Source organism: Enterobacter sp. SENG-6, assembly GCF_001605945.1.
Taxonomy (GTDB): domain Bacteria; phylum Pseudomonadota; class Gammaproteobacteria; order Enterobacterales; family Enterobacteriaceae; genus Enterobacter; species Enterobacter cloacae.
This window is the reverse complement of the sequence record NZ_LOMM01000028.1, coordinates 1-53,747: the sequence shown is the minus strand read 5'-3', so window position 1 is coordinate 53,747 and position 53,747 is coordinate 1. Positions and strand designations below refer to the sequence as shown.

Annotated in this window: 44 protein-coding genes and 2 pseudogenes; 22 read left to right on the top strand and 24 right to left on the bottom strand. The window is 55.1% G+C overall.

Going from position 1 to position 53,747, the window contains the following annotated elements:
- Positions 1–99 precede the first annotated feature (99 nt).
- A complete protein-coding gene (locus AX755_RS14855) occupies positions 100–768 on the top strand; it encodes a GntR family transcriptional regulator (protein WP_013096488.1) in 669 nt (222 codons plus the stop codon).
- Positions 769–906: 138 nt separating this feature from the next.
- Here the strand turns inward: AX755_RS14855 and pqqU are convergent, their stop codons facing one another.
- Complete coding sequence (gene pqqU, locus AX755_RS14850) at positions 907–3,021, bottom strand: TonB-dependent receptor PqqU (RefSeq protein ID WP_062857001.1); 2,115 nt, start codon at positions 3,019–3,021, stop codon at positions 907–909.
- Between the two features lie 244 nt (positions 3,022–3,265).
- Between pqqU and yncE the strand changes: the two genes are divergently transcribed.
- Positions 3,266–4,327 (top strand): 7-bladed beta-propeller protein YncE, encoded by a 1,062-nt coding sequence (gene yncE / locus AX755_RS14845; RefSeq protein ID WP_062857000.1) that lies wholly within the window; start codon positions 3,266–3,268, stop codon positions 4,325–4,327.
- A 93-nt stretch (positions 4,328–4,420) separates the two neighbouring features.
- Here yncE and ansP read toward each other — a convergent pair whose 3' ends face one another.
- A complete protein-coding gene (gene ansP / locus AX755_RS14840; RefSeq protein ID WP_020684770.1) occupies positions 4,421–5,917 on the bottom strand; it encodes an L-asparagine permease in 1,497 nt (498 codons plus the stop codon).
- A gap of 382 nt (positions 5,918–6,299) precedes the next feature.
- Here ansP and AX755_RS14835 point away from each other — a divergent pair, with 382 nt between their 5' ends.
- The 11 genes and pseudogenes from AX755_RS14835 to AX755_RS14780 all read left to right on the top strand — a co-directional run bounded on the left by AX755_RS14835 (position 6,300) and on the right by AX755_RS14780 (position 16,569).
- Positions 6,300–6,839 (top strand): AAA family ATPase, encoded by a 540-nt coding sequence (locus AX755_RS14835; RefSeq protein WP_020684771.1) that lies wholly within the window; start codon positions 6,300–6,302, stop codon positions 6,837–6,839.
- Positions 6,840–6,949: 110 nt separating this feature from the next.
- Positions 6,950–7,969 (top strand): MsnO8 family LLM class oxidoreductase, encoded by a 1,020-nt coding sequence (locus AX755_RS14830; RefSeq protein WP_062856999.1) that lies wholly within the window; start codon positions 6,950–6,952, stop codon positions 7,967–7,969.
- Positions 7,948–9,069, top strand: a complete 1,122-nt coding sequence (locus AX755_RS14825) for an amidohydrolase (RefSeq protein WP_062856998.1) — start codon at positions 7,948–7,950, stop codon at positions 9,067–9,069. The genes AX755_RS14830 and AX755_RS14825 overlap by 22 nt, the downstream gene beginning before the upstream one ends.
- A 16-nt stretch (positions 9,070–9,085) precedes the next feature.
- Positions 9,086–11,348: pseudogene (locus AX755_RS25830) on the top strand (NtaA/DmoA family FMN-dependent monooxygenase).
- 9 nt (positions 11,349–11,357) lie between these two features.
- Positions 11,358–11,867, top strand: a complete 510-nt coding sequence (locus AX755_RS14810) for a GNAT family N-acetyltransferase (protein WP_013096497.1) — start codon at positions 11,358–11,360, stop codon at positions 11,865–11,867.
- A 9-nt stretch (positions 11,868–11,876) separates the two neighbouring features.
- Positions 11,877–12,809 carry an amino acid ABC transporter permease gene (locus AX755_RS14805; protein ID WP_023621243.1) on the top strand — a complete coding sequence of 311 codons (933 nt, stop codon included), beginning with the start codon at positions 11,877–11,879 and terminating at the stop codon, positions 12,807–12,809.
- Positions 12,793–13,566, top strand: coding sequence for an amino acid ABC transporter ATP-binding protein (locus AX755_RS14800; RefSeq protein ID WP_040022655.1), 774 nt, complete (start codon positions 12,793–12,795; stop codon positions 13,564–13,566). Before AX755_RS14805 ends, AX755_RS14800 begins: the two co-directional genes overlap by 17 nt.
- A 9-nt stretch (positions 13,567–13,575) precedes the next feature.
- On the top strand, positions 13,576–14,463 hold the full coding sequence (locus AX755_RS14795; protein ID WP_062856996.1) for an ABC transporter substrate-binding protein: 888 nt from the start codon (positions 13,576–13,578) through the stop codon (positions 14,461–14,463).
- A 41-nt stretch (positions 14,464–14,504) separates the two neighbouring features.
- A complete protein-coding gene (locus AX755_RS14790) occupies positions 14,505–15,122 on the top strand; it encodes a glutathione S-transferase family protein (protein WP_062856995.1) in 618 nt (205 codons plus the stop codon).
- Between the two features lie 37 nt (positions 15,123–15,159).
- Positions 15,160–15,390 carry a tautomerase PptA gene (gene pptA, locus AX755_RS14785; RefSeq protein WP_013096502.1) on the top strand — a complete coding sequence of 77 codons (231 nt, stop codon included), beginning with the start codon at positions 15,160–15,162 and terminating at the stop codon, positions 15,388–15,390.
- Between the two features lie 177 nt (positions 15,391–15,567).
- Positions 15,568–16,569 (top strand): Kdo(2)-lipid IV(A) acyltransferase, encoded by a 1,002-nt coding sequence (locus AX755_RS14780; protein ID WP_062856994.1) that lies wholly within the window; start codon positions 15,568–15,570, stop codon positions 16,567–16,569.
- Between the two features lie 37 nt (positions 16,570–16,606).
- Here AX755_RS14780 and AX755_RS14775 read toward each other — a convergent pair whose 3' ends face one another.
- The gene (locus tag AX755_RS14775) at positions 16,607–18,292 is read right to left on the bottom strand and encodes an NAD-dependent malic enzyme (protein WP_062856993.1); all 1,686 of its coding nucleotides are present in this window, start codon (positions 18,290–18,292) and stop codon (positions 16,607–16,609) included.
- A gap of 377 nt (positions 18,293–18,669) precedes the next feature.
- Between AX755_RS14775 and AX755_RS14770 the strand changes: the two genes are divergently transcribed.
- Positions 18,670–19,998, top strand: coding sequence for a 2-hydroxycarboxylate transporter family protein (locus AX755_RS14770; RefSeq protein WP_029883354.1), 1,329 nt, complete (start codon positions 18,670–18,672; stop codon positions 19,996–19,998).
- A gap of 121 nt (positions 19,999–20,119) precedes the next feature.
- On the top strand, positions 20,120–20,752 hold the full coding sequence (locus AX755_RS14765) for a helix-turn-helix domain-containing protein (RefSeq protein ID WP_045294193.1): 633 nt from the start codon (positions 20,120–20,122) through the stop codon (positions 20,750–20,752).
- Positions 20,753–20,783: 31 nt separating this feature from the next.
- Here the strand turns inward: AX755_RS14765 and AX755_RS14760 are convergent, their stop codons facing one another.
- Positions 20,784–21,083, bottom strand: a complete 300-nt coding sequence (locus tag AX755_RS14760; protein ID WP_013096507.1) for an ArsR/SmtB family transcription factor — start codon at positions 21,081–21,083, stop codon at positions 20,784–20,786.
- Between the two features lie 161 nt (positions 21,084–21,244).
- On the opposite strand from AX755_RS14760, the gene fusA reads away from it, so the two are divergent.
- Positions 21,245–23,347 (top strand): elongation factor G, encoded by a 2,103-nt coding sequence (gene fusA, locus AX755_RS14755; protein WP_029883351.1) that lies wholly within the window; start codon positions 21,245–21,247, stop codon positions 23,345–23,347.
- Between the two features lie 88 nt (positions 23,348–23,435).
- Here the strand turns inward: fusA and AX755_RS14750 are convergent, their stop codons facing one another.
- The 3 genes from AX755_RS14750 to AX755_RS14740 all read right to left on the bottom strand — a co-directional run bounded on the left by AX755_RS14750 (position 23,436) and on the right by AX755_RS14740 (position 24,921).
- Entirely contained in the window at positions 23,436–23,861 is a 426-nt protein-coding gene (locus tag AX755_RS14750; protein ID WP_029883350.1) for a DUF3828 domain-containing protein, read from the bottom strand.
- A complete protein-coding gene (locus AX755_RS14745) occupies positions 23,861–24,223 on the bottom strand; it encodes a hypothetical protein (RefSeq protein WP_061771428.1) in 363 nt (120 codons plus the stop codon). The genes AX755_RS14750 and AX755_RS14745 overlap by 1 nt, the downstream gene beginning before the upstream one ends.
- A gap of 125 nt (positions 24,224–24,348) precedes the next feature.
- Positions 24,349–24,921, bottom strand: a complete 573-nt coding sequence (locus tag AX755_RS14740; RefSeq protein ID WP_013096509.1) for a flavin reductase family protein — start codon at positions 24,919–24,921, stop codon at positions 24,349–24,351.
- Between the two features lie 108 nt (positions 24,922–25,029).
- Between AX755_RS14740 and nhoA the strand changes: the two genes are divergently transcribed.
- On the top strand, positions 25,030–25,866 hold the full coding sequence (gene nhoA / locus AX755_RS14735) for an N-hydroxyarylamine O-acetyltransferase (RefSeq protein ID WP_062856992.1): 837 nt from the start codon (positions 25,030–25,032) through the stop codon (positions 25,864–25,866).
- Positions 25,867–25,981: 115 nt separating this feature from the next.
- Here nhoA and AX755_RS14730 read toward each other — a convergent pair whose 3' ends face one another.
- From AX755_RS14730 to AX755_RS14700, 7 genes are all read right to left on the bottom strand, one after another.
- Positions 25,982–26,695, bottom strand: coding sequence for an isochorismatase family protein (locus tag AX755_RS14730; RefSeq protein WP_062856991.1), 714 nt, complete (start codon positions 26,693–26,695; stop codon positions 25,982–25,984).
- Between the two features lie 241 nt (positions 26,696–26,936).
- Entirely contained in the window at positions 26,937–27,617 is a 681-nt protein-coding gene (narI, locus tag AX755_RS14725) for a respiratory nitrate reductase subunit gamma (RefSeq protein ID WP_013096512.1), read from the bottom strand.
- On the bottom strand, positions 27,614–28,309 hold the full coding sequence (gene narW / locus AX755_RS14720) for a nitrate reductase molybdenum cofactor assembly chaperone (RefSeq protein ID WP_062856990.1): 696 nt from the start codon (positions 28,307–28,309) through the stop codon (positions 27,614–27,616). The genes narI and narW overlap by 4 nt, the downstream gene beginning before the upstream one ends.
- Positions 28,309–29,853, bottom strand: coding sequence for a nitrate reductase subunit beta (narH, locus tag AX755_RS14715; RefSeq protein WP_029883343.1), 1,545 nt, complete (start codon positions 29,851–29,853; stop codon positions 28,309–28,311). The genes narW and narH overlap by 1 nt, the downstream gene beginning before the upstream one ends.
- Positions 29,850–33,590, bottom strand: a complete 3,741-nt coding sequence (locus tag AX755_RS14710) for a nitrate reductase subunit alpha (protein WP_062856989.1) — start codon at positions 33,588–33,590, stop codon at positions 29,850–29,852. The genes narH and AX755_RS14710 overlap by 4 nt, the downstream gene beginning before the upstream one ends.
- 67 nt (positions 33,591–33,657) lie before the next feature.
- Entirely contained in the window at positions 33,658–35,043 is a 1,386-nt protein-coding gene (locus AX755_RS14705; RefSeq protein ID WP_062856988.1) for a NarK family nitrate/nitrite MFS transporter, read from the bottom strand.
- A gap of 207 nt (positions 35,044–35,250) precedes the next feature.
- Complete coding sequence (locus AX755_RS14700; RefSeq protein WP_040022636.1) at positions 35,251–35,826, bottom strand: TetR family transcriptional regulator; 576 nt, start codon at positions 35,824–35,826, stop codon at positions 35,251–35,253.
- 116 nt (positions 35,827–35,942) lie between these two features.
- On the opposite strand from AX755_RS14700, the gene AX755_RS14695 reads away from it, so the two are divergent.
- Positions 35,943–37,430, top strand: coding sequence for an MFS transporter (locus AX755_RS14695; RefSeq protein ID WP_047024879.1), 1,488 nt, complete (start codon positions 35,943–35,945; stop codon positions 37,428–37,430).
- A 62-nt stretch (positions 37,431–37,492) separates the two neighbouring features.
- On the opposite strand, the gene AX755_RS14690 is transcribed toward AX755_RS14695, so the two are convergent.
- The 3 genes from AX755_RS14690 to yddG all read right to left on the bottom strand — a co-directional run bounded on the left by AX755_RS14690 (position 37,493) and on the right by yddG (position 40,748).
- Positions 37,493–38,029 carry a dihydrofolate reductase family protein gene (locus tag AX755_RS14690; RefSeq protein ID WP_062856987.1) on the bottom strand — a complete coding sequence of 179 codons (537 nt, stop codon included), beginning with the start codon at positions 38,027–38,029 and terminating at the stop codon, positions 37,493–37,495.
- A gap of 141 nt (positions 38,030–38,170) precedes the next feature.
- Entirely contained in the window at positions 38,171–39,244 is a 1,074-nt protein-coding gene (gene ompC / locus AX755_RS14685; RefSeq protein ID WP_013096520.1) for a porin OmpC, read from the bottom strand.
- A 625-nt stretch (positions 39,245–39,869) separates the two neighbouring features.
- A complete protein-coding gene (gene yddG, locus AX755_RS14680) occupies positions 39,870–40,748 on the bottom strand; it encodes an aromatic amino acid DMT transporter YddG (RefSeq protein ID WP_062856986.1) in 879 nt (292 codons plus the stop codon).
- Between the two features lie 221 nt (positions 40,749–40,969).
- On the opposite strand from yddG, the gene fdnG reads away from it, so the two are divergent.
- The 3 genes from fdnG to fdnI are packed head-to-tail and all read left to right on the top strand — an operon-like array spanning position 40,970 to position 45,562.
- Positions 40,970–44,017 carry a formate dehydrogenase-N subunit alpha gene (fdnG, locus tag AX755_RS14670; protein ID WP_104668944.1) on the top strand — a complete coding sequence of 1,016 codons (3,048 nt, stop codon included), beginning with the start codon at positions 40,970–40,972 and terminating at the stop codon, positions 44,015–44,017.
- Positions 44,018–44,028: 11 nt separating this feature from the next.
- Positions 44,029–44,913 carry a formate dehydrogenase subunit beta gene (gene fdxH, locus AX755_RS14665; protein ID WP_062856984.1) on the top strand — a complete coding sequence of 295 codons (885 nt, stop codon included), beginning with the start codon at positions 44,029–44,031 and terminating at the stop codon, positions 44,911–44,913.
- Positions 44,906–45,562, top strand: coding sequence for a formate dehydrogenase-N subunit gamma (gene fdnI, locus AX755_RS14660; RefSeq protein ID WP_062856983.1), 657 nt, complete (start codon positions 44,906–44,908; stop codon positions 45,560–45,562). Before fdxH ends, fdnI begins: the two co-directional genes overlap by 8 nt.
- Before the next feature lie 54 nt (positions 45,563–45,616).
- Here fdnI and AX755_RS24640 read toward each other — a convergent pair whose 3' ends face one another.
- The 3 genes from AX755_RS24640 to ppk2 form a co-directional block, all read right to left on the bottom strand.
- The gene (locus AX755_RS24640) at positions 45,617–45,940 is read right to left on the bottom strand and encodes a CcdB family protein (protein WP_071830020.1); all 324 of its coding nucleotides are present in this window, start codon (positions 45,938–45,940) and stop codon (positions 45,617–45,619) included.
- On the bottom strand, positions 45,940–46,128 hold the full coding sequence (locus AX755_RS24635) for a type II toxin-antitoxin system CcdA family antitoxin (RefSeq protein WP_072036492.1): 189 nt from the start codon (positions 46,126–46,128) through the stop codon (positions 45,940–45,942). Before AX755_RS24635 ends, AX755_RS24640 begins: the two co-directional genes overlap by 1 nt.
- Before the next feature lie 102 nt (positions 46,129–46,230).
- A complete protein-coding gene (gene ppk2, locus AX755_RS14655; RefSeq protein ID WP_062856982.1) occupies positions 46,231–47,049 on the bottom strand; it encodes a polyphosphate kinase 2 in 819 nt (272 codons plus the stop codon).
- 167 nt (positions 47,050–47,216) lie between these two features.
- On the opposite strand from ppk2, the gene araJ reads away from it, so the two are divergent.
- Positions 47,217–48,392 (top strand): MFS transporter AraJ, encoded by a 1,176-nt coding sequence (araJ, locus tag AX755_RS14650; protein ID WP_048972074.1) that lies wholly within the window; start codon positions 47,217–47,219, stop codon positions 48,390–48,392.
- A gap of 61 nt (positions 48,393–48,453) precedes the next feature.
- Here araJ and adhP read toward each other — a convergent pair whose 3' ends face one another.
- The 4 genes and pseudogenes from adhP to sra all read right to left on the bottom strand — a co-directional run.
- Positions 48,454–49,464 (bottom strand): alcohol dehydrogenase AdhP, encoded by a 1,011-nt coding sequence (gene adhP / locus AX755_RS14645; RefSeq protein ID WP_013096530.1) that lies wholly within the window; start codon positions 49,462–49,464, stop codon positions 48,454–48,456.
- Between the two features lie 195 nt (positions 49,465–49,659).
- Positions 49,660–51,369, bottom strand: a complete 1,710-nt coding sequence (locus tag AX755_RS14640) for an ABC-F family ATP-binding cassette domain-containing protein (protein ID WP_062856981.1) — start codon at positions 51,367–51,369, stop codon at positions 49,660–49,662.
- Between the two features lie 329 nt (positions 51,370–51,698).
- The gene (locus AX755_RS14635) at positions 51,699–53,396 is read right to left on the bottom strand and encodes an NAD-dependent malic enzyme (RefSeq protein ID WP_013096532.1); all 1,698 of its coding nucleotides are present in this window, start codon (positions 53,394–53,396) and stop codon (positions 51,699–51,701) included.
- Between the two features lie 176 nt (positions 53,397–53,572).
- Positions 53,573–53,677 (bottom strand): annotated as a pseudogene (gene sra, locus AX755_RS14630) (stationary-phase-induced ribosome-associated protein); the annotation flags it as partial.
- Between the last annotated feature and the right edge of the window lie 70 nt (positions 53,678–53,747).

Sequence of the window (53,747 nt, the reverse complement as noted above, 5' to 3'; positions counted from 1 at the left end):
TTGCCACGGAACGGTCTGCGTTGTCGGGAAGATACGTGATCTGATCCTTCAACTCAGCAAAAGTTCGATTTATTCAACAAAGCCCTACAGGAATTGAACATGCTTGATTTGGATCATTTAGAGAAAGCGCAAAGAATCAGTCTTACCATGCAAGTTGAAATCAGTTTGAAAGGGGCATTAATTACAGGCTCGTTGAAACCTGGCGCTCGACTGATTACCAAAGAGATTGCCGATAAATTAGGAACCAGTATCACACCGGTTCGTGAGGCACTTTTGCGTCTGGTCTCCTCAGGGGCGCTGCAGGCCACACCGGCGCAGGCGTTTCTGGTGCCGGAGGTCACGCTGGAACGCTATAACGAGATCACCGCTATCAGGAAACAACTGGAACCAATGGCGGTAGCGGCCGCCTGTCAGCATATGACGCCAGCTAAGCTTGAGACGTTGCGCAAAATGTCGGATGCCTTTCATGAGGCGATGCGCAACGGCAATGTTCAGCAGGCGCTGCACGCGAATCGCGTGTTTCGCTTCACCCTTTATCAGTATGCGGAGATGCCAACGCTCAGCGCATTAATTGAGCAGCTGTGGATACGCATCGGGCCCTGTATTAACTATCTGCATCAGGAGCTCAACGACATCAAAGCGTCGGCGTATCACAACGAGGAGTTACTTGCGGCACTGGAAAGAGGGGATGTTGAAGCCAGCCAGAAAGCGGTGGATAAACTGATTGATGAAGCTAATTCACTTTTACAGCGTCAATATTTTAGCTGAGGAATTATTTAGTAGCCAATCTATATTTCCGTCGTAAAACATTCGCTCCATGAATAAGTCCTGATGGCTCTACGCCATCAGGAACGATATTTAAGATTACGAAAGAGAAAAACAGGCAATAAAATGCCTGTTTTAGTCCTACTCGAAACGATAAGCAACCGACAGGCCAATGCCGTAGTTACGACCCGGAGCCGGTTCGTAATAACGCCCGTTGGATTCGTTGACAATCACCGAGCCGGCATACGTTTTGTCGAACAGGTTATCAACGCGACCAAAGAGATCCAGGCCCCAGTTGCCATAGTTGAACTTATACCCGGTATTCAGACCGACCACCGTATAGGACGGAGCCTTTGCCGTGTTTTCGTCGTCGGCCATGATATCGCTCATGTAACGCACGTCGGTGCCCGCATACCAGCCTTCCTCAGGCTGCCAGCCAAACGAGGCAAAGCCCATATTGCGGGCAATACCCGGCATCCGGTTGCCGTTACAGTTGTCATCACCGCAGACGTTGGTGCGGTAGGTGGCGTCCAGATATGTCCATGCCATTTTCAGCTTCCAGTTTTCAGCAAACTGCTGATCGAGGGAAACTTCCACCCCCTGACGACGGGTTTTACCGGCGTTTTTGTAGCTGGTACGTCCGCCAGAGCTGGCATCCACCACAATTTCATCGTCGGTGTCGGTGCGGAACAGGGCCGCGGTCAGCAGGCCATTGCCGATGCGGGTTTTGCTACCCACTTCATAAGTATTGTTGGTGGACGGTTTCAGGCCAATGTTCAGCCCACCCTGGTTATCCGCGCGGTAGGAGAGTTCATTGATGGTGGGGGTTTCAAATCCACGACCTGCCGCAGCGTAAAGGTTCCACGCGTCGGTCACGGCATACTTCACCGCCCCGGCCGGGAGCCACTTGTGATAGCTCGCGTCGCCGCTGTCGTCGCCGTTGCCTGGCGTAACGTAATGATCGTTGGAATCAAACCAGACGGAGCTGTAACGCACCCCGGCATCCACAGAGAGTTTCTGGGTTAACTGCCAGCGGGTTTGCAGGTAAGGATCGACGTTCCACATCAGGTTACGTTCGTTGCGGCGCTTGTCGCCTTTTACGCCGTACTCCGGTACGCCGTTGTTCATCACGAAGTTCTCATACCCGCGACGATCTTCGCTCATGTTTTCGTAGTTCAGGCCGGTGGTAAAGGTCACCGGCACCAGCAGTTCGCCGCGGTGCGTCCAGCGTGTATCGATGCCCTGATAGTGACGCTGCATATCAATCACACCGCCAGAGTGGGAGGGGCGCAGCTGTGGCTGATAAGGGATCGACTGGTACTGGGTCATTTCGCGCTCGCCAGCGTACATCATGACGCTGAGATCGTCCTGCGCGCTGAGCTGGCGGTCATAGCGCAGCCCGGCCTGGGTCTGCTTGATGGTTTTGCGCGTGTTGTACTGATCGCCACGCGGAGACTGGCGCGGGTTATCCTGCCACTCCTGGTAATTCAGTCCACCCGGATCGTTGGCTTTCATGTCCACGCTGTTAAAGATCAGCGTCAGCTTGCTGGCATCGTCAATCCGCACGCCCAGTTTGGCGTTGGCGAGATTCTTCCGCGCACCGCTGTGATCGCGGTAGCCTTTGGTGGTGAAGCGGGTGGTGGATACGGTGTAATCCACATCGCCCGCGTGTGTGCCGTCGCCCATCGCGCCGGTGGCTTTCATCCCGTAACGCCAGGTACCGTAACTGCCGTAATAGCTGCTGGCCTCAATGGTCGGCGGCTGTTGACCGGTCTGGGTGTTGATGTTGATCACGACGCCGGAGGCGTTGCCATACAGGGCAGAGAAGGGGCCGCGCAGCACTTCCACGCTCTCAACGCTGGAGAGATCAATGTTAGAGGTCTGTCCCTGGCCGTCTGGCATGGTCGCCGGGATCCCATCCACGTACATTCGAATACCGCGCACCCCGAAGGTGGAGCGGGCACCAAAGCCACGCATCGACAGCTGCAGATCCTGGGCGTAGTTCTGGCGGTTCTGAATTTGCAGGCCCGGGACGCTACCAAGCGATTCCGAGAGGTTAATGCGTGGCGCGGCGTGACGCATATCATCGCCGTTCACGACGCTGACCGCCGCCGGGGTATCAAGCTCCGATACCGTTTGTGGGGTGGCGCTGACGATCAGGGTCTGTTCATCCGCGCCCATTGCGGTGAGGGGCGAAAAGATAACAGGAGCCAGCAGCAGTGGAAGCGTAGCCCTATGGGCAGAAATGATTTTCATGAAATAAACCGGTTAAGGATAAGAAACGTACCAAATGGAACATGTGCATATATGTTAAAACTTTTGTAAATGCTTTGAAAACTATAACCGCACATTGCGTTAAGGAAAGGCGAAACGGAAAAGAAAAACTCCACATTTTGCTGATTAATGATTACTATTCTCATTAACAAAACGGCAATGCCATGACGTTGCCGACCGGAAGTGATGTCAGCAGTACACCCCCTCTTGTGAAAAAGGAATTGTTATGTCTTTACGTCATCTGTGCTCGCCGCGTCTGCGTCGTTCTCTGTTGTGTAGCGCTTTACTGCTTGCCGGTACCTTCCAGGTGCACGCTGGCGAAGAGATGTTGCGCAAAGCGGTAGGCAAAGGCGCGTATGAAATGGCCGTGAGCCAGCAGGAGAATGCGCTGTGGGTTGCGACATCACAAAGCCGTAAAATGGATAAAGGCGGGATTGTGTATCGCCTCGATCCGGTCACACTGGACGTGACGCAGGTTATTCATAACGATCTTAAACCGTTTGGCGCCACCCTGGATTCGGCCTCCCAGACGCTGTGGTTGGGCAACACCATCAACGGTGCCGTGACCGCCATTGATGCCAAAACGGGCGAGGTGAAAGGGCGCATGGTTCTGGACGACCGCAAACGCAGTGACACGGTCAAACCGCTGCAGCCACGTCAGCTGGTGGCGGATGATGCCACCCACACCGTGTACATCACCGGGGTCGGTAAAGAGAGCGTGATCTGGGTGGTGGATGGCACAACGCTGAAGCTGAAGGATACCATCGCCAATACCGGTACTTACGGCACCGGCCTCGCGCTGGATGCGCAGGCGAAACGACTCTATACCACCAACGCCGACGGCGAACTGGTGACAATTGATACCGCCAGCAACAAAATCATCAGCCGCAAAAAGGTGCAGGATGATGGTAAAGAGCACTTCTATCTGAACCTGAGTCTGGATACGGCCGGGCAGCGTGCCTTCCTGACCGATTCAAAACAGCCGGAAGTGCTGGTGGTGAGCCTGAAAGATGGCAGCGTGATTGAGAAGATCGCGACGCCAGAGTCGCTGGCGGTGCTCTTTAACCCGACGCGCAATGAAGTGTACGTGACGCATCGTGAAGCCGGAAAGGTGAGCGTGATTGACACCAAAACCTACAAAGTGACGAAAACCTTCGACACGCCGGTCTATCCAAACAGCCTGGCGCTCTCTGCCGATGGCAAAACGCTGTACGTGACGGTGAAACAGAAATCCACCCGTCAGCAGGAAGCGACCCAGCCTGACGATGTGGTACGTATCGCGCTCTAATGCGGGCTTTGCCCGGTGGCGCTGCGCTTACCGGGCCTACAAAACCCTGAAATGTAGGCCGGGTAAGGCGAAGCCGCCACCCGGCTTTTTTTATTAACGCGAGGTCTCTTCCACCAGCGGGCCGTCGTGTTTTTCATCGTCATGATGAACCGGCGCGGTGCTGTGGATTTCATGCACGCGCTTACGCACGCCAAACCAGCCGGCAATCAGCAGAACGGCCAGCAGCGGAATGGTGGCGATGGTATAGGTGCCGTTCGGGTAGTCGAACGCCATCAGTACCAGCACGCTGAACAGGAACAGCAGGGTGAGCCATGAGGTCACCGGAGCACCTGGCATCTTGAAGCTCACGTCAGCCGCTTTGCCCTCTTTAATGGCTTTGCGCAGACGCATCTGGCAGACCACGATAAAGGCCCAGGAGGCGATAATCCCCAGCGCGGCCACGTTCAGCACGATCTCGAACACGCGGGACGGCACCAGGTAGTTCAGGAACACGCCAAACACGTAGACCACCAGCGTCGCCAGGATACCGGCATATGGCACCTGCTGCTTGCTCATCTTCGACATAAACTTCGGCGCAGAGCCGCCCATCGACATGGAGCGCAGAATACGGCCGGTAGAATAGAGGCCAGAGTTGAGGCTGGAGAGCGCCGCGGTCAGCACCACGATGTTCATGATACTGCCCACGTATGGCACGCCGAGCTTAGAGAAGAAGGTCACAAACGGGCTCTGACCCGCCTGGTAGGCGTTCCATGGCAGCAGCAGAACCAGCAGCACCACAGAACCCACATAGAACAGACCGATACGCCAGATCACGCTGTTAATGGCTTTTGGCACCATGGTCTGCGGGTCTTTACATTCGCCTGCCGCCGTACCCACCAGTTCGATAGAGGCAAAGGCGAACACCACGCCCTGCACCAGAACCAGCGCCGGCAGCAGACCGTGCGGGAAGAAGCCGCCGTTATCGGTTATCAGATGGAAGCCGGTTGCATTGCCGTCCAGCGGCTTACCGCTGCCAAGGAAGACGGTACCCACGACCAGGAAAATCACAATCGCCAGCACTTTTACCAGTGCAAACCAGAACTCCATCTCGGCGAACCACTTCACGCCGATCATGTTCATGGTGCCGACAATCGCCAGGGCGCCAAGCGCAAAGACCCACTGCGGGATATCGCCAAACGCGCCCCAGTAGTGCATATACAGCGCAACGGCAGTGATATCGACGATACCGGTCATCGCCCAGTTAACGAAGTACATCCAGCCAGCGACATAGGCGGCTTTTTCACCGAGAAATTCGCGGGCGTAAGAGACAAAGCTGCCGCTGGAAGGGCGATGCAGTACCAGTTCGCCCAGCGCGCGAAGAATGAAGAAGGAGAAGATCCCGCACACCAGATAGACGAGGGCGAGAGCCGGGCCAGCCATCTGCAGACGTGCACCAGCACCTAAAAACAGACCTGTACCGATAGCGCCGCCGATGGCGATCATTTGAACCTGACGGTTGCCCATCGCTTTGTGGTAGCCCTCTTCATGGGAGTTTAACCAGCGACGTTTAGCAGCATGATGATCGGCTGCGCTTTTATTGCTTGTTTTCATTGAGTTACCTGTTTGCCTGTCTGAACCATTATCGTGATAGTCCTGCCTGGCAGAGAGCATACAAACGATTGCTTCTGCGCAAACACATGTCGCCTTCCCAGTCATTCTGCGTATGGATAAGGCGAAACATGGCGAGGCATCCTACCTGCAATTGATAAGCGACGCAAAATATAACCGTGCCGAAAGTGATGCACGTCGAAGGAAATCGTGTGGTCAGAGCAGACGGGGATCACAACGCGCTGAATCGTGGTGAGTTTTTAGACAAAAGATTCGCGGATTGATGATTTAAACATCAGTGGTGCTTATCAGTTGCTCAGTGGAACTAGCGGAAGGTAAACGCTATGATCGGTTTGGTTTTTATTCTGCCAGAACGAGGCTAACGGTGAAAATTAATGTAATCGGCACCAGCGGAAGTGGAAAAACCACGCTGGCAAGACGGATCGCTGATGAGCTGGCTATTCCTTATATTGAGATGGACAGGCTTTACTGGCGCCCGAACTGGCAGGGCACAGCAGATGATGCGTTTCTGGAAAAACTGGAGCATGCATTAAGCGCTTCTCAAAACTGGGTGCTCGATGGCAACTATAACCGCACGCGCCCCGTTAAATGGCGCAATGTGGATCTGGTCGTCTGGGTGGACTATGGATTTGTCCGTACGCTGTATCAGGCCGTTATCCGGGCGATCAAGCGGGCCTGGCATCAACACGAACTCTGGCCGGGAACGGGCAATAAAGAGAGTTTCCGGCGCGCCTTCCTCAGCAGAGAGTCCATTATCATCTGGACGATTAAAACCTGGCGCAACAACCGCAGGCGTTATCAGGTCGATATGCAAAACCCGGACTACGCACACATACGCTTTATCCGTATTACCCGCCGCGCTCAGGCGGAAACGCTGATTTCCTCCCTAAAGTCTTATTCTTAACAGGGTTGTATATATCTGATTTCCGGCAAACCAAATGTAAATTAATTGTTTCTCAGCGGTGAAATACGCCTTTATTAATAACGACATGTTAAGTCAAACGAGAACGCAACATGTCCTGGCGAATCAGCATTCTGGATAAAAGCCCCATCGCTGAAAATGAAACAGCCGCCGATGCTCTGGCGCGAACCCTGGCGCTGGCGCAACAGGCGGAAACTCTCGGTTATCACCGTTTCTGGATTGCCGAACACCACAACACCCCACAGTTGGCCAGCCCCTCGCCGGAGTTATTGATTGCCTGGATCCTCGGGCAGACAACGCATATCCGCGTGGGATCGGGCGGTGTCATGCTGCAACACTACAGCCCGTATAAAGTTGCAGAAAATTTCAATCTCCTGGCTGCCCTGGCTCCCGGACGCGTGGATCTGGGCGTCGGAAAAGCGCCTGGCGGTCTGCCGCTCTCCACCCGCGCGTTGCAACTCGGTCTGAATCAGCAGGAAAAGGGCAGCTTTGCCGAACAGCTGGCGCAGCTCGATAGCTGGATCCGTCCTGAAAATCAGTCGGCGGAGGAGGCAGTTCGCGCCACGCCGCTGCCGCCGGTTCCGGCGCAGGGATTCCTGCTGGGGGCGAGTGTCGAAAGTGCTCTGCTGGCCGCAAAGCTCAACTGGCATTTTGTCTTTGCCGCTCACCTGAATGGCGATCCCGACCTGCTGCGCGAGGTCATCACCACCTGGCGGGAACACAGCGCCCGGGAGGTGATTGTGGCGGTGCAGGTCATTGTGGCGGACTCTCAGGCCCAGGCGCACTCGCTGGCACAAAAGGTTGAAGTCTGGGGCGTGGAGCTGGCAAACGGCCAGCGCGTTACGGTGGCCAGCGAAGAGCAAGCCTATGCGTTTGCGCGTCAGGCAGGCAGCGAGCCGCTGCGTATAGCGCGTCGCGCGCAGTCGCTGGTGGCCGGGACCGCTGAGTCGGTACTGGCACAACTGGACGCTCTGCATCACCAGTGGGGGATTGACGAATTCATTATCGACACACCGGTTGCGGACGGCGCCGCGCGCGTGCAGTCCCTGCGTCTGCTGGCGCAGGCGCGACTTAACAGGGGGGTTAACGTATGCGTTTTGGCGAACAACTGATTGCCTGGCGTCGTGAGCTGCACCAGCATCCGGAGCTGTCGGGCCAGGAGGTGGAAACAACCGCCCGTTTGCACCAGTGGCTGACCCACGCCGGTATTACGCCGCTGCCTTATGACTTGCCTACTGGCCTGATGGCGGAGATCGGCACCGGCAACAAACTGGTTGCCCTGCGGGCGGACATTGATGCCTTACCGATCGAAGAGCGCAGCGGGGTGGCATTTAGCTCGCAGCGTGCGGGAGTCATGCACGCCTGCGGTCATGACATCCACACCAGCGTGATCCTCGGGGCGGCATTAAAACTAAAAGAACGTGAAGCGTTGCTCAACGGTCGCGTGCGGATCCTGTTCCAGCCTGCCGAAGAGAACTTTGGCGGTGCGAAGAGCATGGTGCGGGCTGGGGCGTTACGTGACGTCAGCGCCATCTTCGGTATGCACAACGAGCCGGGGTTGCCGGTGGGTGAATTTGCCACCCGCGGCGGGCCGTTCTATGCCAACGTCGATCGGTTTGTGATCCGCATTACCGGCAAAGGTGCTCATGCCGCACGGCCTCATGAAGGCAACGACGCGATTGTGCTGGCAAGCCAGCTTGTTACCGCGTTGCAGAGCGTCGCCAGTCGCAACGTGAATACGCTGGACTCCGTTGTGCTGAGCGTAACGCGCATTGCGGGCGGCAATACCTGGAACGTCCTGCCGGAAAGCGTTGAGCTGGAAGGGACGCTGCGCACGCATCGCACGGAAGTTCAACAGAACGTCAAAGCACGTGTCGGTGAAATCGCTGCCGGATTCGCCAGCGCCTTCAGTGCCCGGATTGATATCACCTGGTATGCCGGACCGACTGCGCTGGTCAATGACGAGCATTGGGCGGCGTTTGCCACGTCGGTCGCCCGGGAAGCGGGGTATGAAACGCAGCATGCCGAGTTGCATATGGGCGGAGAGGATTTTGCAGTCTATCTGCAGCAGATCCCCGGCGCGTTTGTCAGCATTGGCAGCAATAGCCCGTATGGTTTACATCACCCGGCCTTTAATCCGGACGAAACATTAATTGAGCCGGCTGCCCGTTATTTTGCACAGCTTGCGGAAAAAGCCCTGCAACACGTTTAATTCAGAAGAGGTGAATATGTCTGCAACCCGACAATTGCGGCTGGGGACCATTTTGCACGGTGCTTCCGGGAATATGTCCGCCTGGCGCCATCCTGCGGCGGTGGCCGATGCCAGTATTAATTTTGATTTCGTCAAAGCGACGGCGTTAAAAGCAGAGGAGGGCAAGCTCGACTTTTTATTCGTAGCCGATGGCCTCTACATAAATGAGAAGTCGATCCCGCATTTTTTAAATCGCTTTGAGCCGTTAACGGTGCTCTCCGCGCTGGCGAGCATTACCTCGCGTCTGGGGCTGGTGGGCACGTTATCCACCTCCTACAGCGAACCTTTTACCGTGGCGCGCCAGTTTGCCAGCCTGGATCATCTCAGCAACGGCCGTGCGGGCTGGAACGTCGTGACTTCGCCGCTGGAAGGGTCGGCCAGGAACTTCTCGCGTGAAAAACACCCCGAGCACGCGCTGCGCTACCGCATTGCGGATGAGTATCTCGATGTGGTGAAAGGGCTGTGGGACTCGTGGGAAGGCGATGCCTTTATGCGCAACAAAGAGAGTGGTCAGTTTTTTGACCCCGCCAAACTGCATACCCTGGATCACCGTGGTGATTTCTTCCAGGTTGCCGGGCCACTCAATATTGGTCGCACGCCGCAGGGACGTCCGATTGTGTTCCAGGCGGGCGCATCGGACGACGGTAAAAAGCTGGCTGCAAAGCATGCCGATGCGATCTTCACCCACCATGAAACTCTCGAAGAAGCACAAGCGTTCTATCGTGATGTGAAGCAGCAGCTGGAAAATAACGGTCGTCGTGCTTCTGATTTGCACATCTTCCAGGGCGTGAGCGTCATTGTCGGAAAAGATGCCGAAGATGTGGAAAACCAGTACCAGACCACCGCGGCGCTGGTGTCGGTTAAGGATGCGCTCAATTATCTCGGACGCTATTTCGAACATCACGATTTCAGCCAGTATCCGCTCGACGAGCCGTTCCCGGACCTCGGCGATCTGGGAAAAAACAGCTTCCGCAGTACCACGGATGAGATAAAGCGCAATGCCCGCGAACGTCATCTGACGCTGCGTCAGGTCGCGCTGGAAGCGGCCTCACCACGCCCCCGTTTTTCCGGTACGCCGGAGCAGGTGGCGGACGGCCTGCAGGCGTGGTTCGACGGCTATGCAGCCGACGGCTTCATCATCCAGGGCGGGACGCCAGATACCTTCCCGCGCTTTGTTGACCAGGTGGTGCCGGTGCTACAGGCCCGCGGCCTGTTTCGCACTGACTACCCCGGGCCCACGCTGCGCGACAGCCTGGGCCTGGACGAACCCAAAAATCAGTTCACACAACAATAAAAGAGAACCCGCTATGCAGAAACCATCGCTTATTCTGGCGCTCGCGCTGGCCTTTACCCCTGCCGTCTGGGCAGAGAATGTGAACATTAACGGCACCGGCGTGAGTATTGAGGCCAACAAAACGCCGATCAATACCGCCAAAAACGGCGATGCCATCGCGCAGTTGCCGAAAGATTATCGCTTTGCCGTGCCGGGGAAATTTACCGTCGCGGTAGCGGGCCTCAATCAACCGCCGCTGACGGTTTTCTCGGATGACAACAAAACGCTTCTGGGAAGCGAAGTTGACGTGGCCCGTCTGGTGGCGGATAGCCTCGGGCTGGAGCTGAACGTGGTGCCAACCTCCTGGGAGGACTGGCCGCTGGGGGTGGCCTCCGGGAAATACGATGCGGCGATCAGCAACATCACCGTGACTAAAGCGCGTAAGGAGAAGTTTGATTTCGCCACCTACCGTAAGGATTCGCTCGGTTTCTATGTGAAATCAACCAGTCCAATCACATCCCTGCAGAAGGCGGAGGACATTGCCGGGCTGCGGATTATTGTGGGCTCAGGCACTAACCAGGAGGCCATCCTGCTGGCATGGAACGCCGAAAACCTTAAGAAGGGACTGAAACCGTTTACCCCGGTCTACACCAAAGATGACGCGGCACAAACGCTGGCGCTCCAGTCCGGGCGTGCGGATGCGTATTTTGGCCCAAACGTGATTGGCGCGTGGAAAGCGGCGCTGACCGGTAAAACCAAACTGGTGGGAAGCGTTGACGGCGGCTGGCCGAAGGCGGCGCATATCGCGGTGACGCTGAAAAAAGGCAGCGGCCTGGTGGAACCGGTGCAGACCGCGCTTAATGGCGTGATCAAAAACGGCGATTACGACAAAGTGCTGAACCGCTGGGGAGAAGGGGTGGAACGCATCCCGCAGTCGGAAGTCAACCCGGCCGGTCTGGGTGATTAAGGAGGCGTTATGAGCGAACAATTTCGTGACGTTTCGCCGGAAGATGCCGATCTTCAGCCCATCATCAATGGGCTGTTCGGTGAATACGCTGCCCGCTACGGTGACTATTTTTCGAAAGATGCTGAGGTCGAGCTCACCGAGTGGTATCTGGCGCCGCAGGGGCTGTTTATCGTCCTGGAGCGTGACGGGAAGATTATTGCCACCGGGGCGTACAAACCCTTCGACGAACGCACCGCAGAAATCAAACGCATCTGGACGGACAAAAGCCTGCGTCAGCAGGGGCTTGCCGGGCGCGTGGTGCAGGAGCTGGAGCGCCGGGCGGTGCTGGCAGGCTACAGCCAGATCTACCTGACCACCGGTTTTCGCCAGCCGGAAGCGGTACGGCTCTATCTTAGCCAGGGTTACCAGCCGCAGTTCGATCTCAACCGCGATCCGGAAGAGTACAGCCAGCCCCCGTTTGATGGTCGGTTGCGTTTCACCAAAACGCTGGTTCGTGAAGCGTTAAGTAAAACCGCATGAGGTACGATGATGAGCAACGTTGAAACCATAAAAGTGGTCCCGGCGCGTTATCCGCTACGGGCCGTCGGTGCCGTGGTGGCGCTGTTTGTCCTGGCGGTCGTTGTCCAGTCCGTCGCCTTTAACCCGCGCTGGGAGTGGTCTGTGTTTGCCCGCTGGTTCTTCGACCCGGTGATCCTTGAAGGCGTCGGCCAGACATTACTGCTGACGCTGATCGGCACCGCGCTGAGCGTGATTTTGGGCGGTATGCTGGCGCTGGCGAGACTCTCGTCATCCTGGCTGCTGAGCAGCCTGGCCTGGGGCTATATCTGGCTGTTTCGCTCGCTGCCCCTGATTGTAGTGCTGATCATCCTTTATAACTTTTCCTATCTCTACGACACGCTCTCGCTCGGGGTGCCGTTCACCGGCATGACCTGGGGCAGCTTTGAAACCATCAATGTGCTGGGGCAATTCTCTACCGCCGTTGTCGGGCTAACGCTGGTGCAGAGCGCCTATACCGCGGAGATCATTCGCGGGGGCTTCCTCGGCGTGGATCATGGTCAGTATGAAGCGGCCGCTGCGTTGGGGCTACCGGCCTGGCGTCGTACGGTGCGGATCATTCTGCCGCAGGCACTGCGCACCATACTGCCGTCCGGGTTTAACGAAATCATCAGTCTCGCGAAGGGGACGGCGATGGTTTACGTGCTGGCCATGCCGGAGCTGTTCTACACCATCCAGATGATTTACAACCGCACGCAGGAGGTGATCCCGCTGCTGATGGTAGGTGCCGCCTGGTACCTGGTGATTACCACCGTGTTGTCCGCTATCCAGTATGGTGTTGAGCGGGGACTGGCCCGCAGCGAACGTCGCTCGGCGGTGAATCAGAACCGTACCCTCAGCCGTACCCGTTCCCGTTCCGTCACCACCACGCCCGCACAGGAGCCCGTCCATGCAAGCCTCTCATGAAGGACATATTTCCATTACCGGCGTCAGTAAATTCTTTGGTCGCCATAAAGCGCTCGATAACGTGTCGCTTGAGATCCCACCGGGATCCGTCACGGTGATCCTCGGACCGTCCGGCTCCGGTAAATCGACCCTGCTGCGTACCATTAACCACCTTGAGCGCGTCGACGAAGGGTTTATTCAGATTGACGGGGATTACATCGGCTATCGCCGTCGGGGTGACAAACTCTACGAGTTAAAAGAGAAAGAGATCCTCAAACAGCGCGTCAATGTGGGTTATGTGTTCCAGAACTTTAATCTCTTCCCGCATCTCACGGTGCTGGAAAACCTGATTGAAGCGCCTGTCGCCCATAAAAAACTGAGCAAAAAAGAGGCCGTTGAGCAGGCGTATAGCCTGCTGGATGTGGTGGGGCTGCGTGATAAAGCGGATGCCTGGTCGCGCCATCTCTCCGGCGGGCAGCAGCAGCGCATCGCCATTGCCCGCGCGCTGGCGCTGCGTCCGCGCGTCATACTGTTTGATGAACCCACCTCCGCGCTAGACCCGGAGCTGGTGGGCGAAGTGCTGGATGTCATCAAGAAACTTGCCCGTTCCGGCACCACGCTGGTGGTGGTCACCCATGAGATCGGCTTCGCCAGAGAAGTGGCTGATCAGGTGGTGTTTATGGTCGACGGCAAAATTGTGGAGCAGGGCAGCAGCGATGAGGTGCTGAACCGGCCATCGCACGCGCGAACGCGTCAGTTCCTTTCCCGAGTCCTGTAAGGAGTACCCATGAAATATGGACTTCTGGCAGGGCTGGTCTTTACCGCCGCCAGCCATGCCAGTATTGATTTAAAAGCCAACGAGCAGCCGCTGCCGGTGACGGTGGATCAGCAGGCGGTGGCGAAGATCCCCGCTCATTACAAATTTGTCGAGCCGGGAACGCTCACGGTGGCCATTTCTGCGCTTAACTCACCGCCGCTGGCCCTGCTTGCCAGCGACAACCGTACGCGAATCGGCAGCGATCCGGATATCGCCCGGCTGCTGGCAGGCAGCCTGGGGCTAAAACTGAAGCTCGTTCCCACCGCCTGGGAAGACTGGCCGCTGGGGATCACCTCCGGGCGCTATGACGTGGCGCTGGTGAACATTGCGGTGACCGAACAGCGCAAAGAGAAGTTTGATTTTGCGACCTATCGCGTCGATTCGCTGGCGTTTACGGTGAAATCCACCAGTCCGGTGCAGTCGATTAACGGTCCTGAAGATCTTGCGGGTAGAAAGGTTATTGTCGGATCCGGCACCAATCAGGAGCGCATCCTGTTAGGCTGGAACGAGGAGAATAAAAAGGCCGGGCGTGAGCCCGCGCTGCCGGTGTACCTGACGGATGATGCCTCGGGCAATCTTTATATTCAGTCCGGGCGGGCGGATGTGTTCTTTGGACCACAGTCGGTCGCGGCGTATAAAGCCGCGCTGACCGGTAAAACGCGCGTTGTCGGGCTGGGCCCGAAAAAAGCGTATGTCGCCACGACCACCAAAAAAGGCAATCAACTGGTCTACGCCCTGCAGGCCGCGCTGGACGGCGCGATCACGCGCGGGGAGTATCAGAAGGTGCTGGCGCGCTGGGGGGAGCAGGGCGAAGCGGTGACACACTCGGAGGTTAACCCGCCTGGGATCACGTATTAGTTGTGCTCTACACTTAGGATTTTCACTCCTGAGAGGGCAACATGATCAAACTTTATGGTGCACCCGGCTGGGGCTCGGCAATCAGCGAAGTGATGCTGACTCTGGCAGACATCCCTTACGAGTTTATTAATGTGGACGGGTTTGATGCGCCCGGTCCGCAGCGCGAATTGCTGCAAAGACTCAATCCATTGTGCCAGGTGCCGACGCTGGCGCTGGAAAATGGCGCGATCATGACCGAAACAGCCGCCATCGCCCTGATGGTGCTCGACAGGTGTCCCGATCTGGCGCCGCCCGTCGGACAGGCAGAACGTCAGCAGTTTCAGCGCTTGCTTATCTGGTTTGTCGCGAACGTCTATCCGACCTTTACCTATGCCGATTATCCCGAACGCTGGGTGCCTGACGCACCGGAACAACTGAAGAAAAATTGTATCGAATACCGCAAATCCTTCTATTTGTGGTTCGATAGCCAGCTCAAAGCGGCCCCGTTTGCGCTGGGTGAACAGCTTACGTTACTCGACGTCTATATTGCGGTCGCACGTACCTGGGGGCCACGGCATGCGTGGTTTGCCGAGAATACGCCAAAGATAACGGCCATTGCAGACGCCGTGTGTCAGCTTCCTGAACTGCACAAGGTGTTAAAGGCAAACGGCATTATCTGATAACGTGTAAACCTGATTCATAACAGGAAGCCTGCACATGCCACATGTAGATATCAAATGTTTTCCCCGGGATTTAAACGACGAACAAAAAAACGCGCTGGCGGCTGATATTGCCGAGGTGATAATTCGTCATTTCAACAGTAAAGACAGTTCAGTGTCGGTGGCGTTAAACCAGGTTAATCCTGAAGACTGGAAAGCGCAGGTCTGGGACAGCGAAATTGGCCCGAAGCTGGATTCGTTGATTAAAAAGCCCGGCTATTCGATGTAATTTTATTTGCCGGGCAGCGGCCTCGTTGACCCGGCATTTAAGTTTCTCCCGACATTTCGCAAAAATCGATAATACGATCCTGTGACGTTTCCGTTACACTTTCCCTCTCTAAAACTTTCACGAAATCATCTGGTAAGCACAGCAGTTGCGTTAAATTCAGTACAGGATAATTTTCTCATGACAAAATTACCTCAGTTCTCACTCGCCTTTTTTCATCCTCGTTACTGGCTCAGCTGGACAGGCATTGCAGCGCTCTGGTGCATTGTGCAGCTCCCGTATCCCCTTTTATTAAGAATCGGACACGGGCTTGGTCGTCTGGCCATGCGTTTGCTTCCCCGTCGTGTGGACATCGCTCGCCGCAACCTTGAGCTCTGTTTTCCCGACATGAAAAAGGATGAGCGCGAAAAGCTACTGCAGCGTAATTTTGAATCGGTTGGCATGGGCGTCATCGAAACCGGGATCGCCTGGTTCTGGCCTGACTGGCGTGTGCGTAAATGTTTCAGCGTCAGCGGATATGAACATATGGAAGCGGCCCGGGCGCGCGGAAATGGCGTGGTGCTCATCGGTATGCATTTTCTCACGCTTGAACTGGGGGCGAGGATCTTTGGCATGCTCAACCCGGGTGTCGGTGTTTATCGCCCTAACAATAATGCGCTGCTGGACTGGCTGCAGACGCGCGGCCGTCTGCGCTCAAATAAAACCATGCTGGATCGCTACGACCTGAAGGGCATGATCCGCGCCCTGAAGCAGAATGACATTCTCTGGTACGCCCCGGATCACGACTACGGCAAAACCAACAGCGTGTTTGTACCGTTCTTTGCGGTTCCTGATGCCGCGACAACCGCCGGAAGTTATATGCTGGTGAAGAGTGCCAGACCGGCGGTGATCCCGTTCGTTCCACGCAGAAAGGCAGACGGCAGCGGTTACGAACTGATTATTCTTGAAGATATCGGCGAAACGCTGCAGGGCGGTGATAAAGCGTCGGTAGCCACGCAAATGAACAGGGCGATTGAGCGCGCGGTGCTGATGGCGCCGGAGCAATATATGTGGTTGCACCGACGCTTCAAAACCCGTCCTGAAGGCCAGCCGGACAGATATGCGCGCAAAAAAAGCGTGGTCACTTCCAACAGTACTGTATCTACAGGCGACATGCCTGAACAGTCAGGCATTCAGCACTAAAGTATGCCCTCACCGTAACGTGAGGGCAGGCTGACGGCTACAGCGCAGCCCTGCGGTACGGCGCATAATCTGCTTGCCACCAGGTCTCTTCAATCCGCGCCAGCAATATCTCATCCTCCATGGCTGGCGCAACACCTTGCTCAATGGCCGCTCTGGCGACGGCAAACGCGATATGGCGTGACACCGTTTCTATATGATCCACCGGCGGCAATAACCCGCCTTTTTCGGTTGTCACCAGCGGCGACTGCGCGGCCAGGCTGCGGCTTGCCGCCATCAGCATTTCCTCGGTGACCCGGCGTGCATGGCAGGCCAGAATACCCAGCCCCAGCCCGGGGAATACATAGGCGTTATTACACTGGGCAATATCGTACTGTTCGTCCTGCCAGAACACCGGCGCAAACGGGCTGCCGGTGGCGACGAGCGCGGCGCCCTGTGTCCAGGCAATGAGATCCTGCGGTTGCGCCTCCGCACGTGATGTGGGGTTAGAAAGCGGCATAATCACCGGACGCGGGCAGTGGCGATGCATCTCTTTCACAATCTCTTCGCTGAAGAGGCCCGGCTGGCCTGAGACCCCAATCATTACCGTCGGATGCGCGTTTTTAACCACGTCCAGCAGCGAAATATTGTTCGACTCAACCTGCCAGTCGCGGATCGCTTCGCGCGCCGTGAGCAGGTTTTTCTGGAAGTCGAGGAGGTTGGTCATATCGTCAGTCAGCAGGCCAAAGCGATCGACCATAAAGACCCGACTGCGGGCTTCGGCTTCGGTTAGCCCGTCATCCATCATCAGCGCCACGATTTTTTCGGCGATGCCGCAACCGGCGGATCCGCTCCCCAGGAAGACCACGCGCTGATCGCGAACACGGGTCCCGGCAGCATGGGCGGCAGCAATCAGCGTGCCCGCGGTCACGGCGGCGGTACCCTGGATATCGTCGTTGAAACAGCACAGCTGGTCGCGGTAGCGCTGCAGCAGTCTGGTGGCGTTTTTCTGCGCGAAATCCTCAAACTGCAGCAATACATTGGGCCAGCGCTGCTTCACGGTACTGATAAACATGTCCATAAACTCGGCGTACTGATCGTCGCTGATGCGTGGGTGACGCCAGCCCATATACATGGGATCGTCCAGATGCTGCTGATTATTGGTACCGACATCGAGCATAATCGGCAGGGTAGACGCCGGGTGGATCCCACCACAGGCGGTATATAACGAGAGTTTTCCAATGGGTATTCCCATCCCACCAATTCCCTGATCGCCAAGCCCCAGAATACGCTCTCCGTCGGTCACGACGATGACGCGAATATCATTGCGTGAGAAGCTTTGCAGCATTTCATCAATACGGTGACGATTGGGCCAGGAAATAAACAGCCCACGCGCGCGGCGATAAATAGTCGAGAAGTGTTCGCACGCTTCTCCTACCGTGGGGGTATAGATAATGGGTAACGTCTCTTTCAGGTGCGAACGCAGCAGGTTGTAAAACAGCGTCTCATTAGTATCCTGGATATTACGCAGATAAACGTGGCGGGAAATATCGCTTTTAAAATGACAGAATTGTACCCAGGCGCGTTCGGTTTGTTCCTCGATGGTTTCAACGTTGTGTGGCAACAAACCGTGCAGATTAAAGTTATCACGTTCTTCTTTAATAAATGCGAGCCCTTTATTTAATAACGGGTTTTCCAGTAATACGGCGCCGCTATAAGGGGTATACAGTACTTCTTTGCGAGACATGAATGACTCCTGAATTTCAATAATCGGATAAGGTTCAGTTGCAGGCGCAGGTTTATTTATGTCTTTGGTTTCGCGCTAATCTAGCGGTTAAGGATCATAGGCGTAGTGATAACGGTCACAGTCTTTCTGGTTTAATTAATTTCAAAACACCGACGCGGCGATTAAAAACTTTAGTTACGAAAAGATGAATTAAGTTATTTAAAAACAAATTCTCGTGCTGTTCACATTTCCGGCGAAATCGCCATGCTAATTTCTCGTTGAACCATTTTTATAAATAGCAATTTGAATACGATTAAATATTAAAGCTTTATTAAGTACAGGCTAATTACAATTTATTCCTGTTTATTGATATCCGAACCTACTAATCCGGTGATTATATGAAAGATAATTCTGTAACCACGTCTCCAGTCGCTTCACGTTTTGCTTTTGGGTTGAGCAATGCTGAAGTTGGCGCGGTCCCGTTGATGCTGTTTGTCGGGATCGCGGCCATTGTGGCCACCTCCGCGTGGGCGGGGCTGCTGCCGAAAAACATGATCGGTGGACTCGCGGTGATCATGACGCTCGGTTTCGCCTTTGCCAAAATTGGCCGACAGATCCCGCTGCTGAAAGATATTGGTGGCCCGGCAATATTGTGCCTGATGCTGCCCTCGGTGCTGGTCTATTTTGGCGTATTCGAGAAACACACCCTGGATACGGTTCACCTGCTGATGAAAGAGGCCAATTTACTCTATTTCGTCATCGCCTGTCTGGTGGTGGGGAGTATTTTGGGGATGAACCGCGTGCTGTTGATCCAAGGGATGATCCGCATGTTCGTTCCGCTGGTGGTGGGTACCCTGATGGCCGTGCTGACCGGTTTACTCGTTGGTTCGCTGTTTGGCTATACGCCGTATCACACCTTCTTCTTCATCATCGTACCGATTATCGGCGGAGGGATTGGCGAGGGGATTTTACCGTTGTCGCTGGCCTATTCGGCGATACTGGGTCAGACACCTGACGTCTACGTGGCGCAACTGGCACCCGCTGCCGTAGTGGGGAATATTTTTGCCATTATTTGTGCGGGTACGCTGGCGCGCCTCGGGGCAAAACGTCCCTCGCTTTCAGGCAATGGCATGTTAACCCGCAGCAAAGATGACACAAGCCTGTTTGCCAGCGCGCAGAGCGTACAGCAGACGGATTTCCATCTGATGGGGGGCGGGCTGCTGATGGTGTGTGCGTTTTTTATCGTTGGCGGACTGTTTGAGAAGCTGGTGCATATTCCCGGCCCGGTATTGATGATCCTCATCGCCGTGCTGTGCAAATACTTCAAGGTGATCCCGGCCTCCATGGAGCAGGGGGCGCACAGCTGCTATAAATTCGTCTCCGCTGCGCTGGTCTGGCCGTTGATGATTGGTCTCGGCATGCTGTACGTGCCGCTCGAGAGCGTGGTGTCGGTCTTTTCGGTGGGATACGTGGTGGTGTGCGGTTCGATCGTCATCGCAATGGCGCTGAGCGGCTATTTTATTGCGTCGCGCCTGAATATGTACCCGGTGGAAGCGGCGATTGTCACCTGCTGTCATAGCGGGCTGGGCGGGACAGGGGATGTGGCAATTCTTTCCGCGTCTAACCGCATGTCGCTGATGCCGTTTGCCCAGATTGCGACCCGCATTGGCGGTGCGTCGACGGTGATTTTCGCCACGCTTTTGATGGGCTGGTTAATGGCGCACTGATCCCGGATGTCAGAAGACTGAATCGCAACGACATTTTCAGCACGCCGTTGCGGTTCAGTTCTTTATAAATATCACTGCGCTGGATAGAATTACCGCATTCACAGCGACGGGAAACCGCACGATGACCGGAAGAGTTGATTACCAGATTGAAAAATTTCTCTTTACCGAAGCCGCCGAACCAGAGCGTCTGACGCGTCAGTGGGCGGAGGTACTGGAAGAGTGTCGGGAGCAACAGGCCGGTGCAGAAGAACGCCTGCGACTTGCGCTGCTGAATGTGGATTACGTCACCAGCTTTGAGCTTCCTTTCCGGTTACTCCTCACCCGCGCCCCGCAGTTAATTGACGGCCTCAGAAAAGAGCTTCAACTCAGCCAAAAAAATGTGCTTTTTAACGGCAAGCGCTTCGGCTGTGTTTATAGCCTGAAAATGAATCTGGACGGGATCCCCGATGAATTTAACTACCACCTGAAAACGCGTATCCAGCGCAGTGATAGCGAAGGGGGGAGCGAAGTGCCGTACCGGCAAATCGCCCAGCAGGTGAAAGCGCCCCGTGAGCGATTAAAGTTAGCGCTGGAAAACGGGCTCTCGGTAACCGCACTCGACGGGCTTTTCTGGTTCGGCATTCAGCGCATCGCGGCCGATGTGCAACGGTTGCGCAAAACGGGGATGAGAATAACCACCTCCGGGACCGAGGTCTTTGATACGCTGACCAGCACCCGACGGCAGATCCCGGTCTATCGTCAGGAAAAAGCGTAGCGTTGCAACGGATATCAACGTAACCGCAGGGCTATTCAGCCCGCAGCAATATCGCCATCAGCCCAGGAAAACGGGCATCCAGATCGTCTCTTCGCAGTGAAATCATATTCTCTCGCCCCTGCGGGCGCTGCCAGATTACACCGCTGTCGCGCAGTACGCGCCAGTGGTGGGTCATGGTGGATTTCACCACATCGTCCGGGCGCAGCGCGTTGCAGCTCAGTTCACTGCCATCTGCCAGCCTGCGGATAATCGATAGCCGGAGCGGGTTGCCGAGAGCAAACAGCACATTTTCCAGCAGTATTTGTTCAGGTTCGGGGTGGTTTGGGATCATCGTTTTCCTGCGTCAACGTTCAGATTGAGCTATATCAACAATAGGTCAACCGTGAAAAAATAGTTCGATAATACTCGTACAATAGGACTATTATAGCAAACGAACACACAGGCGACCATCCCGGTCGTCACAACTCAGTCTTACAGACTTAAGGAAATATTATGCCCCGACCCATCCCTCTCGAGCGTTATCGCAACATCGGTATTTCCGCGCATATCGATGCCGGTAAAACGACAACCACCGAACGCATCCTGTTTTACACCGGGATGAGCCACAAGCTGGGTGAAGTACACGATGGCGCGGCAACAACCGACTGGATGGCGCAGGAGCAAGAGCGCGGGATCACCATTACCTCCGCGGCCGTCAGCTGCTTCTGGCCGGGTATGGACAGAGGGTTTGAACCGCACCGGATCAATATCATCGACACCCCGGGGCACGTGGATTTCACCATTGAGGTGGAACGTTCCATGCGCGTGCTGGACGGTGCCGTCATGGTGTACGACTCCGTGGGTGGCGTGCAGCCACAGTCAGAGACCGTCTGGCGTCAGGCGAATAAATATCATGTGCCGCGCCTGGCGTTCGTCAACAAAATGGACCGTCCGGGTGCCGATTTCTTCCGCGTCGTACGGATGATGCAGGAACGCCTGAAGGCGAATCCGGTGCCTATTGTGATCCCTGTGGGCGCGGAAGAGCATTTCACCGGCGTGGTGGATCTCATCAAGATGCGTACCATTGTGTGGGATGATGCCACACAAGGCATGGTGTTTAACTATGCGCCGGTACCGGACGAATTGCTGAGCACCGCGCAGGAGTGGCGGGAAAAAATGGTCTCTGCGGCAGCAGAAGCCAGCGACGCGCTGATGGATAAATACCTGGAGACGGGCGACCTTGATGAGGCTGAGATCATCAAAGGGCTGCGTATTCGGACCATCTCCGGTGAAATCCAGCCGATGCTGTGCGGCAGCGCCTTTAAAAACAAAGGGGTACAGCGCATGCTCGATGCGGTGATTGAGCTGATGCCATCCCCTCTGGATGTACCGGCCATCGACGGTGTGGACGAAAAAGGGCAGCATGCGGAGCGTCATCCAAGTGATGAAGAGCCGTTTTCTGCGCTGGCGTTCAAACTGATGAGCGATCCGTACGTCGGGCAGTTGACCTTTATTCGCGTTTACTCTGGCGTGTTGAGAAAAGGCGACGCGGTGTATAACCCGGTGAAGGGCAAGAAAGAGCGTATCGGACGCATCGTGCTGATGCATGCCAACGATCGTCACGAGGTGGATGAGCTGCGCGCCGGTGATATTGCGGCCTGTGTGGGTCTGAAGGATGTGACCACCGGGGACACGCTCACCGATCCGAATGCGGTCATCACGCTTGAGCGAATGGAGTTCCCGGACCCGGTGATCTCCCTTGCCATCGAGCCAAAAACCAAGGGCGATCAGGAGAAGATGGGCATTGCCCTGCAACGCCTGGCGGCGGAAGATCCGTCGTTCCGTCTGCATACCGATGAAGAGTCCGGCCAGACGATTATCTCCGGTATGGGTGAGCTACATCTTGAGATTATCGTCGATCGCATGAAGCGTGAGTTTGGTGTCGAGGCAAACATCGGCCGTCCGCAGGTGACCTACCGCGAGACGCTGCGCAAAGCGGTGAAAGATATCGAAGGCAAATTTGTCCGGCAGTCCGGTGGTAAAGGGCAGTACGGGCATGTGGTCCTGAGCCTTGAGCCGTTAGAGCCTGGTAGTGGCTTCAAGTTTGAAGATGCCACGAAGGGTGGCGTGGTGCCGCGTGAGTATATTCCCTCTGTGGAAAAAGGGCTGCGCGAAGCCATGAACAGCGGCGTGCTGGCGGGGTATCCGGTTGTCGATGTAAAAGCGACCCTGACCTTTGGGTCGTATCACGACGTCGACTCCTCGGAAATGGCGTTCCGCATGGCGGCGATCCTCGGGTTTAAAGAGGGCGCTCGCAGAGCGGATCCGGTGATCCTTGAGCCGGTGATGCATGTCGAGGTGGAAACGCCGGAAGAGTATGCCGGTAATATTATGGGCGATCTCTCATCCCGTCGTGGCATGGTGCAGGGCATGGAAGAGCAGTACGGCAGCCAGATTATCCGCGCTGACGTGCCGCTGGCAGAGATGTTTGGATACGCCACCACGCTGCGCTCGATGTCGCAAGGCCGCGCGACCTACACGATGGAGTTCCACCATTTTGCGGAAGCACCGCGCAATGTGGCGGATGAGATTATTGCCCGGCGTGCGAAGAGTTAATTAATTACACATGGTAGTCGTTGGGCTACCATGTGTTTTTGAGCCTGCCACTGAGTTATACAAAAAGCCCTTCTTTTCTTTCATCGTTTTACTTAATCAGCGTAGCCGATCGAACTTTCCATTTTCCTTTTTCCTGGACGAGACAATCTGCGACAACATGATCTTGCGTTTTACCAAATGCGAGATAGACATTTGTGCATACGGCATCAAAATCTGAATGCAAGACTGTTATCTGATCCCAGTCCTCATTCCAGTCCTGAGATTTGATGAACATATCCGCGTCAGGCATATCTTTTTCGTTACTGTCGCCTGAGTACATTGCTTTAATTGCTGCAACGGTCTCAGAGGTAACGTAATCATTCATGATGTCTGGATTGAGGACTGGCGGTTTGTCCTGATTCAACTGCGCGATATACCATTGATTAAATGTAAGAGCTGCCACTGCCGGTGCATCACTGCTATCAGCGACTGCGAACGGTGACAGGGCGAAAAGTAAAAAGAAGCGTCTTTTCATTAGTCATGCCTGAATAATTCATAATGTGGCTGTATGTTGCGGTATGCCTGTCCTGGGTACATGGTGCGTTGTACAAAATCGCTAATCCACTGTTGCCCATCGTATATACAAACGTGGCCACTATCGTGACCCACAATATTTTGAATAACGGCTACGTCACCTGCATGCGGTTGATCATATACCAGGCGGAAGCCAGCGTTGACTAATGTCAGCCCCATATCTTTTGCAAGACGCGTATTGGGGATTTTTAATCTTCCTCCCACTCTGATTGCTTTTGTGACGTAGTGAGCGCAATAACCTGTGCTCCGAGGTTGGGCATGAGATTTGGCATACGAGATTGCACCATCTTTATTCCATGACATTGATATTTCCTTAATGAGAGATTGCTAATGCAACAATCCGGAAATATCCTCTGTTTTACATCGTTATGGTAAACATAAAATGCCATAGAAGTTTTATATAATTCAGTGGGATACAATTAATAATATCAATCCAGCGCCTTCACCATTTTCCCACTCGCCACAAACGTCCCGGCTCCCAGATGGTGCAGGGTATTCAGCTTATCCCCGTCAAACTGCCAGCGTCCGGCGACAAACGCGCGTTCATCGGCGGCGGCTGAAACCACTTCCCCGAACAGCGTATCGTACTTTTCTGCAGCGGATGTAACGGGTAATAACCGGCACTCCATCCACGCCAGACATTTCTCTTCAATGACGGGCAGACCGAGTGCCGGACCGTTCACCACCGGGATGCCGTAGCAGTTGAATTTGTCTTCGTCGCGCCCGCTAACGCTACCCACCGCGTAGGTCCAGTTGGCGGCGGACACGCCGGGAATGACGATGCCAAATTGCCCACTGCGTTCAATCAGTTCACGCGACCAGGTGCTTTTATCCACCACAATGGCGATACGCGGTGGTTCAAACTCAACCGGCATCGACCACGCGGCAGCCATAACGTTACGCCTGTCCAGGGTTTCATCCCGACTGGTGATAAGCACGGTGGGACCATGGTTTAAAAGACGGCTGGCATGACGTAATTCAACAGGACGAAAGTGGTTCATAGGGTCTCCTCATTAATAACGATGAGTATGGCGAAAAAGCACGGAAATCAAAGTGGACACGTAAAATTAGTTTATAAACAGAACATCACTGTTAAAGGAAACTGATGCATGTCCCCATTTCTGACTGCCTATTTCGCCCGCACCGGCTGGAAACAACCGGCTACTGTTGATATCGACACCTTGCGCGCGCTGCATTTACATCACAACTGTGCGATCCCGTTTGAGAATATCGATGTCGTTCTGCCGCGCGAAATACAGCTCGACGATCAAAGCCTTGTCGACAAACTTGTTAAGGCGCGTCGCGGGGGGTATTGCTTTGAACAAAATGGCTTGTTTGAGCGCGTGTTGCGCGAAGTTGGGTTTACGGTGCGCAGCGTGCTGGGACGTGTGGTATTAGCGAATCCACCGCAAATGCCGCCGCGCACGCATCGCCTGTTGCTCGTCGAACTTAACGGCGAGCGCTGGATTGCCGACGTTGGGTTTGGCGGCCAGACGCTGACGGCACCGATTCGTCTGCTTGCCAACGAAGAGCAGGAGACGCCGCACGGGCTGTATCGTCTGCTGAGCGAGGGGAACGACTGGGTACTGCAATTCCGTCACCATGAGCACTGGCAGTCGATGTACCACTTTGACCTGACGACACAATATTTCAGTGATTACGTCATGGGCAATTTCTGGTCAGCGCACTGGCCGCAGTCCCATTTCCGCCATCATCTGCTGATGTGCCGCCATCTGCCTGACGGCGGCAAACTGACGCTGACCAACTTCAACTTTACCCACTGGCAACAGGGCCATGTGGAGGAGCAGATCCATCTTCCCGATGCTGCGGCGCTGTATCAGTTGATGCAGGAGCGCTTCGGGCTGGGTGTTGACGATCCGAAGCACGGTTTTTCACTGGCGGAGCTGACGGCGGTGATGGCAGGGTTTGAAACTCACGGAAAATAGCCGCCTCGCTATCGGCCACGAAACTCGCGCCGATAGCGAGAAGGCGAGGTGTTATTAAGCCTCCGTGTGCCAGCCAGTATAGAGACCTGGCTGGCGACGGGGATCAAGTCCGGTCTTATTCTGTGACTGGCAGCGCCATAACGTCTTTGGTCGTCATAATCTCGGCAAACACATCGGCAACACCGGCTAATGCCGCACGTTGCAGCGCTTTGTGGTCCATCACGCGACCCTGACCATCATCCAGATCGCGTGTTGCTGTCGCATCTTCAGGGATAATCACGTTATAGCCCAGCGGAACCGCGTCACGTGCGGTAGAGGAAATGCACATGTGCGTCATCAGGCCAATGACTATCACTTTTTTGATCCCTTTTTTCTTCAGCTGGCTATCCAGATCGGTGCCGACAAAAGCACTCGGCGTCGCTTTGGTGATAATGGCATCGCGTGCAGAAGGCTGTAGGTCTTGATGGAACCTGGCATAAACAGACCCTTCGGCAAACAGCGGGCTATCCTTTGGCGCTATATGGCGCACGAAGTACACCGGCATCCCCTTTTGATGGGCATAGCTAACCAGCTTTTGACTGTTCTTCAGTACCTTATCGCCATCAGGGATCACCATCTGACCACGAAAATTTTTACCTGCGTAATATTCGTTTTGGATATCCACCACGATTAACGCCGTTTGTGAGGCGGATAAAGACGAAGTCGCCGTTGCGCCTGTCATTGCACGAATGGTTTTGCTATTCGTGCCGGTCGTTTCCTGCGCGCTAGCATAAGTGGAAAAAGTGCTCATCATGCCGATCAGCAATGCTGTACGAAAAAATGGTTTCATCACGCGAACTCCTTCTGTGTTGTGTTCCGGAGCCATTATTCCGCACAGTTGCTCACAGTATGAGTCACCTGGAGAACCAATAACGATACTTTTGGGCCATTATGAGACGACATTTCGTGGTGGAATTTTCTTCTGCAAAGCGGCATGCTTCAGCCTTCATCGCCCGGTGGCGGCTACGCCTTACCGGGCCTACAGGTGCTTGAACGTAGGTCGGGTAAGGCGCAGCCGCCACCCGACAAAATCAACGGCGCGATCTCACCACCTGGTACCGACGGGTAAAGTATTCAAACGGTGCGCTCCACACGTGCACCAGGCGGGTGAACGGGAAGATAAGGAAAATAGTCATCCCCAGCACCAGATGAACGCGGAAGATGGGGGCAACGCCACTCAACATTTCCGATGAGCCGCCCTTAAACGTCACAATTCCCTGCGCCCAGCCGACCAGCTTCATCATCTCGCTTCCGTCAGGATACTGTGCGGAGAAGGGGATAGTGGTCAGCCCCAGAATGCACTGTATCAGCAGGATACTCATGATGATGATATCCGGCGTGGTGGAAGTGGCGCGCACCCGCTGGTTGAACAGGCGGCGAATCAGCAGCATGGACCCGCCAATCAACGTCAGCACGCCGCAAATCCCCCCTGCAATCATGGCTAACTGCTGCTTAACCGCGACGGGTAAAAACCAGGCATACATCCAGTGCGGGGTTAGCATGCCGAACAGGTGGCCGAAGAAAATCCCCAGGATCCCAATATGAAACAGGTTAGAGGCCCAGTTCATACCGCGTTTGCTGAGCATCTGGCTCGATGAGGCGCGCCAGGTGTATTGCCCGTAGTCGTAGCGCAACCAGCTGCCAAGGAAAAACACGGTGGCGCAGATGTAGGGGTAAATGTCATAGAAAAAGACGTTCAGGTAATGTGTCATTTTGGGCCTCCGGCGCTGACGTCTACGTACTGCGGCGCGACGTCCTGGCTAAAGCGTCGTTGATAGTGCTGCATCGGCGAGCTGTCGCACGATGTGGCGTTGTCTTCGATAAACTTGACCTGTTCCTCTTCCCATACGGCGTCCAGCGCCTGGCGGGTGTCATCGCGTTTCTCCGTGGCCACCTGTTTCGCCACGCTGTCGCTGGAAAGCCGCGTTCCGGCCAACACCAGCAGGGCATCGAACAGCTGATAATGGGCCACGCCGCGCTGCTTCAGACGCCCGCCAATCAGCGCCAGGATAGGCGCGACGTTCTGCAATCCTTCGCGCGCCTCGTCGTCCATAACGATACTGAGGTACTCCAGATAGAGCGGCAGATAGTCCGGCAGTTCGCGGCAGTCGAGCTGTAGCCCGGCTTTCTCATACTGGCCCATCAGGTCAACCATCGCCTGACCGCGATCGCGGGATTCAGCGTGAACATGCTCGAACAGCAGCAGCGACGTCGCGCGGCCACGCTCAAATACCTCGCACCACTCGGCCTGTTTATCCAGCAGCGGGGCGCTCAGGTGCTGACGGGCAAACGACAGCAGCATGGGTGCGTCCTGCTCAATGAGCGAAAGCGCTTCCTCGCGATTTTCCCACAGGGTCTCATCGGGATACTCAATCAGCAGCGCGATGATTTTGAGGATCTGCATTACTCTCCCTCCCCATGTTCGCGCACCTCGGTGATGTTGATGGCATCAATCCGGCTGCTGTTGAAGAGGTTAAATTTGGTGTCAGAGCCGTGGCAGCCGTCGCCAAAGGTGAAGCCGCAGCCGTTACGTTCCGGGAAGGCATCGCGCGCCATTTCACGGTGGCTGGTGGGGATCACGAAACGATCCTCATAGTTGGCGATGGCCAGATAGCGGTACATCTCTTCAACCTGTTCCACGGTAAGGCCTACCTCCTCAATCGCACGGGTGTCCGTGACGCCTTCTACCGTCTGGGAGCGCTTGTAGTGTCGCATCGCCATCATGCGTTTAAGGGCGCGCAGCACCGGGCCGGTATCCCCCGCGCTGAGCATGTTCGCCAGATACTGCACGGGAATGCGCAGGCTCTCTACGGCAGGCAGGACGCCGTCGCTCTGCGGCAGACCGCCTGCGTCAGCGTAGGACTGGATCGGTGACAGCGGCGGCACATACCAGACCATCGGCAGGGTGCGGTATTCCGGGTGCAGCGGCAGGGCCAGCTTCCAGTCCATCGCCATTTTGTAGACCGGGGAGCGCTGGGCCGCATCAATCACGTTCTGCGGAATGCCCTGTTTCAGCGCTTCTTCAATCACCGCCGGGTCGTTCGGGTTGAGGAACACGTCGCACTGGCGCTCGTAGAGATCGGTTTCATGCTCGGTGCTGGCGGCTTCCTCAATACGGTCCGCGTCATACAGCAGCACGCCGAGATAGCGGATGCGCCCGACGCAGGTTTCCGAGCAGACGGTCGGCTGGCCGGATTCAATGCGCGGGTAGCAGAAGATGCATTTTTCTGACTTGCCGCTCTTCCAGTTGAAGTAGATCTTTTTGTACGGACAACCGCTGATGCACAGACGCCAGCCGCGGCATTTGTCCTGATCAATCAGCACAATGCCGTCCTCTTCGCGCTTGTAAATGGCGCCGCTCGGGCAGGTGGCGACGCAGCTTGGGTTCAGGCAGTGCTCGCACAGGCGCGGCAGGTACATCATGAAGGTGTTTTCAAACTGGCCGTACATCTCTTTCTGGATCTTCTGGAAGTTACGGTCGCGGGCGCGTTTTTCGAATTCGCCGCCCAGCAGCTCTTCCCAGTTGGGTCCCCAGACGATTTTATCCATCCGCTTGCCGTCAATCAGCGAACGCGGGCGAGCGGTAGGGAGGTGATCCCCCTCCGGCGCGCGGTGCAGATCCTGATAATCGAAGGTGAAAGGCTCATAATAATCGTCAATCTGCGGCAGGACGGGGTTAGAAAATATTTTCGACAGCACCCCCATTTTGCCGCCGAGACGCGGCGTCAGCTTACCGTGAATACCGCGGATCCAGCCGCCTTGCCACTCTTCCTGATCTTCCCAGTTTTTCGGGTAGCCGATCCCCGGTTTGGTTTCGACGTTGTTAAACCATGCATACTCCATCCCTTCACGCCCGGTCCAGACGTTTTTACAGGTGACCGAGCAGGTGTGGCAGCCAATGCATTTATCGAGATTCAGTACCATGCCAACCTGTGAACGTATTTTCATTTTTTCGTCTCCTGTACCTGATCCCGACCTTCGCCATCCAGCCAGTTAATGTTTTTCATTTTGCGGATCATGATGAACTCGTCGCGGTTGGAGCCAACGGTACCGTAATAGTTGAAGCTGTAAGCCAACTGCGCGTAACCGCCAATCATGTGCGTCGGTTTCGGGCAGACGCGGGTCACCGAGTTATGAATACCGCCGCGCCGTCCGGTCACCTCTGAACCCGGAATGTTAAGAATGCGCTCCTGGGCGTGGTACATCATGGTCATACCCGGCGGCACGCGCTGGCTCACCACCGCGCGGGCGGTGAGGGCGCCGTTGGCGTTGAAGGCTTCAATCCAGTCGTTGTCCTCAATGCCCAGCTCACGCGCGTCGGTTTCACTGATCCAGACAATCGGCCCGCCGCGCGACAGGGTCTGCATCAGCAGGTTTTCACTGTAGGTAGAGTGGATGCCCCATTTCTGGTGCGGCGTCAGGAAGTTGAGCGCTTTTTCCGGGAAGCCGTTCGGCGGGATCTCGCGCATATGGCTGACGCTGCGGGTATCAATCGGCGGACGGTAAGCCACCAGACTTTCGCCGAAGGCACGCATCCACGGGTGATCCTGATACAGCTGCTGACGGCCGGAGAGGGTGCGCCACGGGATCAGCTCGTGAACGTTGGTATAACCCGCGTTGTAGGAGACATGCTCGCTTTCCAGACCGGACCAGGTTGGGCTGGAGATGATTTTACGCGGCTGCGCCTGAATATCGCGGAAGCGGATTTTTTCATCTTCTTTATTCAGCGCCAGGTGGGTGTGGTCGCGTCCGGTCAGTTCGCCCAGCGCCTCCCACGCCTTCACTGCCACCTGACCGTTGGTTTCCGGTGCCAGCGCGAGGATCACTTCGGCGGCATCAATGGCCGTCTCGATACGCGGACGGCCTTTCGCCGGACCGTCGAGCTTGACGTAGTTCAGCTTGCCGAGGAACTCGACCTCGTTTTGCGTGTTCCACGAGATCCCTTTCCCGCCGTTGCCGAGCTTGTCCAGCAAGGGGCCGAGGGAGGTAAAGCGCTCCCAGGTTTCCGGGTAGTTACGCTCGACGACCGCAATGTTCGGCGCGGTTTTACCGGGGATCAAATCGCATTCGCCTTTGCGCCAGTCCTGAATATCAAACGGCTGGGACAGTTCCGCCGGGGAATCGTGCTGCAGAGGCTGCAACACGACGTCCGTTTCCGTACCGAGATGGCCGACGCACACGTCAGAGAAAACTTTGGCGATGCCTTTGTAAATCTCCCAGTCGCTGCGCGATTCCCACGCCGGGTCGACGGCGGCAGACAGCGGATGAATAAACGGATGCATGTCGGAGGTGTTCATGTCGTCCTTTTCATACCAGGTGGCGGTTGGCAGGACGATGTCAGAGAACAGGCAGGTGCTGGACATACGGAAATCGAGCGTTACCAGCAGGTCGAGTTTGCCCTCAATGGCGTTAGTCTGCCAGTCGACCTCTTCAGGCTTCACGTCATCGGTCGAGCCTAAATCTTCCCCTTGTATCCCGCTTTCGGTGCCGAGCAAATACTTGAGCATGTACTCGTGGCCTTTGCCGGAGGAGCCAAGCAGGTTCGAGCGCCAGACAAACAGATTGCGCGGGTGGTTTTTACCGCTGTCGGGCTGCTCGCAGGCGAAGCGGATATCGCCCGATTTCAACGCCTGAACGGTGTACTCCTGCGGCGACAGGCCTGCTGCCTCAGCGCGGGCTTTGATGTGCAGCGGGTTGAGGTTGAGCTGCGGCGCCGACGGCAGCCAGCCCATACGCTCGGCGCGGACGTTGAAGTCGATCAGGTGACCGGTGAATCGGGATGCATCCGCCAGCGGAGAAAGCAGCTCCTGCGCCGTCAGCTTCTCATAGCGCCACTGGCTGGCGTGGTTGTAAAAGAACGAGGTGCTGTTCATCTGGCGCGGCGGGCGGTTCCAGTCCAGCGCGAAGGCCAGCGGCAGCCAGCCGGTTTGCGGACGCAGCTTCTCCTGGCCCACGTAGTGCGACCAGCCACCACCGCTTTGGCCTACGCAGCCGCAGAAGACCAGCATGTTGATCATGCCCCGGTAGTTCATGTCCATGTGGTACCAGTGGTTTACCCCGGCACCGAGAATGATCATCGAGCGTCCATGCGTTTTGTGCGCCGTGTCGGCAAACTCACGGGCAATTTTTTCAATCAGATAAGCGGGGACACCGGTGATCTGTTCGCCCCAGGCCGGTGTATACGCTTTGATCTCACCATAATTTTCAGCCGCGTTACTGTCTTCCAGACCACGATCGAGACCGTAGTTGGCAAGCACCAGATCGTACACGCTGACCACATGTTTCTGGCTGCCATCGGCAAGCGTCAGGGTTTTACTCGGCACGCGGCGGGTCAGCACTGGCTCCTGTTTCACGCTGCGAAAATGCGGGTTCTCATTACCGCCAAAGTAGGGGAAGGCGACATCCGCCACGCTGTCGTGGGTGATCAGCAGGGAAAGGGTCAACTCCGTTTCCTGACCCGCAGCCAGCGATTCCAGGTTCCATTTGCCTTTTTCGCCCCAGCGGAAGCCAATGGAACCGTTAGGAACCACCAGATTACCGGCAATATCAAAGGCGACGGTTTTCCACTCCGGGTTGTTGGCTTCGCCCAGCCCGTCAACAAGGTCGGACGCCCGCAGCATGCGTCCCGGCACCAGACGACCATCGGCCTGCTCATCCAGCAGAACCAGCATCGGCATGTCGGTGTAGCGGCGGCAGTAGTTGAGGAAGTAGTCGCTTGGGTTATCGAGGTGGAACTCTTTGAGGATCACATGCCCCATGGCCATCGCCAGCGCGCTGTCGGTCCCCTGTTTGGGGGCGAGCCACTGGTCGCTCAGTTTGGCAACTTCTGAGAAGTCTGGCGTGATGGCAACGGTTTTGGTCCCTTTATAACGAACCTCGGTAAAGAAATGGGCGTCGGGGGTGCGCGTCTGGGGAACGTTAGAGCCCCAGGCGATGATATAGCTGGAGTTGTACCAGTCGGCGGACTCCGGCACGTCGGTCTGCTCGCCCCAGGTCATGGGCGAGGCGGGAGGCAGGTCGCAATACCAGTCATAGAAACTCAGGCAGGTACCGCCGAGCAGAGAGAGATAGCGGGTACCGGCAGCGTAAGAGACCATCGACATCGCCGGAATAGGCGAGAAACCGGCCACGCGGTCCGGGCCATAATTTTTGATGGTCCAGACGTTGGCGGCGGCAATCAGCTGGTTCAACTCTTTCCAGTTCGAGCGGATAAACCCGCCTTTACCGCGTGCCTGTCGGTAGCTCTGCGCTTTTTGCGGATCGTTTTGAATGGCATCCCAGGCGAGTACCGGGTCGCTGTGCTGCGCCAGCGCCTCGCGCCAGAGTTCAATCAGCCTGCGGCGCACCAGCGGATATTTGAGGCGGTTGGCGCTGTAGAGGTACCAGGAGTAGCTTGCGCCGCGTGGGCAACCGCGTGGCTCATGGTTAGGCAGGTCCGGGCGAGTGCGGGGGTAATCGGTCTGCTGGGTTTCCCAGGTCACCAGTCCGTTTTTGACATAAATCTTCCAGCTGCAGGAGCCGGTACAGTTTACGCCGTGGGTAGAGCGCACAATCTTGTCGAACTGCCAGCGCTGGCGGTAGCTGTCTTCCCAGTCCCGGTTGGTGTGATACACCTGCCCGTGTCCATCGGCGAAACTGTCGCCTTTTGTTTTGAAGTAACGAAAGCGGTCCAGCAGTTTGCTCATGACATTTCTCCTGCTTCGATAGCATGGCCGGAGGGTGCTGCATCACGCTCCGGCGAAGATGTAGTTATTATTTTTGTGAGGATTTACGGCCGTACACCAGCCAGGTGACGAGCACGCAGACGATGTAAAACACGAGGAAGACTTTCATGGCGCCGACCGGCGATCCGGTCATCGCCAGCGAGGTGCCGAAGGCTTTAGGGATAAAAAATCCGCCTACTGCACCAATGGCGGAGATAAAGCCCAGCGCGGCAGCGGTGTCCGTCACGGCTTCATGCTGTGCCTGTTCATCGGTGCCACCTTGCTTTCTCACCCGGTCGATGGTGATTTGGCGAAAGATAATCGCAATCATCTGGAAGGTTGAGCCGCTGCCCAGCCCGGCGGTGAGGAACAGCCCCATAAAGACCAGATAAAACGCGACAAAACTGCCGGAGCCCGAGCCGGGCAGGGTCAGGAAGATCAGGGCGCTAAAGATGGCCATAAAGACAAAGTTGATGAGGGTGACGCGCACGCCGCCCAGCCTGTCGGAGATCATCCCGCCCGCTGAACGCGCCAGCGCACCAATCAGGGGGCCAAAGAAGGCAAGGTGAAGAATGTTAACGTCCGGAAACTGGGTTTTCGACAGCATGGCAAAGCCTGCCGAGAAACCGATAAATGAGCCGAAGGTCGCCAGATAGAGCAGGCTCAGCAGCCAGAGATGAAACCGCTTAAGCACCGGAAGCTGGCTGGCGATAGAGGCTTTTGAGCTGGCGATATCGTTCATGCCAATAAACGCCGCAATGGTGGCCAGCAGCAGAAGCGGGGCCCAAATCCAGGCGGCATTCGCCAGCCACATGGTGGATCCGTCCTCCAGAGGCACACCGTTTACCCCCAGAAAGGTGAACATCGGCAGAAAAATGACCAGTGGCGCGATCAACTGCATTACGCTGACGCCCAGGTTTCCCAGCCCGCCGTTGATTCCCAGCGCGCTACCCTGTCTGGATTTCGGGAAGAAAAAGCTGATATTCCCCATGCTGGAGGCAAAGTTAGCGCCCGCAAATCCGCAGAGCAGGGCAATGACGATAAAGACCCAGTAAGGCGTCTCGGTGTTCTGAATGGCAATCCCCAGCCAGACGCAGGGGATAATGAGGATCACGGTGCTCAATACTGTCCAGTTACGTCCGCCAAATATCGGCACCATAAAAGAGTAGGGGACACGCAATATTGCGCCGGAGAGAGAAGGTAATGCCGTTAGCATAAAAAGCTGATCGGTAGTGAAATTAAATCCGACTTTATTGAGGTTAACCGCAATGGCACTAAATAACATCCAGACGCAAAAGGCCAATAGCAGGCAAGCCACAGAAATCCATAGGTTTCTTCGCGCGATATGTTTGCCTTTATTCTCCCAGAATTGCGGATTTTCCGGTTTCCAGTTACTTAAAAGATGGTGATGACTTTTCTCACTTTGTTGTGACATATCGCCCTCTTGCTTACCCAAATGGAGATAAAAAATAAGTAAAAACAGCTAGATATGTGAAGGTCTGGTATTGTGGTTATTGGAAGTATTGAGATACATCTGAAAGGATAGATAAAAAAGCGAACCCCAGAGTTTGGAAATGAAATAGGGGTTCGCCTAATGTGTTACTAATTGTAACGGTGGGATTTAATTACTCAGAAGGGAGTATTAAAACAACTCCAGAGAAATTAATTTATCAAGATGATTATTAAACGCAGCGTCATCCATTTCAGGCATGTTTAATAGATATATGCCGTCAAGGCCACATACCAGGCCAATTAAACGCCAGGCAATACTTGCTGCCGGGTCACCGGAACGGAATACGCCTGCATCCCTGCCAGCTTCAATAAGGGCAACCGTTTCCTGATGCCACATCTCCATTGTCAGCACATACGCGCCCTTGATCTCTGCGTCGCGGGTTGCGAGGATTTGCGCTTCTCGCCAGAGGCGAATGTAGGGTTCAAACCTGCCGTCATCGCTGCCGAGCATGGCATGTAAACGTGCCCGCCAGCTGGCGTGTTCCCCGACCACATCCGCATCCAGCAGTTCGCGGATCAGCCGGATGAAGGCCAGCGATTTTAACTCACCGCCGGAGGTGAAATGGTGATGCACTTGCCCGGTTGCGACACCGGCTTCGGACGCGATGCGGCGCACCGTCATGGCGGAAAATCCCTCGGCCAGCGCCACGCGCATGGCGGCCTGTAAGATCTCTTCCCGTCTTTCATCCCTGGTCAGATAACCCATTTTCTCTCACTCTTAAATAGCAATGAAACGAGTGTAACAAAGAGCTGGACAAGTGTTCAACATTCCGTAGGATCGCATCCTGGACATGTGTCCATTTTTATATAAAAAGGAAATTTATGTTTCGTCAGTGGTTAGCGTTAGTGATTATCGTGCTGGTGTATATCCCGGTGGCGATTGACGCGACGGTGCTGCACGTGGCGGCGCCGACATTGAGCATGACGCTGGGCGCCAGCGGTAACGAATTATTGTGGATCATCGATATCTACTCGCTGGTGATGGCGGGTATGGTGCTGCCAATGGGCGCGCTCGGCGACCGCATCGGTTTTAAACGGCTGCTGATGCTTGGCAGCACGCTGTTTGGCCTGTCATCGCTGGCGGCGGCCTTTGCCCCCTCTGCGGGCTGGCTGATTGCCGCGCGCGCCTCGCTGGCAATTGGCGCGGCAATGATCATACCGGCAACCCTTGCGGGTATACGCACCTTGTTTATTAACGCGCGAGATCGCAACATCGCGCTTGGCGTCTGGGCCGCGGTCGGGTCCGGCGGGGCGGCGTTTGGTCCGCTGATTGGCGGTATGCTGCTGGAGCATTTTTACTGGGGATCGGTCTTTTTGATCAACGTGCCGATTGTGCTGGTGGTTGTGTCGCTGGCCGCGGTCTATGTTCCACGTCAGCAAGGGCGCCCAGAGCAGCCGCTAAATATTAGCCATGCCGTCATGCTGATTGTGGCAATTTTGCTGCTGGTCTACAGCGCCAAAACCGCGCTGAAAGGCGGGCTTTCACCATGGCTGGTGGCCTGTACGCTGCTCACCGGCGCGGTATTGCTGTTTATCTTCGTACGTATTCAGCTTCGCGCCCGCGTGCCGATGATCGACATGCGCCTGTTTTGCCATCGCATCATTTTAAGCGGGGTGGTGATGGCGATGACCGCCATGATCGCCCTGGTGGGGTATGAATTGCTGATGGCCCAGGAGCTGCAGTTTGTGCATGGCTTTACCCCGTTTGAAGCGGGCATGTTCATGCTGCCGCTCATGGTCGCCAGTGGGTTCAGCGGCCCGATTGCCGGGATACTGGTTGGTCGTCTGGGGCTGCGCATGGTAGCGGCAGGCGGAATGGGGCTGAGCGCCGTCAGCTTTATTGGCCTGTCGATGCTCGACTTCAGCACGCAGCAGTGGCAGGCGTGGTGCCTGATGGTGCTGCTTGGCTTCAGTGCGGCGAGTGCGCTGCTGGCCTCCACCTCGGCAATCATGGCGGCGGCGCCGAAAGAGAAAGCCGCCGCTGCCGGGGCGATTGAAACCATGTCCTACGAACTGGGCGCGGGCCTGGGGATCGCGATATTTGGTCTGTTGCTGACCCGCAGCTTCTCTGCGTCGATTGAACTACCGCAGGGCTTACCTTCAACGCTGGCTGATAAAGCCTCGTCATCCATTGGCGAAGCGATGAAGGTCGCGCAGGATCTCAGTCCGGCGCTCGGTGAAACCGTCATTGAGGCGGCAAAAACGGCGTTCATCACGTCGCACAGCGTGGCGTTAGGCAGCGCCGGTGGGATGTTATTGCTGCTGGCGATTGGGATTTGGTTTAGCCTGGCGAACGCGCCGCAACAGTAAATGCAAGCCCGAAGGCGCTGCACCTTCGGGCTTTTCACTCCTGCTGCAGCGGCGCGGTGTCGTTATCGCGTCAGCCGATAGTGCGATTGCACCAGACCTGACGGGAAGCTACGGGTGGATAAAAGCATTAAATCGATATCCCGGGGCAGCGAGCCGAACAGCGGCTTGCCTGAGCCGATCAGGACAGGAACGGTGGTGATAACCATATCGGCCACCAGTCCTTCGCGCAGAAACGACTGGATCACCTGTCCGCCATCTAAATAGACGCGGTGTGCGTTCTGCGCCGCCAGCTCATCAAGCGCTTCCTTTGGGTTACAGCGGGAGAACTGCACTTTACCTTTCAGCGGCTCGGGCACCTCGGTGTCAGCCAACTGACTGGAGAGCACCAGCACGGGTCGGTTATAGGGCCATTGGTCAAAGGTCAGCACTTTCTCATAGCTTCCCCGGCCCATCACAATCCAGTCTTTGTCGGCAATGAACGCATCATAACCATGATCTTCCGTTGGATCATCGCGCTGGAGTAGCCAGCCGATATCGCCATCCTGGCGGGCAATGTAGCCATCAAGACTGACGGCGATAAAAACGTGGGTAGTAATCATCGAGGGCTCCCTGTTCAGGCTGTGACGTTAGGACAGTGACGACAGAGCAGTATACCGGAACCAGGGGATGACGATCAGGGGAGCGGGCAGAGGGGCAAAAAAAAGCCAGCCGCAGGGGCTGGCTTTCTGGTGTGACAAATCTTAGAACTGGTAGGTCAGACCTACAGCAACGATATTGTCGGTAGCGATTTTAGCGTCTTTGGTGAACGCATTGTCGTCCAGCAGGTTGATTTTGTAATCAACATAGGTGGACATGTTTTTGTTGAAGTAGTAGCTCGCGCCAACGTCAACGTATTCCACCAGATCCTGGTCGCCGTAAGAACCGATGTCTTTACCTTTGGATTTCAGGTAAGCGATGGACGGACGCAGACCGAAGTCGAACTGGTACTGAGCCACAACTTCGAAGTTCTGTGCTTTGTTTGCAACGTGACCGTCACCGAAAGCCGTCATGTTACGGGTTTCAGAGTAGGTGGTTGCCAGGTAGATGTTGTTCGCATCGTACTTCAGACCGGCTGCCCATACTTCTGCGTTCTCGCCACCTGCGTTAAGGTCGCTTGCTGCACGAACCTGACGGTCAGTACGGTCAGATTTCGCGTAGGTTGCACCCGCTGCGAAGCCGTCGAATTCATAGGTAGAAGAGAGACCCCAGCCGTCACCGTTAGATTCGGTGATGTCGTTACGGTCGTTTTTACCCTGGTACTGAGCGGCAACGTTCAGGCCGTCAACCAGACCGAAGAAGTCGGTGTTACGGTAAGTCGCTACGCCAGTTGTACGGCCAGTCATAAAGCCATCAGTCTGGGTCCAGGTATCGCCACCGAATTCTGGCAGAACGTCAGTCCATGCGCCGATGTCGTACGCCACGCCGTAGTTACGGCCGTAGTCGAAGGAACCGAATTCGTTGAATTTCAGACCTGCGAACGCCAGACGCGTTTTGTTACCGTCAGCACCCTGGGATTCAGAGCGGTTGCCCTTGAACTCATATTCCCACTGGCCATAACCGGTCATCTGGTCATTGATCTGAGTTTCGCCTTTGAAGCCCAGACGAACGTAGGTTTTGTCGCCGTCGTTGTCAGTATCATCAGAAAAATAGTGCAGACCTGTGACTTTACCGTACAGATCCAGCTTGTTACCGTCTTTGTTAAAAACTTCAGCCGCGTTTACAACGCCTGCTGCCAACATGGAAGTGACCGCCACTGCAACTAATTTAAGTTTCATCTTAAATATTCCTTATAATTTTCTTGGGTATTTCCTGAACCACTTCGAACGATTTCCAAACGAGGCTGTTCGTCAATGGCAAGCTATTTTTAAAAATCTTGTAGCCTGCTTTCAATAATAAGTTTCAAAATATTAAAGATAATTTCAATTAGTGTGATCGTGATCGGGTAAATTTCAGCTTTACCGAATAAATTGCCTGAAAATTATGCATTTTGTGCGCGTTTTACCGCCATTTTCGTTGCGGGGAATATAATTATTACCATTTTTATTTCATGGTGTTAATTGTCGTTTTTTCCGTTCTTTTACAATCGTTGATGAAATTTACATGCATTAAAATCAGTGGCTTATAAGATTAATCGCACGTTGATTTCGATGTGTGAAGTGAATGTTTTGCAGTGAATTATATTATTTTATGCTTTTTCTGACGTGACTGTTTGCTATGCAGTTATTACGTTCCGGTGTCAGTTTATGTCAATTTGCGCGCCATATCTTTACGAACGAGAGTTAATATAAACAGAAACTAAACCGCTTTCTATTATTTTGCTAAAGAGTGAATGGGCGATCACATTTTAAATTTATGTTAATTATGTGGCCGAGTTGTAATTAACCCGGCATCAGGAAAAGATTATTTTCGTGTGGCGTACCAGCACAGCAAAGAACCCACACAGACCATGATGGCGCCTTGCCAGAAGGAGAAGGAAAGTGGGGCGCTCAACAACAGCGTCGCCAGCGCAGCGGATAAGACCGGGGTAAAATAGGACACGGCTGCCAGCACCGTGACGTTACCGTGAAGGATCCCAATATTCCACGACGCATAGCCCAGCCCCAGTGCGACGCCGCACATGAGTAATTTCACCACCACCGGAACGCTGAACACCATTTCCGGTTGATCGCTTAGAGCATATTTCACCCACAAACTCAGCGCGGTAAGCAACACAAAGAGCGTGATCCCGTTTTGTCCTTTGGCATATTTACTGGTTACCGTGCAGTACGCCGCCCAGATAAACGCGCCGGCAAATGCAAGGGCATAGCTGAGGGGGCTGGAGACAACATTGCGGATAATCTCATTCACCTGCAACCCCTGTTCGCCGCCCAATACCCAGCACACACCGAGTAAAGAGAGGGCTAATCCGGGGATCACCCACAGGGACGATTTCTGCCCGTTAAACAAAATGGCAAACACAATGGTCAGACTTGGCCAGAGATAATTCACCATGCCGACTTCAATCGCCTGTGAACGCGTAGCCGCATACCCTAACGACAGCGCCAGACAAATTTCGTAGCTCACAAACAGGAGGCTGCCGGCAATAAGATAGCCGGGAGTGAAGCGCCGGATTTGAGGAAATCCTACCGTCACCAGACAGAGTAAGCCGCTGACGGTATAGATCATGGCGGCACCCCCCACAGGCCCAAGCCCTTCACTCACGCTGCGAATGAGCCCCACCATGGTGCTCCATAACAAGATTGCTGCCAGCCCAATCAGCGTTGCTCTTTTTCTGTCCATACCCTTGCCATTACTCTCAAAACCAAAGGCAAAACTTATAGCACCGATCGCGCCCCGGTCGCGAATTATTCTCTTAAGCCGTTAATCAAAAAGAGGTATTTAAATGCGAGATGGTTGACTATTAAGGGGGCGAACACCGGCGACCTTGATTTGACGCAAAAAAAACAGGGGCTTTGCTGTTAGTTTGCGGCGCGAAGTCTTATCCGTAAATGAGGACAACAATGGACGTCAGCCGCAGACAATTTTTTAAAATCTGCGCGGGCGGTATGGCCGGAACAACAGCCGCGATGCTGGGATTCGCTCCCAAAATGGCGCTGGCTCAGGCGCGCAACTATAAACTGCTGCGTGCCAAAGAGATCCGTAACACCTGCACATACTGCTCCGTGGGTTGTGGGCTTTTAATGTATAGCCTGGGCGATGGCGCGAAGAACGCCAGAGAGGCCATTTATCATATTGAAGGGGATCCGGACCATCCGGTGAGCCGTGGGGCACTCTGCCCGAAAGGGGCGGGACTGCTGGACTACGTTCACAGCGATAACCGTCTGCGCTATCCGGAATACCGCGCGCCGGGTTCCGACAAATGGCAGCGTATTTCCTGGGATGAAGCCTTCTCCCGGATTGCCAGACTGATGAAAGCTGACCGCGACGCCAACTTCATTGAGAAGAACGCGCAGGGCGTGACGGTGAACCGTTGGCTCTCTACCGGCATGCTGTGCGCCTCGGCGGCCAGCAATGAAACCGGCATGCTAACGCAAAAATTTGTTCGCTCCCTCGGGATGCTGGCGGTTGATAACCAGGCGCGCGTCTGACACGGACCAACGGTAGCAAGTCTTGCTCCAACATTTGGTCGCGGTGCGATGACCAACCACTGGGTTGATATCAAAAACGCCAACGTCGTGATGGTGATGGGTGGCAACGCCGCTGAGGCCCATCCGGTGGGGTTCCGCTGGGCGATGGAAGCGAAAAACAATAACGATGCGACGCTTATCGTCGTCGATCCGCGCTTTACGCGTACGGCATCGGTGGCCGATATCTATGCACCGATCCGCTCCGGTACGGACATTACGTTCCTGTCGGGCGTGCTGCTGTATCTGATAGAAAACAATAAAATCAACGCGGAGTACGTAAAACATTACACCAACGCCAGCCTGCTGGTGCGGGATGATTTTGCCTTCGATGAGGGGCTGTTCAGCGGCTATGACGCGGACAAACGTCAGTACGATAAATCGTCCTGGAACTACCAGTTCGATGAAAACAGCTATGCCAGACGCGATGAAACCCTGAGTCATCCACGCTGCGTGTGGAACTTGCTGAAACAGCACGTTTCCCGCTATACGCCGGACGTAGTAGAAAACATCTGCGGTACGCCAAAAGCCGACTTCCTGAAAGTGTGTGAGGTGCTGGCCTCTACCAGTGCCGCCGACAGAACCACCACGTTCCTGTACGCGCTGGGCTGGACGCAGCACACCGTTGGTGCGCAGAACATCCGTACCATGGCGATGATTCAGCTGCTGCTCGGCAATATGGGCATGGCGGGAGGCGGGGTAAATGCCTTGCGCGGTCACTCCAACATCCAGGGCTTAACCGATCTGGGTTTACTCTCGACCAGCCTGCCGGGTTACCTGACGCTTCCGTCGGAAAAACAGGCCGATCTGCAAACCTATCTCACGGCCAATACGCCAAAAGCGACGCGTGCGGAGCAAGTGAACTACTGGAGCAACTATCCGAAGTTCTACGTCAGCCTGATGAAATCGTTTTATGGCGATGCGGCGCAGAAAGAGAACGACTGGGGCTTTGAGTGGCTGCCGAAATGGGACCAGGCCTACGACGTCATCAAGTATTTCAACATGATGGATAAGGGCAACGTCACGGGCTATATCTGCCAGGGCTTTAACCCGGTAGCGTCCTTCCCGGACAAAAACAAAGTGGTTCGCAGCCTAAGCAAGCTGAAGTACATGGTCGTTATCGATCCGCTGGTGACGGAAACGTCTAACTTCTGGCAGAACCACGGCGAGATGAACGATGTGGAGCCCGCATCAATTCAGACCGAGGTCTTCCGCTTGCCGTCTACCTGTTTTGCCGAGGAAGACGGGTCGATCGCCAACTCCGGTCGCTGGTTACAGTGGCACTGGAAGGGGCAGGATGCGCCGGGTGAAGCGCGTAATGACGGTGAAATTCTGGCCGGGATTTACCATCGCCTGCGTGAGATGTACCGCACCGAAGGCGGCAAAGGCGCTGAACCGTTGCTGAAGATGAGCTGGAACTATAAGCAACCGGATCATCCTGAATCCGAAGAGGTGGCCAAAGAGAACAACGGCGTGGCGCTGGCCGATCTCTATGACGCCAACGGCAATCTGGTGGCGAAGAAAGGCCAGCTGCTGAACAGCTTTGCGCTCCTGCGCGATGATGGTTCTACCGCGTCGTCCTGCTGGATCTACACCGGCAGCTGGACCGAGCAGGGCAACCAGATGGCCAATCGCGATAACGCAGACCCGTCCGGGTTGGGCAATACGCTTGGCTGGGCCTGGGCATGGCCGCTAAACCGTCGGGTGCTGTACAACCGTGCGTCGGCGGATATCAACGGTAAACCGTGGGATCCGAAACGGATGCTGATTGCGTGGAACGGCGCGAAATGGGCGGGGAATGATATTCCTGACTTCAATACCGCGCCACCGGGCAGTGAGACCGGACCGTTTATTATGCAGCCGGAGGGGCTGGGACGCCTGTTTGCCCTCGACAAGCTGGCTGAGGGGCCATTCCCGGAACACTACGAGCCGATGGAAACGCCGCTCGGCACGAACCCGCTACACCCAAATGTTATCTCCAGTCCGGTCGTGCGTATCTACGCTGACGACGTGTTGCGTTTAGGCAAAAAGGACAAATTCCCGTATGTGGGAACCACCTATCGCCTGACGGAGCATTTCCACACCTGGACCAAGCACGCGCGGCTTAATGCCATCGCGCAGCCGGAACAGTTTGTGGAGATAAGCGAAACGCTGGCGAAAGCGAAAGGGATTGCCAATGGCGATCGCGTGACGGTGAGCAGCAAACGTGGCTTTATCCGTGCGGTTGCGGTGGTCACCCGTCGTCTGCAGACGTTGAACGTGAATGGTCAGCAGGTGGAAACCGTGGGTATCCCGCTGCACTGGGGCTTTGAAGGTGTGGCGCAGAAAGGCTATCTCGCCAATACCCTGACGCCAAACGTTGGCGATTCCAACTCGCAAACGCCGGAGTACAAGGCGTTTCTGGTCAACATCGAGAAAGCGTAAGGAGCGAGTAAATGGCGATGGAAACACAAGACATTATTAAACGCTCCGCGACCAACCCGATAACGCCCGCGCCGCGCGCGCGGGATTATAAGGCCGAAGTCGCCAAGCTTATCGATGTCTCTTCCTGTGTGGGCTGCAAAGCCTGCCAGGTGGCTTGTTCAGAGTGGAACGATATCCGCGATGAGGTAGGGCACTGCGTTGGCGTTTACGACAACCCGGCCGATCTGAGCGCCAAATCCTGGACGGTGATGCGTTTTAGCGAAACTGACCAGAACGGCAAGCTGGAGTGGCTGATTCGAAAAGACGGCTGTATGCACTGTGAAGATCCGGGCTGCCTCAAGGCCTGCCCGTCTGCAGGCGCCATCATCCAGTATGCGAACGGAATCGTCGACTTCCAGCAGGATAACTGTATCGGCTGCGGGTATTGCATTGCGGGTTGTCCGTTTAACATCCCGCGCCTCAATAAAGAGGATAACCGGGTATACAAATGCACCCTGTGCGTAGACCGCGTCAGCGTCGGGCAGGAGCCTGCCTGCGTCAAGACCTGTCCAACCGGGGCCATTCACTTCGGCACCAAGAAAGAGATGCTGGAGGTGGCGCAGCAGCGCGTGGACAAACTAAAAGCGCGCGGCTACGACAAGGCGGGCATCTACAACCCGCAGGGGGTGGGCGGTACGCACGTGATGTACGTTCTACATCACAATGACCAGCCGGAGCTGTACCACAATCTGCCGAAAGATCCGGTGATCGATACCTCCATCAACCTGTGGAAAGGGGCGCTAAAACCACTCTCGGCGGCGGGCTTTATCGCCACCTTTGCCGGGCTGATTTATCACTACATCGGTATCGGGCCGAATAAAGAGGTGGATGACGACGAGGAGGAACATCATGAGTAAGTCGAAAATGATAGTGCGCACAAAGTTTGTCGATCGCGCCTGTCACTGGACGGTGGTGATCTGCTTCTTCCTGGTGGCCGTATCCGGAATTTCGTTCTTCTTCCCGACGCTGCAATGGCTGACGGAAACGTTCGGTACGCCGCAGATGGGGCGTATTCTGCACCCGTTTTTTGGCGTACTGATTTTTGTGGTGCTGATGTTTATGTTTGTGCGTTTCGTCCACCACAATATCCCGGACAAGCAGGATATTCCCTGGCTGAAGGGCATTATTGAGGTCCTGAAGGGGAACGAACATAGAGTCGCGAAGGTCGGTAAATACAATGCCGGACAGAAGATGATGTTCTGGAGCATCATGAGCATGATTTTCGTCCTGCTGGTGACCGGTGTGATCATCTGGCGTCCTTATTTTGCGCAGTACTTCCCGATGCAGGTCATCCGCTACGCGCTGCTGATCCACGCAACCTCAGCCATCATTCTGATCCATGCCATTTTGATCCATATGTATATGGCGTTCTGGGTTAAAGGGTCGATTAAAGGCATGATTGAAGGGAAGGTGAGCCGCCGCTGGGCGCAGAAACACCACCCACGCTGGTACCGGGAAGTGGAGCGACAGGAAGCGAAACAGGAGAGTACGGAAGGGATGAAGTAAAACGTCCTGCGCCGTCGGCTTTGCCCGGCGGCGCTTCGCTTGCGCGGGCCTACGTTATGTGTTCGTCACTAACGCATCTATCGCCGCAATGACGGTACTTCTTGCGCTGCGAAGATTACATACAAAATTTTTATTATTTAATTTCTTTTTCTCCACGTGTGTTATGCCAGCGGTGTTGAGAAAATATCTCTCAAATTCAATGTTTATTAATGGTGTGGCGGCGTTGTAATGCCCATGTAGGTTATTATGATAGCTTAAAGGAACAATCAGTCTTGTTGATAAGTCATCATAATAGTCATGTTGAATTATCATAAAATAAGGCTGGTATTCGCGCGTTTTGTCTGAGGGGTTACGATAAACATCGAACTGAAAGCACATTAAAGCCCTCCAAAATAAGGGTCATCTGATAATAATCCCGCTTTAGCAGTAAATTCATTCATGGCTTTTATGAACTCCTGATCCTGATGGTGCTGGCGTTTACGTTCCTCTGGAGTCAAGGCCTGACGCGGTATTCTCTCTGTCCGGGGTGGTCTGCCACTGCAGTTTTCTGTTCGGTTTGGTTTCATTTTTAGCCTCCTTTGTTGGTGCGGTCATTATCAACCGCAGCCAACAAAAAACAATACCGTTTCCCCTGGTAATCTTCATTATGCGAGCCGTCTTCCAGCTTATCAGAATTTCTCCGCATTATATCGGAAAGGATATTTTGTCGGTTTGACTTTGCCAATTTTTCGCTTCGGTAAATCCACTTTTTCAACGTGAAGTTCTTTATACGGGATCTGCGAAAGCAGATGGGAGATAATATTCAACCGCACGCGTTTTTTATCTTCCGAGCGCGCCACAAACCACGGTGCCCAGGCAGTGTCCGTGGAGGCAAACATGGCATCCCGCGCTACGGTGTATTCATCCCATAAATTGAACGACTTAATATCCATAGGCGATAATTTCCAGATCTTGCGGCCATCGTTGATGCGATCGCGTAGCCTGCGTTCCTGCTCTTTCGGCGTCACTTCAAGCCAGTATTTCAGCAAAATGATCCCGGCATCGACCATCGCTTTTTCCATCACCGGTGCGCCATCAAGAAACTTTTCAACCTGTTCCGGCGTGCAGAACCCCATCACCCGTTCAACGCCTGCGCGGTTGTACCAGCTGCGGTCAAAAATAACGATTTCACCAGCAGCGGGCAGGTGCGGAACATAACGCTGGAAATAGAGCTGCGTTTTCTCTTTCTCTGTAGGCGCAGGCAGCGCGACAACCCGGAATACGCGCGGGCTGACGCGTTCGGTTATCGCTTTTATGGTGCCGCCTTTACCGGCCCCGTCTCGTCCCTCAAACACGATGCAGACTTTCAATCCTTTGGCGACAACCCATTGCTGGAGTTTGACCAGTTCAACGTGAAGGCGACGAAGCTCTTTTTCATACTCTTTTGTTTTCAGAGGGGCATTTTTAACGACATCAACAGCGACGCTGGTTTTCTTATTACTTGCCATGATTGTCATCCTCAGGTTGTCCGGTCGCGGGGAAGAAGCGAGGCCGCATTAAGAAGTGTAATTCACCTGAATTAATGGATTAACGTGTCAGTCTGCTGATTTGAACTGGCTCACCATACAAGATTATTCAATAATGCCCGCTGCGAATTTTCACTCGTGGTTGTGGTATGAAAAAGACAATTTTCTCGTTAGCCCTTAGCACGTTTGGCCTGGGCATGGCTGAATTTGGTATTATGGGTGTCCTGACGGAACTGGCGCATGATACCGGTATTTCCATTCCCTCCGCCGGAAATATGATTTCGTTTTACGCCTTTGGCGTGGTGATTGGCGCGCCGATTGTGGCGCTGTTTTCCAGTAAGTTCTCGTTAAAAACCACGCTGCTGTTTCTGGTTGCCCTGTGTGCGGTGGGCAACGCGATGTTTACCTTTTCAACATCCTACCTGTGGCTGGCGGCAGGGCGCTTAATCTCGGGGTTCCCGCACGGCGCAATTTTCGGCGTGGGGGCGATTATCCTCTCGAAAATAGCGCCACCGGGTAAGGTCACGGTGGCCGTGGCGGGGATGATCGCCGGGATGACCGTGGCGAATCTGGTGGGGGTTCCGTTTGGAACCTGGCTGGGGCATACATTCAACTGGCGTTATACCTTTTTCCTGATAGCCCTGTTTGACGCGCTGGTGATCCTCTCGGTGCTGGTGTGGGTACCAAACCTTCATGACGCATCAGAAATAAAACTCACCGAGCAGTTTCACTTCCTGAAAAAACCGGAACCGTGGCTGATCTTCGCCGCCACCATGTTTGGCAACGCTGGCGTTTTTGCGTGGTTCAGTTTTGTGAAGCCGTTTATGGTCAATGTCTCTGGCTTCTCCGAGGGGCTGATGACGATCATCATGATGTTAATGGGCCTCGGCATGGTGCTGGGTAACCTGCTGAGCGGGAAACTATCGGGTCGTTTCAGCCCGCTGCGTATTGCTGCCACCACCGATATGGTGATTGTCGCCTCACTGTTATTGCTTTTCGCCTTTGGCGAACAGAAAACCGCGTCGCTGGTGATGGGGTTCATCTGCTGTGCCGGGCTGTTCGCACTCTCAGCACCACTGCAAATTCTGCTTCTGCAAAATGCGAAAGGAGGGGAAATGCTTGGTGCCGCAGGCGGACAGATGGCCTTTAACCTGGGCAGTGCGATTGGTGCTTATTTTGGCGGGATGATGATTACGCTCGGTTTTAGCTGGAGCTATGTCACGCTACCGGCGGCGATATTATCCTTCCTGGCGATGAGCGCGCTGCTGGTGTATGGCTATCTGCGCGCCCGGCGGGCTCAGTCTGATGCTCGTGCGCTGGCCTGAGTGCCGGAATGTGGTCATAAAAAACCGCCCCATAAACGGAGCGGTTAGCGGGAACGTACCGTTACGAGCGTAAATCAATCACCATGCGGCCGCGTATCTGGCCCTGTTCCATCTCTTTGAAGATGGCGTTGATATCTTCCAGCGGGCGCATCGTCACTTTTGGTACCACTTTGCCTTCGGCAGCGAACTGGAACGCTTCCTGCAGATCCTGACGGGTACCAACCAGCGAGCCGACCACCTGGATACCGTCCAGCACCAGACGAGGGATATCGAGGCTCATGGCTTCCGGCGGCAGGCCAACGGCCACCACGCGGCCACCGGCACGCACCGCGTCCACCGCCGAGTTAAATGCTGCTTTCGCGACCGCCGTTACCACAGCCGCATGTGCGCCGCCGGTTTTTTCCTGCACGATTTTAGCGGCATCTTCGCTGCGGGAGTTGATGGTTAAGTCTGCCCCCATGCTCGCTGCCAGCTTCAGCTGTTCGTCGTTAACGTCAAGAGCGATGACTTTGGCGTTGAAGACGTTTTTCGCATACTGCAGCGCGAGGTTACCCAGTCCGCCCAGGCCATAGATCGCAATCCACTGTCCCGGCTTGATATGGGAGACTTTTACGGCTTTATAAGTGGTGACGCCGGCACAGGTTATGCTGCTGGCCGCAGCGGAATCCAGCCCGTCAGGCACTTTTACCGCGTAATCCGCGGTCACAATGCACTCTTCAGCCATGCCGCCATCAACGGAATAACCGGCGTTTTTCACATCGCGGCACAGGGTTTCGTTGCCGGTATTACAGTATTCACAGTGGCCGCAGCCCTCAAAGAACCACGCGACGCTTGCACGGTCGCCGACTTTCAGTGACGTCACGCCAGGCCCAACTTCTTTCACGATCCCAATCCCTTCGTGGCCCAGGATCACACCGGTTTTATCACCGAAATCGCCATTTTTGACGTGGAGGTCAGTATGGCAAACGCCACAGCACTCCATTTTGAGCAGGGCTTCGCCGTGCTTCAGTGGGCGTAAGGTTTTTTCGGTAACATTGACCTGATGATCCTGTGTAACAACAGCAGCCTTCATAGGTTTCTCCTTGTTTCTGATGGGTATGTGTATCGCAGGGGAATACTACTTAAGGATTAATAGTTTAGAGGAGTTATGCAAGGCGGCGGCAACATAATGTCACCAATTGATGCGATTTCAGATTAAGAATACAGCGATCCTCTAATAATTAGGGGGGAATTCACTGGCCCGGCGAGAAGCTCGCCGGGCACAGATCTACAGTTTTGCTTCTATCACCTCAATCTCTTTGCGCCATTGCACCTGCAGATGTGGTTTCTGATGCTTAGGCTTACGCGCCAGGTCTTCTGCGAGTAGCGTTTCCAGCGCGATCAGCCTTTCAAGCAGATCGTCCGAGGCTTGCGCTTTAACATCCGCGACTGCTGGTGACGCCGACGACGCCATCAGGCCTGTGCGTTCACGCAGCCGTTCGAACACCGCTTCGGCGTCATGCCATTCGCTCAGCAAACCGTCCTCAATCAGCCAGAAGCGATTGCAGCTTTGGGCGATCAGCTGCCGGTCATGGCTGACCAGCAGCACTCCGCCGTCAAACTGTTGCAGGGTAGTGGCCAGCGCCTCTTTGCCTTCCATGTCCAGGTGGTTGGTAGGCTCATCCAGCATCAGCAGGCTATAACGGGCAAGCGTCAGGCCGACAAACAGCAGGCGCGAACGCTCCCCGCCGCTGAGGGTGCTGACCTTTTGCCCGTGACGCGCCCACGGGAACCCGGCGCTGATAAGCGCCATCTTGCGATCCTGTGGCGCTGGCGCAAAAGGCTCCAGCGCGTCGAAGATCGTTGCCTCATCCGGAAGCTGATTCAGCGTTTGGTCGTAATAGCCTGGCGACACGCGAGGATGGAGTTTTAGCCCAGCCTCTGACGGTTCACCTGAGAAATGCCGCCAGATGAGCTTCATCAGCGATGATTTGCCGCAGCCGTTACGCCCGACGATAGCCACGCGATCGCCACTTTTAAGCCGCGCAATGTCGACGTGAAATAGATCGGGCAACCCAGGTGCAGGCGGTACGCCGAGGTTTTCCATCTCCAGCAGTCGGTCCGCTCGCAGGGCATCACCACGCAGGGTTAACGTCCACGGACTGCCTGCCGTGAGCTCTGTCTGGCTCTCCTTTAGCCGCTCGACCTGTTTTTCCATCTGTTTGGCTTTGCGGGCCAGATCTTCGTTATCGTAGACCTTGCCCCAGGTGGCCAGCCGTCTGGCACTGGCGGTTACGCGGTCGATCTCCTTTTGCTCCGCCTTATTCCGCAGCGCATCGCTTTCGTCTTTCGCCACCAGCGCCTGGCGCGCGGCGGTGCAGGGAAGGGCGAAGTAGTGCAACATCTTATCGCGCAGGATCCAGCTGCCGTTGGTGACGGCATCCAGCAACTGCCTGTCGTGCGAGACCAGTACAAAGCTGCCGGACCAGTTCTGTAAAAACTGTTCCAGCCAGAGCATGGTAGGCAAATCGAGGTGGTTGCTCGGCTCGTCCAGCAGTAACAGATCCGGATCGCCGATCAACGCCCGCGCGAGCAGGAGACGCGTGTGTTGCCCGCCGCTCAGCGTCGCCGACGTTAAGGCCATGTCCTGCGGCGTAAAGCCCATACCCGCCAGCAGCGTTTCAGCTTTCCAGCGCAGGCTCTCGCGCTCAGTCGTGGGCAGTTGCGCCAGTACGGCATCCAGCATGGTCAGGGGATAAATGGCTTCTGGCAGATGTTGCTCAACGCGCGCCATCAGACAGTGTCCGGCCAGCGCGACGCTTCCGGCAGCGGGAGAGTCTGTGCCGTCCAGCACCTTCAGCAGCGTACTTTTGCCGCAGCCGTTGTCGCCCAGCAGGCCAATGCGGTCGCCTTTTTTCAGCGTAAAGGAGAGGGAGTCGAAGAGCGTGCCAAACGCCGTATCAACACGTAAAGATTGTGCAGTGAGTAAAGTGCTCATTGTTGCTTACCCAAGAGTTACAGGCATGTTTATGCCTCGTCAAACATCGCTGACGATAACTCAGTAAGCCCGAGAGAAGGGATTTCAGGGGTTGGTGTCTTCGCTCAAGCAGAAGTTATCGCAGCACGATACCGATAACGCTTGAGCTGGTGCGATCACCAAATGCATGTGAAACATTGAAAATTTCACAGTACAGCATAATTGGCCTCCTTATATATATTCAGTGGGTTAATGGATGAAAGGAGTGTAGCGGGGGAAAGGCGGTTTGGCTAGGGGGGAGGAATGTAATTCCCTCTCCCGGTGGGAGAGGGAACGGTCGGAACACAGTGTTAGATCGAAGTACGACGGTAGCTGCGGTATTCCGGCATCCAGAAGTTGTCGTCGATGGCCTGCTGCAGCGCGTCGGCAGAGGTTTTCACCGCCACACCCTGCTGCTGGGCCATTTTCCCGACCGCGAACGCAATTGCACGCGACACCTTGTGAATGTCTTTCAGCTCTGGCAGCACCAGTCCTTCGCCATCGTTCACCAGCGGTGAGTGGCCCGCCAGGGTTTCGCTTGCCGACATCAGCATCTCATCGGTAATGCGCGACGCGCCGGAGGCGATCACACCCAGACCAATGCCCGGGAAAATATAGGAGTTGTTGCACTGGGCAATAGGATAGGTTTTGTCCTTCCACACCACCGGATCGAACGGGCTGCCGGTTGCGACCAGCGCGTTCCCTTCGGTCCAGGCAATGATGTCCTGCGGCGTTGCTTCCACGCGCGAGGTCGGGTTGGAGAGCGGCATCACGATAGGGCGTTCGCAGTGCTTGTGCATCTCACGAATGATCTCTTCGGTGAACAGCCCCGTCTGACCGGAGACGCCAATCAGGATATCCGGCTTCACGTTGCGCACTACGTCCAGCAGAGAGAGCACTTCGTTGTCGGTGTCCCAGTTCTTCAGATTCTCACGTTTCTGCACCAGCTTGGTCTGGAACGGCAGCAGATTTGGCATGCCGTCGGTCAGCAGGCCGAAACGGTCGACCATGAACACGCGGGAGCGCGCCAGCTCTTCGCTTAGCCCTTCACGCTGCGTCTGGGCGATAATCTGCTCGGCGATACCACAACCCGCAGAGCCTGCGCCCAGGAAGACAATTTTCTGATAGCTCAGTTGGCTGCCTGCCGCGCGACTGGCGGCAATCAGCGTGCCGACGGTGACCGCGGCGGTGCCCTGAATATCATCGTTAAAAGAGCAGATCTCATCGCGATAGCGGTTCAGCAACGGCATCGCGTTTTTCTGCGCGAAGTCTTCAAACTGCAGCAGCACGTCCGGCCAGCGATGCTTGACCGCCTGGATGAAATCATCAACAAACTGATAATACTCGTCGTCGGTAATACGCGGATGACGCCAGCCCATATACAGCGGGTCGTTAAGCAACTGCTGGTTGTTGGTGCCCACATCCAGCACCACCGGCAGGGTATACGCCGGGCTGATGCCGCCGCAGGCGGTATACAGAGAGAGCTTACCGATTGGGATCCCCATGCCGCCAATACCCTGGTCACCGAGACCCAGAATACGTTCGCCGTCGGTCACCACGATCACTTTGATATTGTGGTTCGGCACGTTCTGCAGAATATCGTCCATGTTGTGGCGGTTCTGATAAGAGATAAAGACGCCACGGGAGCGACGGTAGATCTCTGAGAAGCGTTCACAGGCGGCACCCACCGTTGGGGTGTAGATCACCGGCATCATCTCTTCGAGATGATTTTGTACCAGACGATAGAAGAGGGTTTCGTTGGTATCCTGAATGTTGCGCAGGTAAATATGTTTGTCGATTTCGGTTTTGAAACCCTGATACTGGATCCACGCGCGCTCTGCCTGTTCTTCAATGGTTTCCACCACTTCTGGCAGCAAACCGAGCAGGTTGAAGCTGCTGCGCTCTTCCATGCTGAAGGCGCTACCTTTGTTGAGCAGGGGGAATTCGAGTAATACCGGGCCGGCATAAGGGATATATAGGGAACGATGTTTTTTCAGTTTGTTGTCCATGTCACTCACTCTTTTTTTGAAGATCCGTCCCTGACACTGCTGTTTGTCATCTTTCTGGCCTGTGCGATGGGGTGCGGTCAGGCGGTATTATAAAGGAGCTAAATATTAATTACCGCAACACATAAACAAAAACACCATCGGTTTTGCCGATGGTGTTAAGGATCTCTCCTGGGAACTTACTTGCCCGCGTGGCGTTTTCTGCCGGTGGCGTGAGTGACCTGTGTTTCACTGTCGCCTTCAATCACCACTTTACGTTGGTTAGAAAGCTTGTGACCTGCTCCCCGTTGATTAGTACACCCCGATGTTAGTAATGTCTTCATAAGCCACATGAGGACATCCCCATGAAGAAGC

What these genes read in the sequence shown, in the direction of transcription:
- AX755_RS14855 (WP_013096488.1), top strand. Translation starts at nt 100, where the DNA reads ATGCTTGATTTGGATCATTTAGAGAAAGCGCAAAGAATCAGTCTTACC.
- pqqU (WP_062857001.1), bottom strand. Translation starts at nt 3,021, where the DNA reads ATGAAAATCATTTCTGCCCATAGGGCTACGCTTCCACTGCTGCTGGCT.
- yncE (WP_062857000.1), top strand. Translation starts at nt 3,266, where the DNA reads ATGTCTTTACGTCATCTGTGCTCGCCGCGTCTGCGTCGTTCTCTGTTG.
- ansP (WP_020684770.1), bottom strand. Translation starts at nt 5,917, where the DNA reads ATGAAAACAAGCAATAAAAGCGCAGCCGATCATCATGCTGCTAAACGT.
- AX755_RS14830 (WP_062856999.1), top strand. Translation starts at nt 6,950, where the DNA reads ATGTCCTGGCGAATCAGCATTCTGGATAAAAGCCCCATCGCTGAAAAT.
- AX755_RS14825 (WP_062856998.1), top strand. Translation starts at nt 7,948, where the DNA reads ATGCGTTTTGGCGAACAACTGATTGCCTGGCGTCGTGAGCTGCACCAG.
- AX755_RS14810 (WP_013096497.1), top strand. Translation starts at nt 11,358, where the DNA reads ATGAGCGAACAATTTCGTGACGTTTCGCCGGAAGATGCCGATCTTCAG.
- AX755_RS14805 (WP_023621243.1), top strand. Translation starts at nt 11,877, where the DNA reads ATGAGCAACGTTGAAACCATAAAAGTGGTCCCGGCGCGTTATCCGCTA.
- AX755_RS14800 (WP_040022655.1), top strand. Translation starts at nt 12,793, where the DNA reads ATGCAAGCCTCTCATGAAGGACATATTTCCATTACCGGCGTCAGTAAA.
- AX755_RS14795 (WP_062856996.1), top strand. Translation starts at nt 13,576, where the DNA reads ATGAAATATGGACTTCTGGCAGGGCTGGTCTTTACCGCCGCCAGCCAT.
- AX755_RS14790 (WP_062856995.1), top strand. Translation starts at nt 14,505, where the DNA reads ATGATCAAACTTTATGGTGCACCCGGCTGGGGCTCGGCAATCAGCGAA.
- pptA (WP_013096502.1), top strand. Translation starts at nt 15,160, where the DNA reads ATGCCACATGTAGATATCAAATGTTTTCCCCGGGATTTAAACGACGAA.
- AX755_RS14780 (WP_062856994.1), top strand. Translation starts at nt 15,568, where the DNA reads ATGACAAAATTACCTCAGTTCTCACTCGCCTTTTTTCATCCTCGTTAC.
- AX755_RS14775 (WP_062856993.1), bottom strand. Translation starts at nt 18,292, where the DNA reads ATGTCTCGCAAAGAAGTACTGTATACCCCTTATAGCGGCGCCGTATTA.
- AX755_RS14770 (WP_029883354.1), top strand. Translation starts at nt 18,670, where the DNA reads ATGAAAGATAATTCTGTAACCACGTCTCCAGTCGCTTCACGTTTTGCT.
- AX755_RS14765 (WP_045294193.1), top strand. Translation starts at nt 20,120, where the DNA reads ATGACCGGAAGAGTTGATTACCAGATTGAAAAATTTCTCTTTACCGAA.
- AX755_RS14760 (WP_013096507.1), bottom strand. Translation starts at nt 21,083, where the DNA reads ATGATCCCAAACCACCCCGAACCTGAACAAATACTGCTGGAAAATGTG.
- fusA (WP_029883351.1), top strand. Translation starts at nt 21,245, where the DNA reads ATGCCCCGACCCATCCCTCTCGAGCGTTATCGCAACATCGGTATTTCC.
- AX755_RS14750 (WP_029883350.1), bottom strand. Translation starts at nt 23,861, where the DNA reads ATGAAAAGACGCTTCTTTTTACTTTTCGCCCTGTCACCGTTCGCAGTC.
- AX755_RS14745 (WP_061771428.1), bottom strand. Translation starts at nt 24,223, where the DNA reads ATGTCATGGAATAAAGATGGTGCAATCTCGTATGCCAAATCTCATGCC.
- AX755_RS14740 (WP_013096509.1), bottom strand. Translation starts at nt 24,921, where the DNA reads ATGAACCACTTTCGTCCTGTTGAATTACGTCATGCCAGCCGTCTTTTA.
- nhoA (WP_062856992.1), top strand. Translation starts at nt 25,030, where the DNA reads ATGTCCCCATTTCTGACTGCCTATTTCGCCCGCACCGGCTGGAAACAA.
- AX755_RS14730 (WP_062856991.1), bottom strand. Translation starts at nt 26,695, where the DNA reads ATGAAACCATTTTTTCGTACAGCATTGCTGATCGGCATGATGAGCACT.
- narI (WP_013096512.1), bottom strand. Translation starts at nt 27,617, where the DNA reads ATGACACATTACCTGAACGTCTTTTTCTATGACATTTACCCCTACATC.
- narW (WP_062856990.1), bottom strand. Translation starts at nt 28,309, where the DNA reads ATGCAGATCCTCAAAATCATCGCGCTGCTGATTGAGTATCCCGATGAG.
- narH (WP_029883343.1), bottom strand. Translation starts at nt 29,853, where the DNA reads ATGAAAATACGTTCACAGGTTGGCATGGTACTGAATCTCGATAAATGC.
- AX755_RS14710 (WP_062856989.1), bottom strand. Translation starts at nt 33,590, where the DNA reads ATGAGCAAACTGCTGGACCGCTTTCGTTACTTCAAAACAAAAGGCGAC.
- AX755_RS14705 (WP_062856988.1), bottom strand. Translation starts at nt 35,043, where the DNA reads ATGTCACAACAAAGTGAGAAAAGTCATCACCATCTTTTAAGTAACTGG.
- AX755_RS14700 (WP_040022636.1), bottom strand. Translation starts at nt 35,826, where the DNA reads ATGGGTTATCTGACCAGGGATGAAAGACGGGAAGAGATCTTACAGGCC.
- AX755_RS14695 (WP_047024879.1), top strand. Translation starts at nt 35,943, where the DNA reads ATGTTTCGTCAGTGGTTAGCGTTAGTGATTATCGTGCTGGTGTATATC.
- AX755_RS14690 (WP_062856987.1), bottom strand. Translation starts at nt 38,029, where the DNA reads ATGATTACTACCCACGTTTTTATCGCCGTCAGTCTTGATGGCTACATT.
- ompC (WP_013096520.1), bottom strand. Translation starts at nt 39,244, where the DNA reads ATGAAACTTAAATTAGTTGCAGTGGCGGTCACTTCCATGTTGGCAGCA.
- yddG (WP_062856986.1), bottom strand. Translation starts at nt 40,748, where the DNA reads ATGGACAGAAAAAGAGCAACGCTGATTGGGCTGGCAGCAATCTTGTTA.
- fdxH (WP_062856984.1), top strand. Translation starts at nt 44,029, where the DNA reads ATGGCGATGGAAACACAAGACATTATTAAACGCTCCGCGACCAACCCG.
- fdnI (WP_062856983.1), top strand. Translation starts at nt 44,906, where the DNA reads ATGAGTAAGTCGAAAATGATAGTGCGCACAAAGTTTGTCGATCGCGCC.
- AX755_RS24640 (WP_071830020.1), bottom strand. Translation starts at nt 45,940, where the DNA reads ATGTGCTTTCAGTTCGATGTTTATCGTAACCCCTCAGACAAAACGCGC.
- AX755_RS24635 (WP_072036492.1), bottom strand. Translation starts at nt 46,128, where the DNA reads ATGAAACCAAACCGAACAGAAAACTGCAGTGGCAGACCACCCCGGACA.
- ppk2 (WP_062856982.1), bottom strand. Translation starts at nt 47,049, where the DNA reads ATGGCAAGTAATAAGAAAACCAGCGTCGCTGTTGATGTCGTTAAAAAT.
- araJ (WP_048972074.1), top strand. Translation starts at nt 47,217, where the DNA reads ATGAAAAAGACAATTTTCTCGTTAGCCCTTAGCACGTTTGGCCTGGGC.
- adhP (WP_013096530.1), bottom strand. Translation starts at nt 49,464, where the DNA reads ATGAAGGCTGCTGTTGTTACACAGGATCATCAGGTCAATGTTACCGAA.
- AX755_RS14640 (WP_062856981.1), bottom strand. Translation starts at nt 51,369, where the DNA reads ATGAGCACTTTACTCACTGCACAATCTTTACGTGTTGATACGGCGTTT.
- AX755_RS14635 (WP_013096532.1), bottom strand. Translation starts at nt 53,396, where the DNA reads ATGGACAACAAACTGAAAAAACATCGTTCCCTATATATCCCTTATGCC.